Annotated in this window: 65 protein-coding genes (1 of these 65 running past the window's edge); 15 read left to right on the top strand and 50 right to left on the bottom strand. The window is 32.4% G+C overall.

Features of this window, described 5'->3' with window-relative positions; all coding sequences use genetic code 11:
• From carB to IF125_RS00285, 9 genes are all read right to left on the bottom strand, one after another.
• A protein-coding gene (carB, locus tag IF125_RS00325) for a carbamoyl-phosphate synthase (glutamine-hydrolyzing) large subunit (RefSeq protein ID WP_225541127.1) crosses the window boundary here: on the bottom strand, positions 1-843 show its 5' end (the start). 2385 nt of this gene lie to the left of the window's left edge; only the first 843 of its 3228 coding nucleotides appear in the window; the start codon lies at positions 841-843; its stop codon lies beyond the left edge, outside the window.
• 77 nt (positions 844-920) lie between these two features.
• A complete protein-coding gene (locus IF125_RS00320) occupies positions 921-1301 on the bottom strand; it encodes a GxxExxY protein (protein WP_262903637.1) in 381 nt (126 codons plus the stop codon).
• 191 nt (positions 1302-1492) lie between these two features.
• Positions 1493-2578: a glutamine-hydrolyzing carbamoyl-phosphate synthase small subunit gene (gene carA / locus IF125_RS00315; RefSeq protein WP_225541126.1), complete on the bottom strand. Its 1086-nt coding sequence runs from the start codon at positions 2576-2578 to the stop codon at positions 1493-1495.
• Positions 2571-3707 (bottom strand): aspartate aminotransferase family protein, encoded by a 1137-nt coding sequence (locus IF125_RS00310; RefSeq protein WP_225541125.1) that lies wholly within the window; start codon positions 3705-3707, stop codon positions 2571-2573. The genes carA and IF125_RS00310 overlap by 8 nt, the downstream gene beginning before the upstream one ends.
• A gap of 36 nt (positions 3708-3743) precedes the next feature.
• Positions 3744-4103: a four helix bundle protein gene (locus tag IF125_RS00305; protein ID WP_225541124.1), complete on the bottom strand. Its 360-nt coding sequence runs from the start codon at positions 4101-4103 to the stop codon at positions 3744-3746.
• A 36-nt stretch (positions 4104-4139) separates the two neighbouring features.
• On the bottom strand, positions 4140-5126 hold the full coding sequence (gene argC / locus IF125_RS00300) for an N-acetyl-gamma-glutamyl-phosphate reductase (RefSeq protein ID WP_171621928.1): 987 nt from the start codon (positions 5124-5126) through the stop codon (positions 4140-4142).
• Positions 5127-5209: 83 nt separating this feature from the next.
• The gene (argG, locus tag IF125_RS00295) at positions 5210-6391 is read right to left on the bottom strand and encodes an argininosuccinate synthase (protein WP_225541122.1); all 1182 of its coding nucleotides are present in this window, start codon (positions 6389-6391) and stop codon (positions 5210-5212) included.
• A 7-nt stretch (positions 6392-6398) separates the two neighbouring features.
• Positions 6399-6851: an arginine repressor gene (locus tag IF125_RS00290; protein ID WP_225541120.1), complete on the bottom strand. Its 453-nt coding sequence runs from the start codon at positions 6849-6851 to the stop codon at positions 6399-6401.
• 70 nt (positions 6852-6921) lie between these two features.
• The gene (locus IF125_RS00285) at positions 6922-7500 is read right to left on the bottom strand and encodes a GNAT family N-acetyltransferase (protein WP_171621925.1); all 579 of its coding nucleotides are present in this window, start codon (positions 7498-7500) and stop codon (positions 6922-6924) included.
• Between the two features lie 251 nt (positions 7501-7751).
• Here IF125_RS00285 and argB point away from each other — a divergent pair, with 251 nt between their 5' ends.
• Positions 7752-8519 (top strand): acetylglutamate kinase, encoded by a 768-nt coding sequence (gene argB, locus IF125_RS00280; RefSeq protein WP_171621924.1) that lies wholly within the window; start codon positions 7752-7754, stop codon positions 8517-8519.
• Positions 8513-9580, top strand: a complete 1068-nt coding sequence (locus IF125_RS00275; RefSeq protein WP_225541119.1) for a M20 family metallo-hydrolase — start codon at positions 8513-8515, stop codon at positions 9578-9580. The genes argB and IF125_RS00275 overlap by 7 nt, the downstream gene beginning before the upstream one ends.
• 229 nt (positions 9581-9809) lie before the next feature.
• Here IF125_RS00275 and IF125_RS00270 read toward each other — a convergent pair whose 3' ends face one another.
• The 4 genes from IF125_RS00270 to IF125_RS00255 all read right to left on the bottom strand — a co-directional run bounded on the left by IF125_RS00270 (position 9810) and on the right by IF125_RS00255 (position 12835).
• Positions 9810-10760: a hypothetical protein gene (locus IF125_RS00270; RefSeq protein ID WP_225541118.1), complete on the bottom strand. Its 951-nt coding sequence runs from the start codon at positions 10758-10760 to the stop codon at positions 9810-9812.
• 32 nt (positions 10761-10792) lie between these two features.
• On the bottom strand, positions 10793-11326 hold the full coding sequence (locus IF125_RS00265) for an ExbD/TolR family protein (protein ID WP_171621921.1): 534 nt from the start codon (positions 11324-11326) through the stop codon (positions 10793-10795).
• Positions 11327-11345: 19 nt separating this feature from the next.
• Positions 11346-11936 carry a biopolymer transporter ExbD gene (locus tag IF125_RS00260; protein WP_171621920.1) on the bottom strand — a complete coding sequence of 197 codons (591 nt, stop codon included), beginning with the start codon at positions 11934-11936 and terminating at the stop codon, positions 11346-11348.
• Positions 11937-12022: 86 nt separating this feature from the next.
• The gene (locus IF125_RS00255; RefSeq protein ID WP_171621919.1) at positions 12023-12835 is read right to left on the bottom strand and encodes a MotA/TolQ/ExbB proton channel family protein; all 813 of its coding nucleotides are present in this window, start codon (positions 12833-12835) and stop codon (positions 12023-12025) included.
• Positions 12836-13160: 325 nt separating this feature from the next.
• Here IF125_RS00255 and IF125_RS00250 point away from each other — a divergent pair, with 325 nt between their 5' ends.
• Positions 13161-15302 carry a type IA DNA topoisomerase gene (locus IF125_RS00250; protein WP_225541117.1) on the top strand — a complete coding sequence of 714 codons (2142 nt, stop codon included), beginning with the start codon at positions 13161-13163 and terminating at the stop codon, positions 15300-15302.
• 39 nt (positions 15303-15341) lie between these two features.
• Here IF125_RS00250 and IF125_RS00245 read toward each other — a convergent pair whose 3' ends face one another.
• The 6 genes from IF125_RS00245 to IF125_RS00220 all read right to left on the bottom strand — a co-directional run bounded on the left by IF125_RS00245 (position 15342) and on the right by IF125_RS00220 (position 20850).
• Positions 15342-16256, bottom strand: coding sequence for a helix-turn-helix transcriptional regulator (locus tag IF125_RS00245; protein WP_225541116.1), 915 nt, complete (start codon positions 16254-16256; stop codon positions 15342-15344).
• A gap of 149 nt (positions 16257-16405) precedes the next feature.
• Positions 16406-17056 (bottom strand): N-acetylmuramoyl-L-alanine amidase, encoded by a 651-nt coding sequence (locus IF125_RS00240; protein WP_171621916.1) that lies wholly within the window; start codon positions 17054-17056, stop codon positions 16406-16408.
• Positions 17057-17264: 208 nt separating this feature from the next.
• Positions 17265-18023, bottom strand: coding sequence for a triose-phosphate isomerase (tpiA, locus tag IF125_RS00235; protein WP_225541115.1), 759 nt, complete (start codon positions 18021-18023; stop codon positions 17265-17267).
• Between the two features lie 71 nt (positions 18024-18094).
• Entirely contained in the window at positions 18095-19177 is a 1083-nt protein-coding gene (locus IF125_RS00230) for an ABC transporter permease (protein WP_225541114.1), read from the bottom strand.
• A 3-nt stretch (positions 19178-19180) separates the two neighbouring features.
• Complete coding sequence (locus tag IF125_RS00225; protein ID WP_225541113.1) at positions 19181-20305, bottom strand: BT_3928 family protein; 1125 nt, start codon at positions 20303-20305, stop codon at positions 19181-19183.
• Positions 20302-20850, bottom strand: coding sequence for a DUF1599 domain-containing protein (locus IF125_RS00220; RefSeq protein ID WP_225539382.1), 549 nt, complete (start codon positions 20848-20850; stop codon positions 20302-20304). Before IF125_RS00220 ends, IF125_RS00225 begins: the two co-directional genes overlap by 4 nt.
• Before the next feature lie 53 nt (positions 20851-20903).
• Here IF125_RS00220 and folP point away from each other — a divergent pair, with 53 nt between their 5' ends.
• A complete protein-coding gene (gene folP, locus IF125_RS00215; RefSeq protein ID WP_225541112.1) occupies positions 20904-21728 on the top strand; it encodes a dihydropteroate synthase in 825 nt (274 codons plus the stop codon).
• A gap of 124 nt (positions 21729-21852) precedes the next feature.
• On the opposite strand, the gene IF125_RS00210 is transcribed toward folP, so the two are convergent.
• The 5 genes from IF125_RS00210 to IF125_RS00190 form a co-directional block, all read right to left on the bottom strand.
• Positions 21853-22056: a hypothetical protein gene (locus IF125_RS00210; protein WP_225539381.1), complete on the bottom strand. Its 204-nt coding sequence runs from the start codon at positions 22054-22056 to the stop codon at positions 21853-21855.
• Positions 22038-22274, bottom strand: a complete 237-nt coding sequence (locus tag IF125_RS00205) for a hypothetical protein (RefSeq protein ID WP_225541111.1) — start codon at positions 22272-22274, stop codon at positions 22038-22040. The genes IF125_RS00210 and IF125_RS00205 overlap by 19 nt, the downstream gene beginning before the upstream one ends.
• A gap of 30 nt (positions 22275-22304) precedes the next feature.
• Positions 22305-22733: a hypothetical protein gene (locus tag IF125_RS00200; RefSeq protein ID WP_225539379.1), complete on the bottom strand. Its 429-nt coding sequence runs from the start codon at positions 22731-22733 to the stop codon at positions 22305-22307.
• A gap of 53 nt (positions 22734-22786) precedes the next feature.
• Positions 22787-23809: a DUF4407 domain-containing protein gene (locus tag IF125_RS00195; RefSeq protein ID WP_188319179.1), complete on the bottom strand. Its 1023-nt coding sequence runs from the start codon at positions 23807-23809 to the stop codon at positions 22787-22789.
• A gap of 107 nt (positions 23810-23916) precedes the next feature.
• Positions 23917-24978, bottom strand: coding sequence for a branched-chain amino acid aminotransferase (locus IF125_RS00190; protein WP_171621909.1), 1062 nt, complete (start codon positions 24976-24978; stop codon positions 23917-23919).
• A gap of 80 nt (positions 24979-25058) precedes the next feature.
• Here IF125_RS00190 and mnmD point away from each other — a divergent pair, with 80 nt between their 5' ends.
• The 3 genes from mnmD (at position 25059) to IF125_RS00175 (ending at position 26978) form a co-directional block, all read left to right on the top strand.
• On the top strand, positions 25059-25775 hold the full coding sequence (mnmD, locus tag IF125_RS00185; protein WP_225541110.1) for a tRNA (5-methylaminomethyl-2-thiouridine)(34)-methyltransferase MnmD: 717 nt from the start codon (positions 25059-25061) through the stop codon (positions 25773-25775).
• 72 nt (positions 25776-25847) lie between these two features.
• The gene (prmA, locus tag IF125_RS00180) at positions 25848-26675 is read left to right on the top strand and encodes a 50S ribosomal protein L11 methyltransferase (RefSeq protein ID WP_171621983.1); all 828 of its coding nucleotides are present in this window, start codon (positions 25848-25850) and stop codon (positions 26673-26675) included.
• 6 nt (positions 26676-26681) lie between these two features.
• On the top strand, positions 26682-26978 hold the full coding sequence (locus IF125_RS00175) for an ATP-dependent Clp protease adaptor ClpS (protein ID WP_171621907.1): 297 nt from the start codon (positions 26682-26684) through the stop codon (positions 26976-26978).
• Between the two features lie 7 nt (positions 26979-26985).
• On the opposite strand, the gene IF125_RS00170 is transcribed toward IF125_RS00175, so the two are convergent.
• The 17 genes from IF125_RS00170 to mraZ form a co-directional block, all read right to left on the bottom strand.
• Positions 26986-27390, bottom strand: coding sequence for a hypothetical protein (locus tag IF125_RS00170; protein WP_225539377.1), 405 nt, complete (start codon positions 27388-27390; stop codon positions 26986-26988).
• A gap of 33 nt (positions 27391-27423) precedes the next feature.
• Positions 27424-27960: an RNA polymerase sigma factor gene (locus IF125_RS00165; protein WP_225539376.1), complete on the bottom strand. Its 537-nt coding sequence runs from the start codon at positions 27958-27960 to the stop codon at positions 27424-27426.
• A 174-nt stretch (positions 27961-28134) separates the two neighbouring features.
• Positions 28135-28656, bottom strand: a complete 522-nt coding sequence (locus IF125_RS00160) for a septal ring lytic transglycosylase RlpA family protein (RefSeq protein ID WP_171621904.1) — start codon at positions 28654-28656, stop codon at positions 28135-28137.
• Positions 28657-28980: 324 nt separating this feature from the next.
• On the bottom strand, positions 28981-29433 hold the full coding sequence (locus tag IF125_RS00155; protein ID WP_171621903.1) for a GatB/YqeY domain-containing protein: 453 nt from the start codon (positions 29431-29433) through the stop codon (positions 28981-28983).
• Positions 29434-29534: 101 nt separating this feature from the next.
• Complete coding sequence (ftsZ, locus tag IF125_RS00150) at positions 29535-31370, bottom strand: cell division protein FtsZ (protein ID WP_225541225.1); 1836 nt, start codon at positions 31368-31370, stop codon at positions 29535-29537.
• A 56-nt stretch (positions 31371-31426) separates the two neighbouring features.
• Positions 31427-32869 carry a cell division protein FtsA gene (gene ftsA / locus IF125_RS00145; protein WP_171621902.1) on the bottom strand — a complete coding sequence of 481 codons (1443 nt, stop codon included), beginning with the start codon at positions 32867-32869 and terminating at the stop codon, positions 31427-31429.
• Positions 32856-33587, bottom strand: coding sequence for a cell division protein FtsQ/DivIB (locus IF125_RS00140; protein ID WP_225541109.1), 732 nt, complete (start codon positions 33585-33587; stop codon positions 32856-32858). The genes ftsA and IF125_RS00140 overlap by 14 nt, the downstream gene beginning before the upstream one ends.
• 1 nt (position 33588) lies before the next feature.
• Positions 33589-34929: a UDP-N-acetylmuramate--L-alanine ligase gene (gene murC, locus IF125_RS00135; RefSeq protein ID WP_225541107.1), complete on the bottom strand. Its 1341-nt coding sequence runs from the start codon at positions 34927-34929 to the stop codon at positions 33589-33591.
• Entirely contained in the window at positions 34929-36035 is a 1107-nt protein-coding gene (gene murG, locus IF125_RS00130) for an undecaprenyldiphospho-muramoylpentapeptide beta-N-acetylglucosaminyltransferase (protein ID WP_225541105.1), read from the bottom strand. The genes murC and murG overlap by 1 nt, the downstream gene beginning before the upstream one ends.
• Positions 36007-37206, bottom strand: coding sequence for an FtsW/RodA/SpoVE family cell cycle protein (locus IF125_RS00125; RefSeq protein WP_188319186.1), 1200 nt, complete (start codon positions 37204-37206; stop codon positions 36007-36009). Before IF125_RS00125 ends, murG begins: the two co-directional genes overlap by 29 nt.
• Positions 37207-37220: 14 nt before the next feature.
• Positions 37221-38555 (bottom strand): UDP-N-acetylmuramoyl-L-alanine--D-glutamate ligase, encoded by a 1335-nt coding sequence (murD, locus tag IF125_RS00120; protein ID WP_225541103.1) that lies wholly within the window; start codon positions 38553-38555, stop codon positions 37221-37223.
• A gap of 2 nt (positions 38556-38557) precedes the next feature.
• Positions 38558-39799 carry a phospho-N-acetylmuramoyl-pentapeptide-transferase gene (mraY, locus tag IF125_RS00115; protein WP_225541101.1) on the bottom strand — a complete coding sequence of 414 codons (1242 nt, stop codon included), beginning with the start codon at positions 39797-39799 and terminating at the stop codon, positions 38558-38560.
• A 3-nt stretch (positions 39800-39802) separates the two neighbouring features.
• Positions 39803-41266, bottom strand: coding sequence for a UDP-N-acetylmuramoyl-L-alanyl-D-glutamate--2,6-diaminopimelate ligase (locus IF125_RS00110; protein WP_225541100.1), 1464 nt, complete (start codon positions 41264-41266; stop codon positions 39803-39805).
• Complete coding sequence (locus tag IF125_RS00105) at positions 41263-43245, bottom strand: penicillin-binding protein (protein ID WP_225541099.1); 1983 nt, start codon at positions 43243-43245, stop codon at positions 41263-41265. The genes IF125_RS00110 and IF125_RS00105 overlap by 4 nt, the downstream gene beginning before the upstream one ends.
• Positions 43223-43582, bottom strand: a complete 360-nt coding sequence (locus IF125_RS00100) for an FtsL-like putative cell division protein (protein WP_171621893.1) — start codon at positions 43580-43582, stop codon at positions 43223-43225. Before IF125_RS00100 ends, IF125_RS00105 begins: the two co-directional genes overlap by 23 nt.
• A gap of 10 nt (positions 43583-43592) precedes the next feature.
• On the bottom strand, positions 43593-44498 hold the full coding sequence (rsmH, locus tag IF125_RS00095; protein WP_225541098.1) for a 16S rRNA (cytosine(1402)-N(4))-methyltransferase RsmH: 906 nt from the start codon (positions 44496-44498) through the stop codon (positions 43593-43595).
• A complete protein-coding gene (mraZ, locus tag IF125_RS00090) occupies positions 44491-44952 on the bottom strand; it encodes a division/cell wall cluster transcriptional repressor MraZ (protein WP_225541096.1) in 462 nt (153 codons plus the stop codon). The genes rsmH and mraZ overlap by 8 nt, the downstream gene beginning before the upstream one ends.
• A gap of 261 nt (positions 44953-45213) precedes the next feature.
• On the opposite strand from mraZ, the gene IF125_RS00085 reads away from it, so the two are divergent.
• Positions 45214-45996 (top strand): alpha/beta fold hydrolase, encoded by a 783-nt coding sequence (locus IF125_RS00085; RefSeq protein ID WP_171621890.1) that lies wholly within the window; start codon positions 45214-45216, stop codon positions 45994-45996.
• Between the two features lie 2 nt (positions 45997-45998).
• Positions 45999-46631, top strand: coding sequence for a ribosome biogenesis GTP-binding protein YihA/YsxC (gene yihA, locus IF125_RS00080; RefSeq protein WP_225541095.1), 633 nt, complete (start codon positions 45999-46001; stop codon positions 46629-46631).
• A gap of 32 nt (positions 46632-46663) precedes the next feature.
• On the opposite strand, the gene IF125_RS00075 is transcribed toward yihA, so the two are convergent.
• The 3 genes from IF125_RS00075 to IF125_RS00065 all read right to left on the bottom strand — a co-directional run bounded on the left by IF125_RS00075 (position 46664) and on the right by IF125_RS00065 (position 48874).
• Positions 46664-46987 (bottom strand): hypothetical protein, encoded by a 324-nt coding sequence (locus IF125_RS00075; RefSeq protein ID WP_171621888.1) that lies wholly within the window; start codon positions 46985-46987, stop codon positions 46664-46666.
• Positions 46988-47018: 31 nt separating this feature from the next.
• Positions 47019-47438: a type II 3-dehydroquinate dehydratase gene (locus IF125_RS00070; protein ID WP_225541094.1), complete on the bottom strand. Its 420-nt coding sequence runs from the start codon at positions 47436-47438 to the stop codon at positions 47019-47021.
• Positions 47439-47593: 155 nt separating this feature from the next.
• On the bottom strand, positions 47594-48874 hold the full coding sequence (locus tag IF125_RS00065) for a replication-associated recombination protein A (protein WP_225541093.1): 1281 nt from the start codon (positions 48872-48874) through the stop codon (positions 47594-47596).
• Positions 48875-48988: 114 nt separating this feature from the next.
• Between IF125_RS00065 and IF125_RS00060 the strand changes: the two genes are divergently transcribed.
• From IF125_RS00060 to mscL, 5 genes are all read left to right on the top strand, one after another.
• Complete coding sequence (locus IF125_RS00060; RefSeq protein ID WP_225539857.1) at positions 48989-49393, top strand: hypothetical protein; 405 nt, start codon at positions 48989-48991, stop codon at positions 49391-49393.
• Between the two features lie 73 nt (positions 49394-49466).
• Positions 49467-49958, top strand: a complete 492-nt coding sequence (locus IF125_RS00055; protein WP_225541092.1) for a thioredoxin family protein — start codon at positions 49467-49469, stop codon at positions 49956-49958.
• A 98-nt stretch (positions 49959-50056) separates the two neighbouring features.
• Positions 50057-50290, top strand: coding sequence for a membrane protein insertion efficiency factor YidD (gene yidD / locus IF125_RS00050; RefSeq protein WP_171621883.1), 234 nt, complete (start codon positions 50057-50059; stop codon positions 50288-50290).
• Positions 50290-51186: a prolipoprotein diacylglyceryl transferase gene (lgt, locus tag IF125_RS00045; protein WP_225539856.1), complete on the top strand. Its 897-nt coding sequence runs from the start codon at positions 50290-50292 to the stop codon at positions 51184-51186. The genes yidD and lgt overlap by 1 nt, the downstream gene beginning before the upstream one ends.
• Before the next feature lie 32 nt (positions 51187-51218).
• Positions 51219-51605, top strand: a complete 387-nt coding sequence (mscL, locus tag IF125_RS00040; RefSeq protein ID WP_171621881.1) for a large-conductance mechanosensitive channel protein MscL — start codon at positions 51219-51221, stop codon at positions 51603-51605.
• A gap of 76 nt (positions 51606-51681) precedes the next feature.
• Here the strand turns inward: mscL and IF125_RS00035 are convergent, their stop codons facing one another.
• A complete protein-coding gene (locus IF125_RS00035) occupies positions 51682-54189 on the bottom strand; it encodes an outer membrane beta-barrel family protein (RefSeq protein ID WP_225541091.1) in 2508 nt (835 codons plus the stop codon).
• Between the two features lie 237 nt (positions 54190-54426).
• Between IF125_RS00035 and IF125_RS00030 the strand changes: the two genes are divergently transcribed.
• Entirely contained in the window at positions 54427-54753 is a 327-nt protein-coding gene (locus tag IF125_RS00030; RefSeq protein ID WP_188319199.1) for a Spy/CpxP family protein refolding chaperone, read from the top strand.
• A gap of 205 nt (positions 54754-54958) precedes the next feature.
• Here the strand turns inward: IF125_RS00030 and IF125_RS00025 are convergent, their stop codons facing one another.
• From IF125_RS00025 to IF125_RS00005, 5 genes are all read right to left on the bottom strand, one after another.
• Positions 54959-55354: a hypothetical protein gene (locus IF125_RS00025; RefSeq protein ID WP_225541090.1), complete on the bottom strand. Its 396-nt coding sequence runs from the start codon at positions 55352-55354 to the stop codon at positions 54959-54961.
• Positions 55341-56180 carry an RHS repeat-associated core domain-containing protein gene (locus IF125_RS00020; RefSeq protein ID WP_225541224.1) on the bottom strand — a complete coding sequence of 280 codons (840 nt, stop codon included), beginning with the start codon at positions 56178-56180 and terminating at the stop codon, positions 55341-55343. The genes IF125_RS00025 and IF125_RS00020 overlap by 14 nt, the downstream gene beginning before the upstream one ends.
• Before the next feature lie 363 nt (positions 56181-56543).
• Positions 56544-56828 carry an addiction module antidote protein gene (locus IF125_RS00015; protein ID WP_225541089.1) on the bottom strand — a complete coding sequence of 95 codons (285 nt, stop codon included), beginning with the start codon at positions 56826-56828 and terminating at the stop codon, positions 56544-56546.
• A 147-nt stretch (positions 56829-56975) separates the two neighbouring features.
• The gene (locus IF125_RS00010) at positions 56976-57134 is read right to left on the bottom strand and encodes a type II toxin-antitoxin system RelE/ParE family toxin (protein WP_225539852.1); all 159 of its coding nucleotides are present in this window, start codon (positions 57132-57134) and stop codon (positions 56976-56978) included.
• 205 nt (positions 57135-57339) lie between these two features.
• A partial coding sequence (locus IF125_RS00005) for an IS1 family transposase (protein ID WP_225541088.1) occupies positions 57340-57671 on the bottom strand: 332 nt, incomplete at its 5' end.

Raw genomic sequence — 57671 nt, 5'->3', positions numbered from 1 at the left:
ATATTGAATGTTACATTCTCCAACTACACCAAGGTGGCGAATAGTACGAATGGCAACTTCACGTAATTTATGGTATTCTGAATTTGTTAATGTTTGAGATGGAGCGATAACAATCGATTCACCTGTATGAACTCCAATCGGATCAAAGTTTTCCATATTACAAACCGTAATACAGTTATCATACGCATCACGTACCACTTCGTACTCAATTTCTTTCCATCCTTTTAAAGATTCTTCCACTAAAACTTGAGAAGAATAATTGAATGCTTTATCAACTAATTCTAATAATTCTTCTTCATTGTTTGCGAAACCAGAACCTAAACCACCTAAAGCGTATGCTGCACGAATGATTAATGGAAAACCGATACGTTTACCCGCTGCCATCGCATCTTCTATTGTATCAACAGCTTCCGAACGAGCAGTTAAAACGCCAATTTGGTCTAATTTTTCGATAAAAATATCACGGTCTTCTGTTGCTTCAATCACAGGAATTTGTGTTCCTAAAACTTCAACACCGTATTTTTCGAAAATATTTTCTTTATTTAATTCAACCGCACAGTTTAAAGCTGTTTGTCCTCCAAAGGCAACTAAAACTCCGTCTGGTTTTTCTTTTTGAATTACTTTTTCTACGAAATATGGAGTTACAGGTAAGAAGTAAACTTCGTCTGCAATTCCTTCAGAAGTTTGAACAGTTGCAATATTTGGATTAATTAAAACTGTTTTGATTCCTTCTTCTTTTAACGCTTTTAACGCTTGCGAACCAGAATAATCAAACTCTCCAGCTTGACCAATTTTTAGTGCTCCTGATCCTAATACTAATACTTTTTTTATATGTGATTTCATTATTTTTTTTTTTTGTTGTTTAATCTAATTAATTCTTAACCGCAGAGATCACAAAGATTTCGCAAAGAATTTGAAGTTTAAAGTTGATTTACTACCCTTTTCAATCCGTCTTTTAAACGAAAAGTATTAAAATTCATTAACAAACCTAATTTATAATTTCCCAATTTGAGATAGGTTAGAGTTTGCGCCAAATGAACGTTATTTAATCCCTCAACCGCTTTTATTTCTATCACAATTTTATTTTCAACCAATAAATCAATTCTATAACCACAATTCAACTTTACTTCTTTAAAAACCAAAGGCATTGGCTTTTCTTTTTCTACATACAGACCATTTTGATTTAATTCATAATAAAGACACTCTTTATATGCACTTTCTAAAAGTCCTGGTCCAAGAGCTGAATGTACATTGATTGCACATCCTATGATTTTAGTTGCTATTTCATTTTCTATGATCATACTCTTGAATATCAAAGTTTTCTTCTGTTATTATTGATTTACAATCTAATTTAACCAATTTTTATGACAGAGAACTCAAATATTTACGTAAAGAATAAGTGATTAAAATCTCTTATATTTTTATTAATCTCTACTCTTTGTTCTCTGCGTAATCTTAGCTTCTTTGCGATTAAATAAATTGATTAACTAAATTAATTTACACTTTTATATTTTTTTACTTCTTCAATAAATTCATCAAATAAATATTCTGTATCGACTGGTCCTCCCATAGCTTCTGGGTGGAATTGAACGGTGAAGAATGGTTTTGATTCGTGACGAATTCCTTCACAAGTTCCATCATTTAAGTTCGTAAAGAATGTTTTGAACCCTTCTGGTAATTTCGAATCATCTACTGCGAAACCGTGGTTTTGAGATGTAATAAAACATCTTTTTGTTCCAACTAATTGTACCGGCTGATTATGCGAACGGTGTCCATATTTTAATTTGAAAGTAGACGCACCAGCAGCTAAACTTACCAATTGGTTTCCTAAACAAATTCCAAAAATTGGCTTATCTTCTTGCAAAGATTCTTTGATATGATTAATGGTAGCAACACACATCGATGGATCTCCAGGACCATTTGAGATAAATAAACCATCATACTCTAATGTTGAATAATCATAATCCCAAGGTACTCTAACAACCTCAACACCACGATCTACAAAACAACGAATGATGTTATTTTTCACCCCACAATCTACTAAAACAATTTTCACATCAGCTCCTTCGTTGTAACGAATTACTTCTTTACATGATACTTGATCCACTAAATTATCTAAATCTGGATTGTAAAATTCTACATCTGTATCTGCAACAATCTTTCCTAAAGTAGAACCTTGATCACGTAATTTTTTTGTAATCATACGTGTATCAACACCGTAAATACCTGGGATATTTTGGCTTTCTAACCAAGCGCCTAATTTTTGGATAGCGTTCCAATGCGAATAATCATCTGCATAATAAGAAACAACTAAACCAGTAACTTGAATTTTATTTGATTCCATCCAAGTTTCGATTGATTCGATCATCGCTTTATCATCAGGAACACCATAATTTCCGATCATTGGAGCTGTCATCACCATAATCTGCCCTTTGTATGAAGGGTCAGTTAAACTTTCATTGTACCCAACCAAAGCTGTGTTAAATACTACTTCTCCTGCGGCAGAAGTATATGCACCGAAAGATTTTCCTTCGATTTCTAATCCGTCTTGGAATACTAATTTTACTGTCTTATCCATTGATGATAATGTTAATTTCAGTTTCTAATGCTGATATGAATTTATCTACGTATTGTGTTGTAATTGTAAGTGGAGGCAATAAACGAATAACATTTGTACCTGCATAACCTACAAAAATATTGTGTTTTGTTAATAAGTTATTTTTTAACGTTGCAATTGGAAAATCAAATTCGATTCCGATCATTGAGCCACGACCACGAACCTCTTTGATTTTTGGAAATTTGTTTAATTGAATTCCGATATAATTTCCAATTTCTTTAGCATTGTCAATTAAGTTTTCTTGTTCGATTACATCTAACACTGCAACAGCAGCAGCACAAGCTAAATGATTTCCTCCGAAAGTTGTTCCTAATAAACCATAAGACGCTTTGAATTCTGGTGAAATTAAAACTCCTCCGATTGGAAATCCATTCCCCATTCCTTTTGCCATTGTGATCAAATCTGCTTTGATGTCAGAATGTTGATGTGCAAAAAATTTCCCCGAACGACCATATCCACATTGTACTTCATCAGCGATCAAAATAACGCCGTTTTCTGTACAAACATTTCTTAATTCTTGAACGAATTCATCTGATGGTAAAATAATTCCACCAACTCCTTGTATAGGTTCGTAAATAATAGCAGCAACATCTCCTCCAGCAATAATCTCTTTAATAGCATTAATATTATAATCTACAAAAGAAACTTTGTGATGCGCATTAAAAGGAGCTACAATTTTTGGGTTATCTGTTAAAGCAACAGATCCAGATGTACGTCCATGAAAAGCACCGTTAAACGCAATGATGTGATCTTTTCCTGTATGAAAAGAAGCTAATTTAGCTGCATTTTCGTTTGCTTCAGCTCCAGAATTACATAAGAATAATGTATAATCTTCATATCCTGATAAACGTCCTAATTTCTCTGCTAATTCTGTTTGAATTGGAATTTGAACTGAGTTAGAGTAAAATCCAATATTGTTTACTTGTTCTGTAATTTTTTGCACATAATGCGGGTGTGCATGCCCAATAGAGATCACTGCGTGACCACCATATAAGTCTAAATATTCTTTTCCGTTTTCGTCCCAAAGGATACAATCTTTGGCTTTAACCGGAGTTACATTCATTAATGGATATACGTCGAATAGTTTCATATTAAAAGTTTTGAGTGATGAGTTTTGAGTAATGAGTTAGTTTTTTTCTCTAATTTTTTTAATTAGTGAAATTAACATGGCTTTTATTTCATTACACTCATCGGTTAATTTTGAATAATCTTCAATATTAATGTATTTTAAATCCTTGGCTAATAGAATAAAGTATGTAACTTCATTCAAAGAACCTAAAGCTATATTTAAGAATTGAGCAAAGTCTTTATTTGAGTTTCTTCCACAACCTTCTGCAATATTTGCAGGGATGGAAGATACTGCTCTTTTGATTTGAGAAATTAGTCCAAATTGTTCTTCTTTAGGAAACAGATTTACAAGTTTATATAAATCTAATACTAATTGATGTGAACGATTCCAAACTGTTAATTTTCTGTAGTCTTGCATAATCTCAAAACTTATAACTCAATACTCATAACTTAATTAAAACGCTACCGTTTTTAGATTAAGTCCTAAATTTTCTTCCCAACCGAACATCAAGTTCATATTTTCTACAGCTTGTCCAGAAGCACCTTTTGTAAGGTTATCGATAATAGAAGTTATCAATAATACATCGTCTTGTTTCTGGATATGTAAAAAACATTTGTTGGTATTTACGACTTGTTTCAATGCAATTGGCGCATTAGAAACAAACGTAAAAGGTTCGTTTTTGTAATATTCGTTAAAAATATTTTTTGCTTCTTCTTCTGACAAATCAGATTTAAGATAAACACCAGCTAAAATTCCGCGCGCAAAATCACCTCGCATTGGTAAGAAATAAACTTTGTTATTGAAATCTTTTTCTAATTGATTCAATGTTTGATAAATTTCTCCTTCGTGTTGATGTGTAAACTCTTTGTAAAAAGAAACATTATTATTTCGCCAGCTAAAATGCGTCGAAGCCGACAAACTTTGCCCAGCTCCTGTAGATCCTGTTACCGCATTGATGTGAATATCATTTTTGATTTCATTTTTTGCAGCCAAAGGCAATAATGCTAATTGAATAGCTGTTGCAAAACAACCAGGATTTGCTATGTTTTGAGCCGTTTTGATTGCTTCGCGGTCCAATTCTGGTAAACCGTAAACAAACGTCCTATCTTCGAAAATATGGTTCGCATTTAATCGAAAATCATTACTCAAATCAATAATTTTTGTTTGAGCTGAATAGGTATTATTCTTTAAAAACTCTGCTGATTTTCCGTGACCAAGGCATAAAAAAACGACATCAGCATTTTCGTCTATTTTATCCGAAAATACGATGTCAGTTTCTCCAAACAAATCGTCGTGCACTTTGGTAACGGGGTTGCCTGCATTCGATGTGCTGTACACAGACGAAATAGTAACCATCGGATGATGAATTAATATTCTTAGCAATTCGCCTGCTGTGTATCCAGCACCTCCTACAATGCTTACGTTAATTTTGTTTGACATTTGATATTTTTTGCGCGTGTTTATTGTAATTTAATATTGAAATAAAGTGGATTCAATTTAATGAACCCACTTTAACGAATCAATTAATCGAAACTATGAACAATCTTTAATTGATTACCGAATATTTTGATGAAACCTCTTGCATCTCTCGAATCCCAAGCATCGTTTTCTTCACCATAAACAGCAACTTTAGATTGCATCATATCATAAGGAGACTCGATACCAATCATTGAGAAATGGTAAGGATTTAATTGAACTTTTACTTTACCTGTAACTTTTTCTTGTGAAGATTCTAAGAATGCTTCGATGTCACGCATTACAGGATCTAAATATTGTGCTTCGTGCAATAAAGTTCCGTACCAGTTAGATAAAGAATCTTTGTGCAACAATTGCCATCTTGTTAAGGTATGTTTTTCTAATAAATGATGAGCTTTGATCAATAGATAAGCAGCTGGAGCTTCGAAACCTACACGTCCTTTAATTCCTAAAATTGTATCTCCGACATGGATATCTCTACCGATAGCATATTCCCCACCGATTTCGTTTAATTGTTGGATCAAAGCAACTGGAGATAATTTTTTTCCATCTAAAGCAGTTGGAATCCCTTTTTCGAATTCAATTTCAATTACAGATGGTTCTGTTCTTGATAATTGAGTTGGATAAGCTTCTTCTGGTAATGCTTGGTTAGATGTTAATGTTTCTACACCACCAACAGATGTTCCCCAAATTCCTCTGTTAATAGAGTATTTTGCTTGTTCCCAACTATAATTTACACCATTTGCTTGTAAATATTCTACTTCTTGTTGACGAGATAATTTTTCGTCGCGAATAGGTGTGATAATTTTTGATTGAGGTGAAATAACTGCAAAAGCCACATCAAAACGAATTTGATCATTTCCTGCTCCTGTAGAGCCGTGTACAATGTATTCTGCTTCTACATCTTTTGCATACTGAGCAATAGCAATTGATTGGAACATACGTTCTGCGCTCACAGATAAAGGATATGTGTTATTTTTTAATACATTTCCATAAATTAAAAAACGGACACAATCGTTGTAATACTTATCTGTAATATCAATTGTTACGTGTTTAGATGAACCTAATTCGTAGGCACGAGTTTCGATTTCTTTTAACTCTTCTTCAGAAAACCCACCAGTATTTACAATTACGGTGTGCACTTCCATTCCTTGATCTTTTGTTAAGTTAACCAAACAGTACGATGTATCTAGACCTCCACTGTAAGCTAAAACTGCTTTGTTGCTCATTGTTTGTTTATTTGTTTATATTGGGAATAATTCTTCTTAATTCATTGGTAACCTCTTCTCGGCTACTCTCTTCTTTCAATACGATCAACACCGTATCGTCTCCAGCAATTGTTCCAATTATTGTATTGAAATGTGTGTTATCTATCTCAAAAGCAATTCTGTTTGCATAACCTGGCTTTGTTTTAATAACCCCTAAATTGTTAGAGAAAATCAAACTTGTTTTTTCGTTATGTGTAACCGTTGCAGTTGGCGCAACACTTTCTGTAAGGCGATAAATGTATTGTCCCGAACTATTAGGAACTTTTGAAACTTTCAATTCGCGCAAATCTCTGGATAAAGTTGCTTGAGTAACTGAGATATCTAAATCGATTAATTTTTTTAATAATTCGTCTTGATTATTGATTTCTTGATCTGTTATTAAATCTTTTATAATCTGGAATCTGTATTTTTTATTACTCATTTTGAATATTTATTCGAAATTTTATGCAAATATACTCATTTTAGACAAAAAAAAACCTTAGTCCGTATATTTATTCATCTTCTTTTTTATCCGCATTTTGTTTTGCTTGCTGAGCATATTTGTCATCAAGGTTATCATAAACCAATCCTGTACAAATACAGCGCTCGCGATCATTATCCATTAAGATGTGATAGTTTTTACAACTTTTACATCCATTCCAAAATTCATCCGATTGTGTTAATTCCGAAAAAGTTACTGGCTTGTATCCTAATTTTGTGTTCATACGCATTACAGCTAAAGAAGTTGTAATACTAAAGATTTTTGATTTTGGGAATTTTGTACGAGACAATTCAAAAACTGCATGTTTTATTTCGCGCCCAATTCCTGAACTCCTTAAATCTGTACGTACAATTAAACCTGAGTTTACAACGAATTTTTCTTCTTCGTAAGTTTCAATGTAGCTAAACCCCGCGATTTGATCATTATCATCAAAAGCGATCACAGCGTTTCCGTTGCGCATTTTGCGCTCCAAATAAACTGGATTTCGTTTAGCAATACCCGTTTTTCTCATACGAGCTGATTCTTCGTACCATTCGCACAACAATTCTGTGTACTTGGCATCGTCTGCATTTGCTATTCTAACATACATAATTTAAGGGAAAGTTGATTAATGATAAAAAATCGAGAAAAGATGACCAGTTGTCATCACACTTAAGTAAAATATGAGAACCTATTGGCTTGCTTTCTATCAGAAAGCTTCTCTCATAATTGAGAAGAATAATTTCAGTAATTTCTTCCATTAATCAATAAGATATTCAGTTATTATACTGAGATGCAAAGTTAAATATTATATTTTTGTAACACCAAAAAAAAGCAAACAAAATTTACATATTTATTAAAATGTTGAAAATTATAAAAATAGGAGGCGGAATTATCGACAATGAGCAAGAATTAGAACAATTCTTACAAACGTTTTCGGAAATCAAAGAACCAAAAATTTTGGTACATGGAGGTGGAAAAGGCGCTTCAAAAATGTTAAATCAATTAGGTATCGAGCCTAAAATGATTGAAGGACGACGTATTACAGACAAACCTACCTTGGATGTGGTGACAGGTTTATATGCAGGAAACTTGAACAAAACCATTGTTTCTAAATTGCAAGCATTTGGCTGTAATGCTTTAGGTTTATCTGGTGCAGATGGAAATGCAATTAAAGGAACTAAACGTCCTGTAAAAACTATTGATTATGGTTTTGTAGGTGATTTGAATGATAATAGTATCAATAAAGAATTGTTTCAATTGTTAATCGACAACAACATTACGCCTGTTGTTTGTGCTATTACGCATGACGGAAATGGACAATTATTAAACACAAATGCAGATACAATTGCTTCTACAATTGCAGTAGCGATGTCGAAAGAAAACGAAGTTGAGCTTAATTTTTGTTTCGATAAAATAGGTGTACTTCGCGATGTAAATGATGACTCAACTTTGATACCAACTATTAACGAAACTTTATATTTGCAATTAAAAGAAGAAGGTGTAATTTTCGAAGGTATGATTCCGAAATTAGACAATTCATTCAAAGTAATCAATGCGGGTGTAAAAAATGTATGTTTAGTACATGCGCGCAACATTAACTCAGAGATTAAAACAATTTTATGTTAGAATTAGCTATTCTCAAAAAGAAAGCTGTCGATTTATTATGTCAATTAATCGAAACTCAATCTTTTTCAAGTGAAGAAGACAAAACAGCCGACATTATTTTTAAGTTTTTAACTGATCATGGTGCTACGGCTCATCGTCAAGATAATAATGTTTGGAGTATTCATCCAAATTTTGACGAAAACAAAAAAACAATTTTATTAAACTCTCATCACGACACCGTTAAATTTGGTTCATCTTGGACATATGATCCTTTGAAAGCGACAATCGAAGGAGATAAATTAGTTGGTTTAGGGAGTAATGATGCAGGTGCATCTGCAGTAAGCTTATTGGCAACTTATATCAATTTTCTAAACGAGGATCTACCTTATAACCTAATTGTGGCTATAACAGCCGAAGAAGAAAGTTCTGGACAACTAAATGTTGCAAGTATTTTACCTAATTTACCAAAAATAGATTTGGGAATTGTAGGAGAACCAACGCAAATGGACATGGCAATTGCAGAACGTGGATTGGTTGTAATGGACGTAATTGTAAAAGGAAAAACTGGACATGCTGCCCGAAACGAAGGTGTGAATGCCATTTACGAAGCAATTGAGGTGATGGATTGGTTCAAGTCTTATCAATTCGAAAGGGTGTCTGATATGTTGGGACCTGTAAAGATGACGGTTACACAAATCGAAGCAGGAAAACAGCATAATGTTGTACCTGATGAATGTCGTTTGGTTGTAGATTGCCGAGTAAACGAATTGTATTCTAACCAAGAAGTCGTTGATATTATTTCCAATTGTTTGCCAAAAGCAATAGTAAAAGCCCGTTCGTTACGATTAAACTCTTCGCGTATTTCTGAACATCACCCGATCGTGCAAAAAGGCATCGAGTTAGGTTGTACCACTTACGGCTCTCCAACAATGTCGGATCAAGCCATGATGAATTTTGAAACAGTGAAAATGGGACCTGGAGATTCGGCTCGTTCGCACACTCCTGACGAATACATTTATCTATCAGAAATAGAACATGGAATTGAACGATACACTAATTTATTAAAAGATTTTTCCTTTTAATTTAGAAAAGAAAAGTACGTCATAACACGTTAAAAAGCATCTTCAATAGTCTTGAAGATGCTTTTTGGTTTATTAAATATAGGGTTCGATAAAAAACCTACGCTGCTTTTGAGTAAAACCTGCGCAGGTTTTATTTAAGAACAAAGCTATAAGATTAGAAAAACATAAATACAAAAAAAGAGGCTAAATGATTTTAGCCTCTTTTTTATATGTAATGTACGATTAAGTATTACTCAATTAACATTTTTACTGGGATGTTGAAGTTCAACTTCGCAGCACGACCATCTTCAGTTTGCGCTGGTTTGATCGTTTTTCCTCTTCTTTGTTGACGCTGTGTAATACGTTCTAAAGCTTTTTTAGCTTCAGGCCCTAACTTTGCATCACCCATTGGAGAGATTCCAACAATTCTACCTTCTGTATCAATTTGGAAGTTCAGTTTAGCCGAAACTACACCTGTTCCTTGTCCTGCTTGATCATTAGCAAAATCTTGTAACTCATCTTGTAAGTCAGCCGATAGCTTTTTAGATAAACAGTCTGTAGCAGCTTGTTTACCTTTTGCAGCATCTCTCTCACATCCTGGATAAATAGCCATAACAGCAGCTGTACGAGCTGATACTGTTGCAGGAGGAGCTGGTTTATCACCTTTATCCTCTGTTTTTGGCGCTTGAGTTGTATTCTTCGGTGCTTCTTTATTTAGATTCACAGGACCTCCTCCAGTTTGACCAGAAGATTCTTTTCCTTCACGTTTTTCAAAAGATAAATCTTTACCTACCAACTCTTCTTTAGGAGGAATCGTTTCCTCTTTTTTAGGTTGTTCTTTTGGTTCTGGCATTACGAATTTCTCTTGTGCCGTCTCCTCTTGATAATGATTTTCTTGTTGTTCTGGTTCTGGCTCTGGTTCTGGTTCTACCACTTCTTCCTCTTTTGGAGGTTCAGGTATATTTAAATCCTCAAGCTGAACGTCTACGACTACTTCTTCTGTTTGTTTGCTTTTGAACATTCCAGTTGCAGAAGCAATTACAGCAAAAGAAATGATTACAATTACTATAAATCCACGAATGAAAGCTTTTAATAGAGTGCTTTTTTCAGACATTCTCATGTCATAGGCACCATATGCTTTGTTTCTACCTTCAAATACAATCTCGTCTAAGGATTTTAGTTTGTTGTTATTTTCTGACATTTTAATTCTTTTAAATTTAACAAATAAACTAATTATTTACCTACTTTTTCATCGTACACCTTTTGTTCTTCAGGTGTAATCTGAACGATACCGTATCGTGTAGATTTCGTAATCTCCATTTCGTCTAACACTGTTACTAAATTATCATAAGATGCATCATCCATTGGTTTGATAATTACAGTAAACTTCTCTTTATCACTTGCTCTTGATGCAGCAGTTGTAATTACATTACGAATTCCTTCTGCAGAGTAATCAGTTTCATTTAAGTTACCAGCATTTAATTTCCCAGCCTCTTGTTGATACCAAAATAGTTTATTATCCTTTGCTACTAAAATTGTAACTGAATTTTCAATTTTCACTTCTGTAGGAGGGACAACATCTTTAGGAATCTTTGGAGGCATATTCAAGTTCATTACGTTTGGTTTGATCGAAGTCGCTGCAAACATAAAGAAAGTAATTAATAAGAAACCTAAATCTACTAACGGAGCCATATCGACCGCAGTCGAATTCTTTTTGGAACGGACTTTTTTTCCGTTGCCGCCATTATCTGTTTGTATTTGCGCCATTGGGTTAAATTTCTTTTAATTATTCTTGAGATGTAATTAACTGGAACTTATTCATATTCTTTTCTTGTAATTGTTGGATCAAAGTTTTGAATTGTTTGTATTCAGATTTTTGATCACCTTTAATTGCTAAGAAAATATCAGGGTTCACTTCTTTTGCTTCAAATACCCAATCAATCAATTCTTGATTTTTATTCGGTATCGTATCTAATGGAATACCTGGATGATATGATTGTTGTTTATCAGCAGGCTGATTCAAATAATTTCTCATTTCATTCATTGGTACACCAAACTCTACTATGCTTTTGAATGCATTCTTTTCAGCATCTGTAAACTTCACTCCGTACTTATCACCCATTCTTTCTAATGTAGGAATACGATCTTTTTCTTCTAATCCGAATAAGAATTTTCCTTTATCATCAATTTTAATGATCATCATGTTTTCTGTAGCCATTTTTTGGTTCGAAACAGATGTCGGTGTTACGACAGGAACAACTTCAGGTTCTCTAAAGTTAGATGTCAAAATAAAGAAAGTTAACAAAAGCCAAGCCATGTCAGACATAGCTGTTAAGTCCATCGAAGGACCTCTTCTTTTTGGTTTTACTCTTGCCATTTTCTCTGTATTATTAATTAATATTCTAAATTGTTTGTTGTTTGATTTTTCCTTATACTATCCTTCTAAGGCTTCGTCAATGAATATTAATTGTGAGCAGAGAAAGATTGTTGAATACTCATTCCTACTTCGTCAATTTTGAATGTTAAATCATCAATTTTAGAAGTTAAGAAAGCATACATAATAATAGCGAATGCAGAAGCACCAATCCCCATACCTGTATTAATTAAGGCCTCAGCAATACCTACTGATAATTGTGCAGCATCTGGAGATCCTCCTCCTTCACCTAATGCGAAGAATGCTTTAATCATCCCGATTACAGTACCCATTAAGGCAATTAACGTACCAACAGAAGCAATTGTAGAAATAATTGTCATGTTTTTCTCTAACGTTGGCATTTCTAATGTAGTCGCTTCTTCTAACGTTTTACCTAATTGAGCTAATTTTTGCTCTTTGTTTAAAGTTGTGTCGTTTTCTAACGCTTTGTAAGTTGTTAAACCTTCTTTCACTACGTTTCCTACGGCACCTTTTTGTTTGTCACATAATTCGATTGCTTTGTTAATTTCATTTTTGTTTAATAAAGCACGAATGTCGTTTACAAATTTCTCAGCAGATCCTGTTCCTTTTGCTTTGTTTAAAGCGATAACACGGTCGATAGAGAATACCAATACCATAAAGAAAAACGAGATTAAGAATGGAATAATTACCCCTCCCTTAAAAATAATTCCTAAAAAGTTTAAAGGATTTCCTCTTTCTGTATCTCCTCCTTCAAAGTTACTTGGTTGACCAAAAACACCATAAAAGATCCCCATTGCGATAGCAATTAAAATGATCATAGTAATCACAGGGTTAAGACCTCCCTTTTTAGTTTTAGCTGGTACTGTTACATTCTTTTCCATTTACTAATTCTTTTAAATATTATGATTTTTATTAATGTGGGTGTAAATTAAGTGAAAATTTTTTAAATCTTCTAAATTTTTTATGTTGTTATGACGTTAAATTTCGAATTTACTCGAAATCAATAGTAGATTTTACCGAAATGATAATTTTTTATTTTATCTCATCAGCCCAAATAAAACCTTTTCAACATTATAAATTTTGAAAATATACAATCTTCAAAAAAATTAACCTATCGCAAATTTATTCAATATTTATACATATTTATATTTTTTTTTAAGAATTAAATTATTATTTTGACTTTTGCACTTCAATATTATAATTGCTATGAAAGTTTGTATTGCCGAAAAACCTAGTGTTGCCAAAGATATCGCCAAAGTTATTGGTGCTAATCAGAAGCATGATGGATACTATGAAGGAAATGGATTTCAAGTTACTTGGACTTTCGGTCACCTATGTACATTAAAGGAACCACAAGATTATACCCCCGAATGGAAAAGTTGGGATCTGAATTATTTACCCATGATTCCGTCAAGTTTTGGAATAAAATTAATCGCTGACAAAGGGGTTTCGAAACAATTTAATATTATCAAAAGACTTGTAACAGCTAGTCAAGTTGAAGAGATTATAAACTGTGGTGATGCTGGTCAAGAAGGAGAATTAATACAACGATGGGTTTTATTGAAAGCCAAAGCGAAAGCTCCAATGAAGCGTCTTTGGATTTCATCTTTGACAGAAGAAGCTATAAAAGAAGGTTTTGAGAATTTGAAAGATGGGGAAAAATATTTTAATTTATTTTCTGCAGGACAAGCGCGTGCAATTGGTGATTGGCTTTTAGGAATGAATGCAACTCGTTTATTCACCAAAAAATTTGCTCCACCCAAAACTGTTCTATCTATTGGACGTGTGCAAACGCCAACTCTTGCTATGATTGTGCAACGACAAAAAGAAATCAACGCTTTTGTTATAGAAGAATATTGGGAACTGAAAACAGTATTTAAAGAAGTTGAGTTTAATGCAACAATTCCTCGTTTAAAATCTGAAGAAAAAGCCAAACAAGGTTTAGATTTTATTAAAGACAAAGAGTTTGAAATTATTGATTTTGAAATAAAAGAAGGTCGCGAAAAAAATCCACGATTATTTGATTTGACTGCTTTACAAGTAGAAGCCAATAAGAAATATGCATTCTCTGCAGAAAATACATTGAAATATATCCAAAGTCTTTACGAGAAAAAGTTTGTGACATATCCTCGTGTTGATACAACGTATTTATCCGAAGATATTTATCCAAAAGTTCCAGGAATTCTAACTAAACTTACAGCCTATCAAAATTTAGTTGCACCATTAATGACGCAACCAATTCCGATGTCAAAAACTGTTTTTGATAACACAAAAGTAACCGATCACCACGCTATTATTCCGACAGAAATCTTTCCTCAAGGTTTATCAAACGAAGAAAAGCGTATTTATGATTTGGTTGCTCGACGTTTTATCGCAGTTTTTTATCCTGAATGTAAAGTTGCCAACACAACGGTAGAAGGAAAAGTAGAAAATATTGGTAAAGATGGTCAACTTTCTGCAATTAATTTTAAAGCAACTGGAAAGCAAATTCTCGAAATGGGATGGCGCGAAGTATATGTAAAAGATAAAAAGGAGGACGAAAAAGACGAAGAAAAAATAATGCCAATTTTCGAAATTGGTGAAAAAGGACCTCACGAACCTTATATCCACAAAGGAAAAACAACTCCTCCAAAAAATTATACAGAAGCAACTTTATTGCGTGGAATGGAAACTGCAGGTCGTCAAGTGGACGATGAAGAAATGCGAGAACTGATGAAAGAAAACGGCATTGGCCGTCCATCTACGCGTGCTAATATTATCGAAACATTGTTCCGAAGAAAATATATCGAAAAGAAAAAACGAAACATTGTGGCAACACAAACGGGAATTGATTTGATAGATACGATTCAAGATGAATTATTAAAATCTCCAGAATTGACAGGAGTTTGGGAACGAAAACTTCGTTTAATTGAAAAAGGTGAATATGAATTGGAACAATTCAAACAAGAATTAATTGAAATGGTTTCAAAATTAACATTTGAGGTAAAAAACAGTTATTTCAGACCAATTTCGTCGCACCAAAATTCTGCTCAAATAGAAGATAAACCCAAAAAAGAGCGTAAACCAAAAGAAGAAATTAATCTGGAAGATGCTACTTGTCCGAAATGCAAAACACATAAATTAGTAAAAGGAAAAGCCGCTTATGGTTGTTCTAATTTCAGAGAATGTGGTTTCAAAGTTCCGTTCGAGTTTATGGGTAAAAAATTAACTAACAAACAAATTTTAGATTTAGTTACGAAGCAGAAAACGGGAAAAATGACGGGATTAATCAATCCTGAAAATGGAGAAAAAATTGCTGGGAAAGCTATTTTGGGAATGAATTTCGATTTAGAGTTTGAACAGATGTAAAATAAACAAATTTCGAAAGACAACTATTCGAAATTCATTCTATTTATATTTCTCCAATGTTTCCTTCAAAATTGTTTTTACTTTTTCTTTCAGTTTTTTAGGTTCGATAATGGTTACAGAACAGCTCAACGAAAGAATTTCGCTGATAAAATCTTCGGTTAAAAATAATTCTAAACCAATTAAAACCTCATCATTTTTAGTTTCTAAAATTTGTTGCGATTCGTGCAAAGGCAAAGATTCTAAATAAGCAGCTTGTTTTTTTGTTACAGAAAGCACAATTTTTTCTGGTTTTTCAGAACTTGGAACAATTATTCCGAATGAATATTTATACTTATCTATGTAATTAAATTCAATATTATTGTCTATTTTATCATTTAAAATTGAAACTTTATTCATTCGTTCCAAACCAAAATTTTTCACAATTCCCTTATCATCTGCAATCAAATACCAACGATTATTGTGCTCTCTAATTGCAATTGGCGAAACTTTTCGAATCGTTTCTTTTTCTTCACCAAATTTTTGATAATGAAATTCAATTTTCTTTTTTTGTTGAATAGCTTGTACAATATCAGGCAAAAATTCAGCACGTTTGGGTTTTCTTTTTTCCAAATACACGATAGATTCGAGCGAATTAGTCAATTTCAAGGCAGAAAAACTGTTGATTTCTTCTAATGTTTTCAGAAATAGATCAGAACTATAATCATCTTGAAAAATATAATATCCACGCTGACTTCGACTATACATAATGTCAATTCCCAAGATATTACGAATTTCTCGAATATCACGTTGCAATGTTCGTTTAGAAAAGTTAAATTCTAATGTATCATCTTGTAGTTGTAACATTTCAAATTCTCGTTCCAAAAAACGTTCTAAATCTTCGTAAGAACAGTATTTTTGTTGCGAAAGTTTACGAACAATATTAAAGTAACGCGCGATATAACCTTGTTTTGACATTGTATTGTAAGTGTTTGAACAAACTTAAGTGTTCTGCAACTAAAAACAAAAAAAAGTAACATTTCCTTACAAAATGTTACTTTTTATTCATTCCTAAAAATGAATGATACGAAAAAACGGATTTTTATGTTTTTATCTTACAGATTTATTTATTGAATTGCTGTATCAACTTCAGCCACTTCATCCACTACTACAGTAGGTTGATTTACTTCAGCAGTTTCAATAAAATTAGAAATTTTGTCGATAATTTCTGTATTTGAAGTTGGTTCGTTTTTCACTTTTAAACTTAAAAAGATTGAAGGCGCTAAATTATCTTGTATATAATTTGAATCATTTTGATATACACCATCATTTTTAACTGTTGTTGAATTTAAGTTTTCTGCCAATTCTTTTGCTACTTTGAATGTATCTTCAAAAGCAACATTCTGTTTAGACACTACAGCTGCAACCTTGTTTGTATTATCATCAGATTTATCAAAACTTAATGTCATGATCAATTCAGGTTTTAAACTATCAATAATTGCTCTTTTCTCTTCTTCTTGCAGTCCTTTCGTTAAATCTTTCCAAAGAAGAACATTTACATTTTCTTTATTTAAAGTTTCTATTTTAGACTTAAGTTCTGTGGCAATATTTGCTCCAGATTCTGCTGCGATATTATCTACAATATCCAAAATAACAACCTTTGGTGCATCTTGGTTAATTGTATATGAAGTTGAGACTGGAACTTCATTTTTCGTTGTGAAAGAGAAAGAAACTAACCCTATTGCTACAACTCCTAATATTTGCGTCAATTTTTTCATAATAAATGTGTTTTGCTTAAAAATGATACTTTTTTTTAATAGTTAGTACGTGTTACAATTTTGCAGAGATTGTTCCGAAAAATCTTAATTAATCCTAAGAAATGTTATATTTTTCTTAAAGATAGGTTCAACGTAAATTTGAACCCTACATAAATAAAGGAATTGAAGGAAAACAAGAAACTCAATCTTTCGATTGAGTTTCTTTATATTATTTACATGCAGCTATTATCTGCACAAAGTCGTCAAATTTTAGTGAAGCACCTCCTACGAGACCACCATCAATATCTGGTTGAGCAAAAATTTCGTTTGCATTCTGTGCATTCACACTTCCTCCGTATAAAATACTTGTATCATTTGCCACTTCTACTCCGAACTCATCATTCAACACTTTTCGAATAAATGCATGAATTTCTTGTGCCTGCTCTGGTGTAGCTGTTTTACCTGTTCCAATTGCCCATACTGGTTCGTATGCAATAATCAAACGAGAAAGATCATCATGGTTTTGTGAACTTAAAGCATTCATGATTTGTGATTTTACTACATCAAAATGTTTATCCGCTTCGCGTTCTTCTAACTTTTCGCCAACACAAAGGATTGGATTAATTTGATAGTTGAATGCTTGTTTCAATTTTGCAGCAATAACCTCATCTGTTTCTCCTTGATATTCTCTACGTTCAGAATGTCCAATAATAGCAAAGTCTAACCCAATACTATCCAATTGTTCTGCTGAAATATCACCTGTATAAGCTCCTTTATCGTGAGCTGAAATATCTTGAGAAGAAACCTTAACATATTGTTCGTCTATAGCTTCTAATAAAGTTTGTAAATAAATAGAAGAAGGCGCAATAATCACTTGAGCTATTGGCTGATTGTCTGCCACCCAAGCATTCAGATTTGTTGCTAAATGAATTGCTTCTTCATAGTTTAAGTTCATTTTCCAGTTTCCTGCTACTATTCTATCACGCATAAAAAAGTGTATTTTATATTGGTTTTAATATTTACTGCAAGATAATTATTTCTCGTGATATTCTACCTGATTTATTTTATGCGAACGCGTGGATCAAGAATTCCATAAAGAATATCAACCAAAATATTAATCACAATGAACATGACTGCAATCACTAAAACAGCTCCCATAACAATTGGCAAGTCTAATGTATTCAAAGCATTTACAATTTCCTTTCCTAATCCATTCCATCCAAAAACAAATTCTACGAAAACCGAACCTGCCAACATCGATGCAAACCAACCAGAAATAGCTGTAATCACTGGATTTAATGCATTGCGTAAAGCATGTTTTGTAATCACTGTTTTACGGGACAAACCTTTTGCAAAAGCTGTTCGAATATAATCTTGATTGAGAACTTCTAACAACGAATTTCGTGTTAATTGTGTAAAAACTGCTAATGGTCGCGAACCTAATGTTATAGCAGGAAGAATTAAATTTTTCAACATCAAATGTTTTCCTTCTCCCAAATCATCTACCTCATATAAACTACCAATCATATTAAGACCCGTAATATCGTGCATCAAAAATGCAAAAATGTATGCAATTATAATCGCCGAAAAGAACGAAGGAATACTCATACCAAAACTTGTAATGACCAATAACATGCGATCAAGCCACGTATCTTTCATTAAAGCAGAAACAATTCCCAATGCAACACCAATTATAGTTGCAATAATAATAGCAGCAATAGCCAAAACCATTGTATTAGGCAGCGTTTCTCCAATAATTGTACTGACATTCTTTCCTTGTTTTTGGAAAGATTCTCGCAAATAGGGCGCTTTCAACACCATTTCATTTGTTCCAAAATCAACTAATTTGGTGTACTTGTATTTATCTGAACTTAACGATGTGTAGGTTGTATTCGTTTCATCAATATTGTGAAACGAAACCGGCGAAAGATCATTCAAATAAAACGCATATTGTTTCCATAAAGGTTGATCTAAACCTAAATTCTTACGAATTTGAGCCAATTGCCCTGGATCTTCTTTTTGATCAAGCATCATACGAGCAGGATCCCCAGGAAGTACTGAAAACATTAAAAAAACAACGGTAACAACTCCGAAAAGTGTCAAAAATCCGTAGAAAATTTTATTTAAAATATAATTAATCACTTGTTAAAATAAATCTTCTAATTGATTAAGCGAAGGAAAATCATTGTCATGATATTTCGCTTTCACCGTTCCTTTTTCTAAAATCATTACACCTGGATTAGAGCGAATAATTGTTTTCATTGTTGTTTGATCCATAAAACAATTTTCAAGTTCCAAACCTTTAATCGGATTATTTGAAACCGTAACAACTCTATATCCTTTATATTTAGAAGCTTCTTTTCCTAAAATATTCAATTTTTCAATTTGCTTCTCATTTACCTTTTCAACAAAAGGAACAACAAAAACAATCACTTTCGGTGCATTTAGAATCTCAGAAGTTTTATCAATGCCATTACAATCAAAACTAAAATCGTGAATTGGAGGTTCGTATCCTTTTTTCTCGACAATAGTTCGTGTTTTATCCGCTTCAATTATCCAAGGCGTTCCGTGTTTGTACCATTTGTCATCAGCAATATATTGCGCATCATCAATTTCGACTACTTTACCATCAACATTATTTTTCATCGTGTAAATAGTTTTATATGTTGTTGGTTTCAATCCCAATTCTTGTGGAGATTTCATTCCTTCAATCAAGTCTTTTCCAACTGCATAAGGTCTAAAATCAATTATTGGCAAATGATTAATTCCAATATAAGCGATAATTGCAGAAGCTAAAATCGTCATAAAATTGATTGCATAATTTGCTTTTTCAACAAATAACGGCTTGATATATTGTTGTCCGACAACCAAAATAATAATCAATACCAATAACACAACGTCTTTATAAAACGATGTCCAAGGTTCTAATTTTAAAGCATCACCAAAACATCCACAATCGGTTACTTTATTGAAATAAGCCGAATAAAATGTTAAAAATGTGAAGAAAATTATCGTCAATAATAAAGAAATCGTTGTAAATCTTTTCCAAACACCAAGCAATAACAATACACCTAAAACAATTTCAAAAATTGAGAAAAATGTTGCCAAAGGCAAACTCAAACTTTCTAAAAAAGGAATATTAAGAACGGTAGGCGAAAAATATTCTTCTAATTTGAAACTTAATCCGATTGGATCTACATTTTTTACAAATCCAGAAATAATAAAAATGACACCAACTATAATTCGTGCAAATTGAACAAGATATTTCATGACGTTTTATTTTCGTTAATTAAAATCATTGCGAAAATCGAATAATTAATCATATCCAAATAATTTGCATCTAAACCTTCTGAAACAATCGTTTTTCCTTTATTATCTTCGATACTTTTTGTGCGTAGGACTTTCTGATAAATTAAATCCGTTATCGAACTTACACGCATATCTCGCCAAGCTTCACCATAATCATGATTTTTTTTCATCATCAAATCGTGCGCAATAATCGCATATTTATCGTACAAATCAATTGCTTGTTCATCTGTTAAATCAGGTTGATCTGCAAATCCAAGCTCTAACTGAATCAATGCCATAATCGAATAATTGACGATTGCAATAAACTCACCTTCTTCGTCTTCATCTACCAAACGTTCTGTTGCTTCTTGTAGCGTACGGATACGATTTATTTTGATAAAAATTTGATCTGTTAACGACGGCAAACGCAGCACACGCCAAGCTGGACCATAATCTTGTAATTTCTTCGTATATAAATCTCGACAAACTGAGATGATTTCTTTAAATTGAATTGAGGTATTTTTCATAATTTCGTTTCGATTTCAAAAATAATTGAAATTGCTTAAAGAACTTCTAAGATATGACAATTAATTGTAATGGTCGTTTGATTGATTTCAACGAGCCAAAAATTATGGGAATTTTGAATACAACGCCAAATTCTTTTTATGATGGAGGGCGTCATCATTCGATCGATTTAATTTTAGAAAAAGTTGAGAAACATTTGTCCGAAGGTGCCGATATAATAGACATTGGTGGATATTCGACAAAAGCTGGAGCTGAAAATATTTCGGAGCAAGAGGAAATAGATAGAACTGCACCTATTATCGAAAAAATTATTGAAGAATATCCTGAACTCATTGTTTCGATTGATACATTTCGTGGAAATGTGGCGCGCGTAGCTGTAAAAGCTGGCGCTTCAATTATCAATGATGTTTCGGGATGGGAATTGGACGAAAATATGTTTGATGCCATCAAGGAATTAAATGTACCATACATTTTGATGCACATGAAAGGAACGCCACAAACAATGCAAAAAAATCCAGAATACAACGACATCACACTTGAAGTTAACGAATATTTTTCACAGAAAATTGCGCAATTAAAAGCTGCAAAAGTGAATGATATTATTTTGGATCCTGGGTTTGGATTTGCCAAAACATTGAATCATAATTACGAATTATTCAGTAAAATAGAAACGTTGGGATTCGGCGAATTTCCATTATTAGTTGGTATTTCAAGAAAATCGATGATTTATAATTTGTTCAACTCAACTCCTCAAGAAGCGCTCAACGGAACTTCTATTTTGAATATGGTTGCATTACAAAAAGGTGCAAAAATTTTGCGTGTGCATGATGTGAAAGAAGCAAAAGAAACCTTACAAATATTTCAAAAATTAAATCAATAATAAATAACAAAGCCACTTTTTAAAGTGGCTTTGTTATTTATTATTACGACGAGCATCCCAAATACTTAATACAATTAATTCCTTTTTATTGTATTCATAAAACAACAAATTATTTCGAATTAATTTAACTCTTATTAACTCTTACATTTTTGATAGAAGTTTTTCTTCCAATAGTTGGATTATCTTTTAAATCATCTAAAATCTCAAGAATTAACTGATTTAGTTTTATACTGAAACGATTAGATTTATTTCTTAATAACCAATATTCAAGAATTTCTTTTCGTTCTACATGAGCTGTTTTTGTCCAAACTATTTTTCGTTTAGCCATTGATCAATTTCTTGATTTGCTAAATCTTCACTCAAAATATTAGCTTTTTTATACTCCTTTTGAGTATCTTCTACACGATTAATTTCAGTTTCATTTAATTGATATTCCTCTGTTGAAGATTCAAAATTAATCAACTGTTGAATCTCTTCAATAATTCTAAAATCGTTTAATTGATTAATTTGGTTAATTACATTTAATTTTAATTCTTCAGTATTCATTTTGAATGATTTATACTAAATTACAAAATACTATTCAATAATTTTACTATTCGGAAAGAAAACCTTGTACGTATCAACCACATTGATATCAGAAGTCAAAATTTGCCAATGCGAATCTTTCACAAATTCAAATACAACTTCGTTGTCGTATAAATTTTCGTCCTCAATATTTACATGTAAATTATTTTCTTTTCGATCACCAATAATCAAGGCTTCCGTTACATGTTCCATTTTGTAACACAAACTTTCTAATTGGTCATATTCTACAAAAATCCCTTCTTGTTGATCGATCACTTCTTGCAATTCGAAAACAGAATATTCATCCGTCTCACTTTCGCCATCAATCCAAAGTAATTTCCAAAAATAATCTTGTATATCTTTTATAGGAGCGATTACCTCTTCCATTCGTTGAATTTGGTTTTCGTCTTCTCCGTAAATTTCTATTTTATAACTTTCCATATATCATGCAAAATTAAAAAAGTAACTTCAAATGGAAGTTACTTTTTTTGATTTTATACTTTTTCTAATTCGTGTTTTAATCGTTTTTCAGATTTGATATCCATAATCTGAATGGATTCTTGACTAAAAATCTTAAAACTGTATTCGTGTTTTTCTAATAAAAAGTCATATGGACCTTTTGGTGCGATTAATTTCACTAAAACAGGAGCTGTTTCTAATGAAATAAAAACAAGAGCAATAAAAATAGCGGCAGTTCCTAAAATAGCGTTTGTTGTAGATAATTCATCTAAAGCCTGCATACGAGCTGCAAATCCGTTGTAATTTTCTTCCGTTGGTTTAGCCGCATCAATTTCTTTCTCTTTTGCAACATTCAATCGATCTAATTCTTTGTTAATCTCTGCTAAACGAGGCGAAGATTGTTGAATATAGGTTTCGATTTCGGCAGCTTTTTGTTTTTTCAATTCTGCCTTTCGTTTGGCATTTGGCCCATAACCTTCACGACCTGTTGTTGTTTCTGTTTGTGTTCCTACAACTTCTTTTTCCAATTCTGTAGAAGCTGTATTATATTCAGCTCTTAATTGATCAATTTGAGCATAAATTTCTTTTCTTTCATTCAAAAAAGGAGTTCCTAATTCTGCATAACGTGCATCAATTCCTTTTTGTAATTCAGCTTTATTTCGATTGACAATAACATTTAATTGCTTGTTAATTTCTTTCTCGAAGATTTTTAATTCTAACGGTTTCGAAATGACAATACCTAACAAAATGGCAACCAAAATACGTGGTAAAGCAATAAAAAACTGACGGAAAAGGCTCCCTGATTTCTTCATCGAGGTTACAATATAACGGTCAAGATTAAAAATCATCAATCCCCACAATAATCCAAATCCAGTTGCTGCATATATATTATCAAAAACTGTATTTAAGGCATAACCCGCTGACAAAGCAGCCAAAATCCCCGTAAATAAGATGACACCCCCGATACCTATATGTTTGTTTATATCAGTAGGTGTTTTTTTCAAGAGTTCAAAGCTACTCCCCGAACAGATGATTAAAAATTTTTGTAGTCCATTCATTTTACAAATATAGTACTTTGTATAACATAATATTAAATATCGTGCCAAAAAAAGCTGACAATCAAATTGTCAGCTTAAATTTTTAAAAAAATTTACTTAAAAATAAATTAAGCTTGTTTTTCTATTTTAATTCTCCATCCGTAAGGATCATTCGCTAATCCGTACTGAATATCTTTTAATTTCTTTTTCAATTGTAAAGCAAAAGAATCTTCTTCCGCTAAAGTAGGTAATTGCGCACGCTCTTCTCCAAATCCTACTGCATCATACTGCGTAATAACAACAGCAGTTCCACAACCAAATACTTCTTTTAATTCTCCGGATTTGTATGCATCATATAACTCTTGTACTTCGACAGGGCGTACTTCAACTTCATATCCATTATCTTTAGCTAACGTCAAAACTGAATCACGCGTTACACCATTCAAAATACGCTCTGAAGTTGGCGCAGTTAAAATTTTGTTTCCGATACGTACCATTACATTCATTGTTCCTGCTTCTTCGATGTATTTATGCTCGATAGAATCTGTCCAAATTACCTGATCATATCCATCTTTTTGTGCTTCTGAAGTTGGGAAGAAAGATCCCGCATAATTTCCACCACATTTTGCAAAACCAACACCTCCTTGGGCAGAACGGCTGTAGTAATCAGCAATTTTAACTGATAAAGGTTTGTCGTAATAATTAGGAGCATAAGCCAATAAAATAGCAAAGATGAATTCATTAGATGCTCTTGCAGAAACTGCTTCTTCTGTCGCAAACATTACAGGACGAATGTATAAAGACGTTCCGTAATCTTTTGGTACCCATTGACGATCTAAATCAATAATAGTTTTTAAACCATCAATAAAAATTTCTTTTGGAATTTGAGGCATATTAAGACGAGCAGCAGAAAGATTAAAACGCTCAAAATTTTTCTCAGGACGGAAGATAAACACTTCTTCTTCATCATTCTTGTAAGCTTTCATTCCTTCAAAAATTGTTTGTCCATAATGGAAAGACATCGCTGCTGGAGTCATCGAAATTGGACCATAAGGTACAATTTTAGGCTCATCCCACTTACCATCTTTGTAGTGCGCGATTAACATATGGTCTGTAAACTCTTTACCAAAAACAGTAGAGTCGAAAACTGAATCATTGAATTTAGATTCAGCAATTTTTTCTATAATCATTTTACGATATATTTTGTTTGTGCTTATCAAAGGTACATTTTATTTGCACTTTTTCATAATAAATATCATAACTTTCGACGATGAAAAGAATTATTCAAGAAACTGAAGACGGTTCAAAAACCATCTATATTGAAGATTGGGATGAATCTTATCATTCCAAACATGGCGCTGTACAAGAGGCTTTTCATGTATTTATTCAAAATGGATTACATCATTTTAAAGAAACAAAAGATTTTATTAAAATTTTAGAAATTGGATTAGGAACGGGATTAAATTCGTTTATCACTTTAATAGAAGCAGAGAAAAATAAAATTTCTGTGCAATATGTTGGAATCGAAAAGTTTCCGGTTTCTAAGGAGGAATTTGAGTTGGTTAATTATTTTGAAAATGTGTTTAAACTTTATCCTGAATTAGAAGATCGTAAAACAGAGTTTTTAGAATATTATCAGCTATTATTTGATTCTAATTGGGAAAAATGGCACAAGATTTCACCTTATTTTGAATTCAAAAAAGTGGAAGAAGATTTTTTCAATCTCAAAAATATTCAAGAAAAAAACGTCGATTTAGTTTATTTCGATGCTTTTGGTTCGCGTGTTCAACCCGAATTATGGGAAAAAGAATTATTAGAAATCGTAGATTCTGTCACTAAAAACTCTGCTATTTTCACTACTTATGCTGCAAAAGGGAGTATTAAAAGAGGGTTAAAAGATTTGGGTTATATCGTGCATAAACGTCCAGGACCTCCTGGAAAACGGGAAATGATGGTTGGTCTAAAGAACTTTTCTATTACGAAATAATCTCATTGACAAGTTAATTTTAAAAATCGTAAATTTGCATCGGAAAATAATTTGATGTTTTCCATATTTTTTATGACAAATTATATCGAATATAAATTTAAAGTTGCGGTAGTAGAGCCTTTTAATGAAATTATTATTGCAATGATTTCTGAATTACCTTTTGAAAGTTTTGTTGAAAACGAGGAAGGTTTTGATGCTTACATGCCAAAAACAGAAGAAAATATTGATGATGTAAAAGAAGTAATCGATTCTATAGAGAACATTGATTTTTCCTATACGCGTCAAGAAATCGAACAACAAAATTGGAATGCAACGTGGGAAGAAAATTTCACACCAATTTTAGTAAATGATCAATGTTTAATTCGTGCCGAATTCCACGAAACAGTAGAAAATATTCCGTACGAAATTATCATTCAACCAAAAATGTCGTTTGGAACAGGGCACCATTCTACAACACATTTGATGGTAGAATATATCTTGGAAACTGAATTTACAGGAAAAGACATTTTGGACATGGGCTGTGGAACTTCTATTCTTGCAATTTTAGGAATGAAGCGTGGTGCAAACTATGCAGAATGCATTGATATTGATGAATGGGCTGTTGAAAACTCTATCGAAAATGGAAAACGAAATGGTGTAAGTTTGGATGCCAAAATGGGAGATAATTCATTGTTAGGAAGCAAACAATTTGACGTTATTTTAGCCAATATCAACAAAAATATTTTAATCAGCCAAATTCCTTCTTATATTAATGTATTGAACGAAAATGGTGATTTATTCTTAAGTGGTTTAATGGAACAAGATTTTGATGACATCTTGACTTTCTGTACCGAAAATGGTTTAAAATTTGTATCTAAAAAACAACGAAATGAGTGGATTGCACTGCATTTCAAAAAATAAAATGATATGATAAAATACGCAACGCAACCTCTATGGGAAACGGAAAAAGATTCGGCTGTTGATGTATTGGAGCAAGAATCGCACAAGTATCAAATTATCGTTTACAATGATGATGTGAATACATTTGATTGGGTAATCGAATCGTTAATTGATGTTTGTGAACATACACCAGAACAAGCAGAACAATGTTCGATTTTAATTCATTACAAAGGTAAATGCGAAGTATTGACTGGTGAATTAGAAGATTTAAAACCTCGATGCACAGAGTTATTGAACCGAGGTTTGAGCGCAGAAATTATTTAAAAATTTCTTAATAATTATATAAAACAAAATCAGAATCGTCTAATGTTACATTGGACGATTTTTTATTTTGATCACTTACTATATACGAATCATAAATTTTTTCATAAACCTGAATCTCCGTTTTTGTATCAACAACTTCTTGTGATTTTTGAGAAGAATTAATCATAAAAGGAAGAGCAATTAAAGCAATAAAAATTAAACAAGCAACTGCCCACCACTTAGTAAAATGGATAACTTTTGTTTCTTTTTTATTGATTGTTTTAGCAATTATATTCTCTTCCAAATCATTAAAATATTGATTCGGTACAGTTAAATTTTCTTTTTGTTTGAAAGAATTCAGATATAGTTCATTCTGCAAATCATCGAAATAATGATCAGGAACTTTAAAATTATTTTTTAAATCATTCTTCATATCACCACTTAGACAATAAAATTAAAAAAAGGTTTAATCTTCAAGTTCTAAAAATTCTTTAATCTTTGTCACTGCATGGTGGTAGGATGCTTTGAGTGCTCCTACCGATGTTCCTAAGATTTCAGAAATTTGTTCATACTTCAATTCTTCGTAATATTTCATCAAAAAAACTGTACGTTGTTTTTCTGGCAAACTTGCAATTGCTTCTTGTAACTTTTGTTGAATTTCATCACCTGTAAAATATACATCAGAAGACAAATTATTGGCGACATTCATCGAATAATCATCGTACGAAACATTTCTTTCTTTTGCATTTTTATGAATAAAATTTATGGTTTCATTATACGCAATTCTAAAAATCCATGTCGAAAATTTTGACTCATTTTTAAAAGAATCCAAGTTTTGATAAACCTTTATAAATACATTCTGCGACACATCGTCCGCATCTTCATGAATCAAAACCATGCGACGTATCTGCCAATAAACCTTCTGGTGATATTCTTTCACAATTAATTTAAAAGCTTCTTCTAATTTTTTATCTCGTATAAAAGTTGATATGTCCTGATCCAATCGTAAAGTAAATTAAGATGTAAAGCTATTAAAATTAGAAGTATAAAAAAGTATATTTTATATATATTTAAGTTAAAATCTTCAGTAGCATTTTTTTACATATGAACATAATAAAAAAGGTTTGAGAAATATTTCTCAAACCTTTTTATTTTTTCTGAACATCTTAGCCTTTTTTTAGTCTTCGCTTTTGATAATTTCATATTCAACTTTCATCACTCCTGTATTGGTGTGACCGATTTCGCTGAATGCAGCTTGACTTAAGTCTAAAACTCTAGATTTAGCGTATGGACCTCTGTCGTTGATTTCTACAACCACAGATTTACCATTTCTGATATTCGTAACTTTTACTTTCGTACCAAATGGTAAAGACTTATGGGCAGCTGTAAGTTCGTGTTTGTCATACTTTTCACCACTAGCTGTCTTGCGTCCGTGGAATTTGTCTCCATACCAAGAAACAACTCCTGTCGAGATTTTTCGAGCACTACTCTCGATAAGTTCTCCAACCAACTTTTCATCTTCAATTGATAATGTATCTTGTTTGATGGTATCATTATCAACATCATTACTAAATCTTTTCTCAGAAGCTGGTACAATAATTGCTTCATTAATACCCGATTCCTTAAAAATTTTACCATCAGCATTTGCTATTGGAAAAATCATTAACATTGCTATAAACGCTGTAATGCTTTTCGTCATCCTTTAGATTTTTCTGATTTACTTTGCAAATTTAAGGGTATAAACACCTTCTTATTTAGAATTATTCTAATCCATTGATTTTTAATTCTTAAATCTCCTGTGTTTTACTTATAATGTTACTTACAGCGATTTGTTAATTTAATGTTAAAATAAAGTAATAATCCTAATTTTTTTGGCAATTATTCGTTTAAATCGGATATATAATTGTTTTTCAAAATATAATATATTTATATAATTTAAAGATATTTATCAAATTGAGAAATAAAAAAGGTAAAGCCTATAAGACTTTACCTTTTTCTTAATTTTTAACGATTTAAAAATCAATTATAAACTTGCTAAAATATCTTTTACTTTAGCTGAAATTAACTTTCCTTCTGCTTTACCAGCTAATTGAGATGATGCAGCTCCCATTACTTTTCCCATATCTTTAGGTGAAGTAGCGCCAACTTTAGTCACTATTTCTTGAATTACAGCTGTTAACTCTTCGTCTGTTAATTGGGCGGGTAAAAATTGTTGAATAACTTCTGCTTGTGCCAATTCTTTTTCCGCTAATTCTACACGTCCATTTGCTTCAAATTGTTCAGCAGCTTCTTTACGTTGTTTTACAAGTTTTTGTAATAAAGCAATTTCTTGATCTTCTGATAAATCACCATTAGCTCCAGATGTTTTAGCTAATAATAATTCAGATTTTACAGCTCTTAAAGCTTCTAAAGCAACAGTATTTTTAGCTTTCATCGCTTCTTTTAACTGTGCCATTATTTGAGTTTCTAAATTCATTTGTTTTGCTTTTAGACTACAAATTTAAGACAAAAAAAGGCTCATCGCAAAAGCAATGAACCTTTTCTATAATAAGAATATTTTTTACGAGTGATCCTTTATTAATCTACGTTGTCGTGTAGAAAATTGTTTGGACGAATTTGAGTTTCGTTGTTACGGTTTGTACCTACCGAAAAATCAGATGATTGTTTATCATTACGATCAGATAAATTCAATCCTTGACGTTTGTAAGCAGGAATGGCCTCATATTCATCTACCTGAGAGTTTGTCATCGTGTTATTAAATTTAAAATTAAATTGTTTCAAACGATTTCTTCTCTCTTCAATCATACTATTCAATTCAGGGTCATTAGACTGTTCGATTGGTTGATTAAATGGATCTACAGCAACTTGAACATGTTCTATTTGCGAAGCTGTTGACTGCGATACATTTGATTGAATCGGTTCTACATTTCCATATCCATTATTTTGAGGAGCTTGGTATCCAGCATAATTATTTTGAGGATAATTAGATTGTTCTGAAGCTACAGGATTTGAATATGAATTATATGTTTGATTATTATTTGCATTATTCGATGGCTCTTGCGTACGGTTAAAATCAGATTTCAAACGTGGTTCAAAGTCGTCGTAAGAATGTTTTTCTTGCACTGACTCATCCTCAACATCATCTAAAACGTATCGTTTTGGAGAGTTATTTTCTTCAAAAGATTCAACTGGAGTATTGTGATAAGTTTGTTGTTGAAAACTTTGATTAACATCTGCATCACGATAGTTCTTTTGAGGCGCTTCTGGCGTTTGATTTTGTTGTGGCGCTTGTTGAGAAGCATTAGAACGACCAAAGTCTAATGTCATCGGTTTTACTCGATTTACAAAAGGTTGCTCTACAGATAACGTCTTATTAATCGGTTGTTCTTCCTCTAAAGTGTGAATAATTTTTTGTTCTTCTTTTCCTGTATATGCTTGATCTTCTGTAGGAAAACCAGTTGCAACAACAGTTACAGAGATAGAATCGCCTAAATCTAAATCTTCGCCAATACCCATGATGATATTTGCGCTATTACCTGCTTCTTGTTGAATGTAATCATTGATTACTCCAATTTCATCCATTGTAATTTCATTATTACCAGATAAAATTAATAACAACACATTTCGTGCTCCTGTAATTTTGTTATTATTCAACAATGGAGAGTCTAAAGCAGAAGAAATTGCGTCTTTTGCTTTGTTTTCACCAGAACCTTGTGCAGATCCCATGATTGCTGTACCAGAGTTTTTAAGAACTGTACGTGCATCACGTAAATCGATGTTCATTGCGTAGTGTTGTGTAATAACTTCTGCAATCCCTTTTGCCGCTGTTGTTAAAACTTCATCAGCTTTAGAGAAACCATTTTTAAAACCTAAGTTTCCGTATAACTCACGTAATTTATCATTATTGATTACAATTAATGAATCTACGTTTTGTCTTAATTTTTCGATACCTTTTTCAGCTTGTTCCAACCTCATTCTTCCTTCGAAAAAGAATGGCGCTGTTACAATACCTACAGTCAAGATATCCATTTCTTTTGCAATACCAGCAATTACTGGCGCTGCTCCGGTTCCTGTACCACCACCCATTCCAGCAGTTATAAAAACCATTTTAGTTCCTTCGTCTAAGACAGCTTTCACATCATCCATACTCTCGATAGCAGATTGCTCTCCTACCTCAGGATTTGCACCAGCGCCTAAACCTTCAGTTATTGCTTGTCCTAATTGAATTCTTGTTGGAACTGGACTGTTAGCTAAAGCCTGAGAATCTGTGTTACAGATCACAAACTCTACTCCCGCGATTCCTTGTTCAAACATGTAGTTTACGGCATTACTACCTCCACCACCTACTCCGATTACTTTGATAGCTTGAGATCGGCTCTTTGGTAAATTGAACACAATATCTCCTGATAACATATCACTCATATTCTTCTTATTAAATTGGTTCGTAATTTATTCTTAGTTTATTCTTATTATTCGGTTTCGTTAATCATTTGGATAAATTTATCCGTCCATTTCGAAAAGAAATTCTTCTTTTCTGGTTTAGATTTAGTTTCTTTCTTATCTCCAATTTCTTGATCCAAGAATTCATCAACAACTTCTTCCCTTTTAGGTATTTTTACATTTTCAACATCAGTAGCGACGTTTGTTGATTTTGATTGTGAGGAATATCCACCTATTTCTAGTTCTTCTTGATTGTTTAGGTTATCAATTACTGGTTTTTCATAAATTTCGTGCTGATAATTTGCCGCTAACTCTTCTAACCCTTTCATCAATAATCCAACAGATGTTGCATATTCAGGACCGCTGATTTCTTCTGCTTTAGCACCTACAATATGCTCGTTGGAGTATCCAATTCTCACATCCATACCTGTAACATATTCTGTTAATTGACGAATGTGTTTTAATTTTGACCCACCACCTGTTAAAACGATTCCTGCAATCAATTTTTTGTTTTGATCTTCGCAACCGTAGTTTTTCAATTCTAAATAGACTTGTTCTAAAATTTCCTGCACGCGTGCATGGATAATTTGTGACAGTCTTTTTAATGATATTTCTTTTGCTTCGCGCCCTTTTAATCCAGGAATCGAGACAATTTCTGTTTCTTTATTTTCACCAGGCCAAGCAGAGCCAAATTTTTCTTTTAAAGCTTCGGCTTGTTTTCCGATAATAGAGCATCCAACTTTAATGTCTTCTGTAATCACATTTCCACCGAATGGAATAACCGATGTGTGACGAATGATACTATCTTTAAAAATTGCAATATCTGTTGTACCACCACCTATGTCAATCAATGCTACACCTGCTTCTTTTTCCTCTTCACTAAGTGCTGCACTTGAAGATGCAATAGGCTCTAAAGTGATACTTGCCAAGCGTAAACCTGCGGCTTTTACACAACGTGCAATATTTCGGATAGAAGAAACTTGTCCTACAACCACATGGAAATTGGCTTCTAAACGACTTCCGTACATACCGATTGGTTCTCGAATTTCTCCTTCGTTATCAACCTTAAATTCTTGCGGAAGAACATGGATAATTTCTTCTCCTGGTAACATCACCAATTTATAGACCTGATTTGTCAATAATTTTAAATCATTATCATCTATCACATCTTCTGAATTGGTACGTGTAATGTAATCGCTATGTTGTAAACTACGGATATGTTGTCCTGCAATACCAACGGTTACATCAGTAATCTTGACACCTGAAGACCTTTCTGCCTTATCAATTGCTTCTTTTATCGAATTAATAGTTTGCGTAATATTATTCACGACTCCTCTGTGTACACCCAAACTTTTTGCTTGTCCGTGTCCAAGAATTTCAATTTTTCCGTTTTCATTTTTTCGTCCGACAAGTGCTACAATTTTTGTAGTTCCTATGTCTAAGCCAACTGCAATCTTACTATTGTTCTCCATTTTTTATTCGTTTGGTTGCTACAACTTGGTTTACAAATTTCAAGCTCAATTTTTCATAATCTTCTGTTCCTATAAAATCGATGTATTGATAATAGTACAATTTCAGATTATGTAACTTTTGTTCAAAATTATTTAAAGTACCTAATTCTATATAATAGTTTCCACTATTTACAATTAAATTAAATGAACGTTGTCCTACTTTCTGAATGGCTATGATGTGATTTTTTAATAATTCATCTGCTTTCAAAGCTTGAACAAATTTACTCAAATCCTCATACTCATTCGGTTTTACATCACCAGAAACCAAAATTACATCCGCTGAACTTAATTTAGATAAAGGCATTTTTTCGCCTTTGGTTGTCAAATAAAACTCATTTGTCAGCGTTTTCACTCGAGCAACTGCTGTATTTGCTTTTATATCAAGTCGTAAATGTCCATTAATGTTTTTACTCACTTGTACAGAATCTACAAAGGGACTCTTATTTATTTTTTGTTCGATATCTTTTACATTTACCTCTCTCAAGGTTTGTTTCATAATGTCTTTTCCATCTTTGTTGATTATATCTTTTATCGATTCGTCATTGATAAAATAATTTTCAACGGGCTGAACAAATGCCACATCAATTTTTTCCACAGTACGCGAAGCATTCTTAATTACCGTAAAACTAATTAAACCGATTAGCAAGATAACTCCAAAAATCACTTGTATGATTTTCAATTTATGCTTCACTTAACCATTCTTTTATTTGTTTAACAATTGTATCAATATTTCCTGCTCCTACAGTTAATAACACATCAAAATCTCGTTTTTTGATGTTCGCTAAACTATCTTCTAATGAAGATACTATTTTTTCTTGTAATTCTACCTTTTCTAACAACCAATTTGATGATACACCTTCGATTGGAAGCTCTCTTGCCGGATAAATATCTAATAAAATAAGGCTATCTAATTGGCTTAAACTTGCTCCAAACTCATCAGCAAAGTCACGTGTTCGTGTAAATAAATGAGGTTGAAATACTCCTAACACTTTTTTACCCGGATATAATTCACGAACTGAACGAATTGCAGCATTCAATTCTGTTGGATGATGTGCATAATCGTCGATATAAATTTTTCCATTTGCTTCGAAACGATTAAAGCGTCTTTTCACTCCCACAAAGCTTGCTAAAGCTTCTTTTATTTTATCAAGAGAAATCCCTAAATATTCTGCTACAGCTAATGCTGCAAGAGCATTTTCCATATTATGATGACCTGGCAATAAAATTCCGATGTTTTGCATTTCTCCATGAGGAGTCGTTACATCAAAAACATAATGCCCGTCAATAATTCTTACATTATGCGCATTATAATCAGCATCTTCTTCAACTCCGTAAGTAAAAGCATTTTCAAAATTTAAACCTTTGCGAACAAATAGTTTTTCTTCTACAATTGCTGCAAATTCTTGAAATGATTTTTTTACTTCTTCACGCTCTCCATAAATATCCAAATGGTCAGGATCATCACTTGTAATAATGGCTAATTTCGGAGAAAGGCGTAAAAAAGAACGGTCAAATTCATCTGCTTCAGCAACCGTATATTTAGAGCCATTTAGAATGATATTTGAATCGTAATTTTCTGCAATACCACCTAAAAATGCTGTACTTTCTACATCTGCTACTTTTAGGATATGCCCTAAAATAGACGAAGTTGTTGTTTTCCCGTGCGTTCCCGCAACGCCAATATTGTAGGTATGTTTGGTAATTTCACCTAACACTTCAGAACGTTTCATGACTTTAAAATCATTCACTAAAAAATAATTTAGTTCGGAATGATCTTTTGGTACCGCTGGTGTATAAATCACCAATGTATTTTCTGGTTTAATCCCTGCTGGAATTAACTCGATATTATCTTCGAAATGAATATCAATTCCTTCAGTAATCAATTCAGTTGTCAGTTCGGTTTGTGTTTTGTCATAACCTGCAACTTCTTTTCCGATTGATTTGAAGAAACGTTCCAACGCACTCATTCCGATTCCTCCTGCACCGATGAAATAATAATATGTTTTATCTAAAATATTCATTATAATAAATTCAATAATATATCTACAATCTCTTTTGTCGCATTCGGTTTCCCTAATTGCTTGATGTTTTGAGATAATTTATTTTTTAATTTTTCATTGTTTGCCAAAGCAATTACCTCTTTGACTAAATTTTGTTTTGCATCTGCATCTTTTACCATAATCGCAGCCTCTCTCTCAACCAACGCTTGCGCATTTTTAGTTTGATGATCTTCTGCCGCTGTTGGTAAAGGAAGCAAAATTGTTGCTTTACCAACTATACACAATTCCGAAATTGCCATAGCTCCTGCACGAGAAACAATCATATCCGAAGCTGCATACGCATCTTTTATGTTGTAAATAAATTCGGTTACATGAATGGTTGGATATTTATCTCCAACCAAGTTTTTGATTTTTTGATAATCTAACTTTCCTGTTTGCCAAATTAACTGAACACCACTTGCAACAAATTCCTCAAGGTTTTCTAACCATGCATTATTCATTGCTCTTGATCCTTGCGAACCTCCAACAGATAAAATAGTTGGTTTTTCTGGATCTAATCCAAAAACAGAAATTGCTTCTGATTTGGATGGTAAGTTTTGAAAAATTTCGGCACGAATTGGATTTCCTGTGTAATGCACTTTTTCTTGTGGAAACTGTGAAATTCCTTCGTAAGCTGTACAAATAGCCTTTGCTTTATTTTTCAAAATTTTGTTGGTAACACCCGGAAACGAATTTTGTTCTTGTAATAAAATCGGAACATTTTTGCTTCCCGCTATCCACAACATTGGTCCACTTGCATAACCTCCTGTACCAATAGCTAAGTCTGGTTGAAAATCAGTATAGATTTTCTTTGCAAGACTTAAACTTTTTATCAATTTGAAAGGAAATTTTAAATTCGCTTTCATATTACTTCTATCAAATCCAGAAATTGGTAAGCCTTTTATAGCATAACCAACTTTTGGTACTTTTTCCATTTCCATTCTTCCTTCTGCTCCTACAAACAGAATTTGAGCATCTGGCAAACGACGTTTTATTTCATCTGCGATTGCTATAGCTGGATATATATGTCCACCTGTTCCTCCGCCACTTATCAAAACTTTAGGCGATGTCTTCGATGTATTCTTCACTTAATACTTTTCTATCTTGTTCTAATTCTTCTTTCGATTTAATTTGAGTACTAACACTCAAAATTATTCCGAACGAAATACATGTCATCCAAATGGATGTTCCACCATAACTAATCATTGGTAATGGTTGTCCTGTTACTGGAATTAAATTTACAGCAACCGCCATATTCACCATTGCTTGAACGATAATTGGTAAGCCGACTGCAAATACAAGTAGCGTACCAAAAATGGTATGAATTTTAGATGCGATGATACAAATTCGAATTAATATCAAAAGAAAAATTCCAATTAATAAAATTGCACCAATGGCACCGTACTCTTCTACAATAATTGCGAAGATAAAATCGGAAGAAGACTGAGGTAAAGTCTGTTTAAAAACACTTTTTCCTGGTCCTGCCATTTCATTTAAACCTCTTGCAATTGCTGCTTTTGCGTGTAGAACTTGGTAGCTTTCTAAACCCGAATCATCATTAAATTTCTCTATACGTGACATCCATGTGTGTACACGCGAATTTGCAATTAAATCTGGTTTATTAAAAGCCAACCAAACAAACCCTCCTCCTAAAAGAATCCCTAATCCTGCAATTGTAAATAAATACTTGAATGGAAATCCTCCAATAATCAATAATATCCCACACATTCCAGCTAACATCAACGCTGTTGATCCATTAGAAGGAAAAATTAATCCTACAATAGCAAGGATTGGTAAAAATAAAGGAATTAAGGTATTTTTCCATGTATATTCTTTGTCTCTATTTTTTGTCAAATAACGAGCAATATAAATCAACAATGCTTGTGAAGCTATCATAGATGGTTGAATACCTATCCCTGTTCCTGGAATCGTCAACCATCGAGCAGCATTTGCCCCACCGATTGTTTGTCCTTGTACGAGCGTCAGGATCAAAACTACTGAAAGTAAAAGAACTGCACTTAAAGCAAATAAGCCAAACCAACGATAATCCACACGCTGTAATCCATAAATGAAAAATAAACCAATTAAAAGAATTACGGCATGTTTACCTAAATGTCCAAAAATAGTTCCTGAACCTACTGTATACACCAAGTTAGAACTTGCCGAATAAACTGGTAAGAACGAAAATAGTGCTAACAATAAAATGAAAGCCCAAAGCGGTTTATCGCCTTTAAAATATTTTTGTACGATGGTAGACATTGGTTAGTTTGTTATTATAATTTGCGTACGTTTTCTTTAAATTGATCGCCACGATCTTCGTAACCGTTGAACAAATCGAAACTTGCACAAGCTGGTGACAATAAAACCGTTTCTCCTTTTGTTGCCAATTGATAGGATTTAGCAACACAATCTTTCATATTATTCGTTTCGACAATTGTATCGATGTATGGACTGAAAAAATCAATAATTTTGGTATTATCAACACCTAAACAAACGATTGCTTTTACTTTCTTTTTAACGAAAGGTAAAACTTCGCTATAGTCGTTTCCTTTATCAGTTCCACCAACAATCCAAACGATTGGTTTCGTCATACTTTCTAACGCATAATAAGTTGCATTAACATTTGTTGCTTTAGAATCGTTGATAAAATCAATTCCGCCAATTGTCAAAACAGGTTCTAAACGATGTTCAACAGATTTAAAATCCGACAAACTCTTTCTTAGATCCTCATTATTGATTTCAATAATTTTTGCAGCTACAGCCGCAGCCAATGAGTTAGAAACATTGTGTTTTCCAATTAATCCTAAATCATTCACTAACATTGTAAAATCACCATTCGAATCGCTCACACGGAACAATTCATTATTTGCGTATGCTTCATTTGTTGCATCCATCATTGTGAACGGTTTATGATGAGCGCGAATATTCATCTGATCTATCATCTCCATTGTTTTTGGATCATCCAAATTGTAGATAAAATAATCGTTTTCATCTTGGTTTTCAGTTATTCTGAATTTAGCCTTTGCATACAAATCAAACTGATAGTTGTATTGGTCTAAATGATCTGGTGTAATGTTTAATAAAATTGCAACATACGGTTTGAAATCTGTTTTAATATCGTCTAACTGAAAACTACTCACTTCTAACACATAATAGTCGAAGTTATCTTCAGCTACAGATTTTGCAAAACTTTTTCCGATGTTACCACCTAATCCTACATTTAATCCAGCTTGCTTTAGGATATGGAACATCAAACTTGTTGTTGTTGTTTTTCCATTAGATCCTGTAATCGCAATAATTTTTGCATCTGTGTAACGAGATGCAAATTCAATTTCAGAAATAATTGAAACGCCTTTCGCTTCTAATTTCTGAATTAGTGCTGCTTTCTTAGGAATACCTGGACTTTTCATGATTTCGTCTGCATTCAAAATTAAATCTTCTGTATGCTGTCCTTCTTCATAAGCGACTCCGTGATCCTCCAAAAGTTGTTTATATTTATCTTTTATTTGTCCCATGTCTGAAAGAAAAACCTCAAAGTTTTCTTTCTTCGCAAGAATAGCTGTTCCTACGCCACTTTCTCCTCCTCCTAAAACGACTAATCTTTTCATTTTTATCTAATTTTTAAGGTAATAATACTAATTACCGCTAAAATGATTCCGATGATAATGGCACGAACCACGATTTTACTTTCGTGATATCCTAATTTTTGAAAATGGTGATGTAAAGGAGACATCAAAAAGATTCTACGACCTTCACCAAATTTCTTTTTCGTGTACTTAAAATAAGACACTTGCAACATAACTGACAAACTTTCTGCGAAAAATATTCCACACAAAATCGGTAGTAACAATTCTTTTCGAACGATAATTGCCAAAACTGCGATAACACCTCCAATTGTCAAACTCCCTGTATCACCCATGAATACTTGCGCCGGATAGGTATTGTACCAAATAAATCCGATCAAACCTCCAAGGAAAGCACCACAGAAAATCAATACTTCTTCAGAACGAGGAATAAACATGATATTCAGATAATCTGCGAACATGATATTTCCCGAAACGAAAACAAACATAGCAATCGCCGCCATAATTACAGCTGAACTACCAGCTGCTAAACCATCGATACCGTCTGTTAAATTGGCTCCATTCGAAACTGCTGTAATGATAAAAATTACCGCAAAAATGAAAATTGCTGCAACTGCCCATGTAGGACGATCATCTGCATCCATCCAAAATAAAATATCTGAATAGTTAAATTCATTCCCTTTAACGAAAGGCATCGTTGTTTCTAATGTTTTTTCTTCTGGACCAAATTTAATTGCTCGATTGTATTCCGTTTGTTCAGTTCCTGCTTGGACTTTCACTCTGTTTTCTTGATGTTTTACAGTAACTGTTGGACTGAAATAAAGCATTAAACCAACTACAATTCCAAGACCCACTTGTCCTAAAATTTTAAATTTACCTTGTAAACCTTCTTTGTTTTTCTTGAATACTTTGATGTAATCATCTAAAAATCCAATAACACCTAACCAAATTGTTGAAACCAACAAAATGATGATGTAAATATTATCTAATTTTGCAAAAAGTAAAGTAGGAATTAACGTTGCTAATATGATGATTAAACCACCCATAGTTGGCGTTCCTGCTTTTTCGATTTGTCCTTTCAACCCTAAATCACGAACAATTTCACCCATTTGTTCTTTACGTAAATAACTAATAATTCGTTTTCCGTAAAACAAACTGATGAACATGGCTAATAAAATTGCCATTCCCGCGCGGAAAGACGTGTATTGAAACATGCGTGCTCCAGGGAAATTGATACTCTCTAAATAATCAAATAAATAGTATAACATTCTTTATTTGTTCAATATTTTACTCAATTCTGACGCTATTTCAACATCAGAAAAATGTGTTCTTACTCCGTTAATTTCTTGATATGTCTCGTGACCTTTTCCTGCAATCAAAATAATATCTTTTGGCTCAGCCATTTTAAGTGCTGTTTTTATAGCTTCTTTACGATCTGTAATTTTCAGGGTGCGATTATAAAATTGCGGTTTCACACCAACTTCCATTTCACGTAGAATCTCTTCTGGATCTTCTGTTCTTGGATTATCTGATGTAAAAATGGCAAGATTAGATTTTTCGCTTGCGATATCAGCCATTTCAGGACGTTTTGTTTTATCGCGATCTCCACCACAACCTACAACTGTTATTAATTTTTCATTTTTGGTACGAATCCCTTCAATTGTATCCAAAACATTTTCTAAAGCATCTGGCGTATGTGCATAATCTACAATCACAATAATACCTGATTTCGTTTGAAATGTTTGAAAACGACCATCTACATTTCCAAGTGTGCTCAATGCTTTTAAGACGTCTAATTCATCTTGCCCTAAAATTGAGGCTATACCAAAAACTAATACCAAATTATAGGCATTAAATTGACCAATTAATGATGTCCAGAATTCTTTTCCATTGAATTCTAATTGCATTCCATCAAATTGATGTTCGATAATTTTTCCTTTGAAATCTGCATCAGTTTTTAGTGCGTACAATCTTTTTGTGGCCACTGTATTCTGAAGCATCACTTTTCCATTTTTATCATCTGCATTTGAAATTGCTGTTGACGTTTTTGGTAAATCGTCGAAAAATTTCTTTTTAGCTGCAAGATAATTTGCAAAAGTTTTATGGTAATCCAAATGATCGTGTGTGATATTCGTAAATCCAGCAACTTCGAAATGCAAACCTGCAATTCTATTTTGATGAATTCCGTGCGAAGAAACTTCCATAAAAGCAAATTCGCAACCTCTATCTACAGCCTCGCGAAACATTTTGTTTAATGTCAAAATATCTGGCGTTGTATGCGTAGATGGAATCACTTCACCATCAATTACAATTTTAATTGTCGAAATTAATGCGCAAGCATACCCTAATTTTGTAAACAATTCGTACAACAATGTCGTTGTTGTTGTTTTCCCATTTGTTCCTGTAACTCCAACAAGTTTTAAATCCTTTGTTGGATTTCCATAAAAATTAGAAGCTAAAACACCTAATGCGATTGTCGAATTTTCAACTTTTACATATGTTATACCATCAACTATATTTTCTGGTAAAATTTCACAAACAATTGCCTTAGCACCTAAATCTATTGCTTTACTTATATAGTGATGTCCGTCTACTGAAACTCCATTTACAGCAACAAAAACATCATCTTTTGATACTTTTCTTGAATCAAATTGAATAGTATTGACTTCAACTTTTGTTGAACCAATCGTTTCTGAGATGGAAACTTTAAATAATAGATCAACTAAATTTCTCATCCTTCCAACATTAAATAAATTGTCTCACCCTTCTTAAATCTTGTCCCTGCAGGAATGGATTGAGTTGTCACTTTTCCAAATCCTGAATATTGTACATCTAAACCTAAATTTTCTAATACCGGAATTGCTTTAGATCCTGTATGACCAGTAACATTTGGTACTATATTTTTAGATTCATTAGTTACAATTTTATCTTCTTTTTTAAACTCATTCACCGCGTTCTTTTTTACTAAATCGCGTGGCAAAGGTATGGGAGTTTTTGAATATACCCAATCGGCAATTTTCTTAAAAACAGGAGCTGTTACACTTCCTCCATAAAATCCTTTGGCTGTATTTGGTTTATGTACGACAACAATACAAGAATACTTTGGTTTTTCTGCCGGAAAATACCCTGCAAACGAAGCACGATATTGCATTCCTCTACCATCTTTCTTCCAATAATCTACACGAGCAGTTCCTGTTTTACCAGCGATATCGTAATTACTATTACTAATAATTTTACCTGTTCCTTGTTCAACTGCACCACGCAACATTTCTTGCATTTGTTTTACATTTTCCAAAGAAGTTAACTGATCAACCAAAACAACTGGTTCAAAAACTTTATCAGGTTCACCTTTACGTGTAATTTTATCCATAAATAATGGTTTCAACATTTTACCATTATTTGCAACTGCATTATAAAAAGTTACTATTTGTATCGGAGTTAATTGTAACCCATAGCCGTATCCCATAACTGGCAGTGTAATATTACTCCATGATTTACTATCTGGCGTATGCATAATTGGTTTTCCTTCTCCCAAAATATCCACACCAAGAGGAGAAGTCATATGCCATTTATCCATTTTTTCGAAGAAAGCTTTTGGGTTTTCTCCGTAATATTGATTAATAATTTTAGCTGTTCCAATATTCGATGATTTTTTCATCACACCATCTACCGTTAATGTTCCGTAACCATGTGAATCTGTAATTGTACGGCCATAAAATTTATAGCTTCCGTTACCCGTTTCTACAATTGAATTTTTATTGATATAACCATCATCCATTGCGGCAAGCAACGAAACTGTTTTAAAAGTAGATCCTGGTTCTGCAGCTTCTCCAACTGCATAGTTATAATCATCTATATATGTACCATCTTTTTTACGAGATAAATTAACAATCGCACGAACTTTTCCAGTTTTCACTTCCATAACAACAATACTTCCATGTTCTGCTTCGAATTCTGAAAGTTGTTTGTATAGCGCATCGTATGCAACCATTTGTAAATCGGCATCAATTGTCGTGTAAACAGAAGAACCTGATTGTGGTTCTTGTTCCCAACTTTTCATTGGTTTCCATTTTCCACGTCCCATGAATTGTTCCCAACGACGGCCTTCAACACCGCTTAATAAATCAGAATAAGCACCTTCTAAGCCTACTTTACCACGACGATCATCGTAACCGATTGTACGAACGCCGATATCTTGAACTATTAATTCTCGTTTTGATTCTGTTTCATGGATAAATCCACCTCTATTTTGACCTTTATTAAAGATTGGGAATTTTCTGATTCGTTGATACTCTTCATAATCCAAATCCTTCACTAACATCATGTAGCGATTTTTCTTATTACGTTCTGTAGAAAATTTATCGTAAAAATAAGAAGGCGATTTTGTAAACATCTTACCTAAAGAATCGGCAAGATTATGCATTTCTGTCTTAAATAATTCATCTTTGATCACAGTTAAATCGACATAAATATTATGTTTTGTAACTGTAGTGGCCATTAAAGCACCATTTGAGGCGTACAAGTTTCCACGTTCAGCTGCAACTGTATCTAATCTAAAGTTGTTTTTTTCTGCAAACCGCTCTAATTCAACCCCTTCTATTATATTAATTCGAAACATAAAAACAATAATAAAGATGGCCCAGATCGCAAGTGCGCCGGCAAAAACCCATCCTTTGATGACCATATTGTTTTTATTTTTCGTCGATTGTGTCATACACTTTATCTACTATATAATAAGGTTGTTTATCTGGAATCTTCAAACCATACACTGCTGTACGCTCTAAGATTTCTGTTTCTAATTGCATACGCATCAAATCGCGATGCTTATCTGTATATTGAGATTTTAAATCTTCAACTTTATCTTGCAATTCAGCAATTCGAACTACTTTTCGATCCACTAAATGCGAGCTCGAAATACTCAAAAAAGCTAAACCTACCAAATACAACATAAACTTCCAGTTTTGTTCTGAGCCTGTTTTAATTAAAAACTCACCTCTCAACAAACCTGTAAACGTTTTTTTCTCTGGTAATATTTTTTTCTTTTTTGCCATTTCTTATCTATTAATCCTCATTTCGAACTGCAATACGCATTTTTGCACTACGCGCTCTCGGATTTTCATTTATTTCTTCTTGTGTTGGAACAATTACTTTGGATTGCAATGGTTTAAATGGCGCTGACCAATTTCCATACATATCACGTTCTGGTTCTCCTTCGAACATTCCATTTTTCATGTATCGTTTTGTTAAACGATCTTCTAAGGAATGATAAGAAATAATAACCAAACGCCCTCCTGGCTTAATAACTTCCCCACATTGTGTCAACATATCTTTTAACGCAGCCATTTCATCATTCACTTCGATTCGTAAAGCTTGAAACATTTGAGCAAAAAATTTATTTTCTTTCATTTTAGGAATAAACGAAAATACTTGCTTCAACTCTTCAATCGTTTCGATTTGCTTATCCGCTCTTGCTTTGACAACTTCTCTCGCTAAACGATATGAACCTTGCAATTCTCCAAAATCATAAAAAATACGCGCCAATTCTTCTTCTTCGTATTCATTAATAATTGTTTTTGCAGAAAGCGCTGCATTTTGATTCATTCGCATATCCAACTCTCCATCAAAGCGAGTTGAAAAACCACGTTCTGGTGTATCAAATTGATGAGAAGAAACCCCTAAATCACCTAAAACACCATCTACTTGTTTTACTCCACGAAATCTTAAATTATTTTTTAAGAATCGAAAGTTTTGTTCAACTAACTCAAATCGAACATCATCAATTTTATTACGAATTGCATCAACATCTTGATCAAACGAAAACAATTTTCCGTTTTGATCCAAACGATTTAATATTTCACGCGAATGTCCTCCACCCCCGAACGTACAATCTACATACATTCCCGACTCATTAATAATTAATGCATCGACACTATCTTTTAATAACACTGGATTATGATACTCACTCATCTTCACTTAAATTTCCCATTACTTCTTCTGCCAAAGTAGCAAAATCCAAATCATCAACATTGATTGACTCTTCGTATTTGTCTTTATCCCAAATTTCGATCATATTTACAGAAGAATTCAGCACTACTTCTTTATTAATTTCTGCAAATTTCACCAAATCTTTTGAGATTTGTAACCTTCCATTCGCATCAACTTCGACAATTTTTAATCCAGCCGTAAAAATTCGAATGAAATCATTATTTTTTTTCACAAATCGATTCAATTTGTTCAAATCATTCATCACTTTTTCCCATTCTTTCATCGGATGAAGCTCTAAACAATTTTGAAACACAGATCTCTTCAACACAAAGCCATCCTCCAGACAATCAGTAAGTTGTTTCTTCAAACCCGCTGGTATTGGGAGTCTACCCTTTGTATCTACCTTACACTCATATGTTCCAATTAATGAATTCATGATAGAATTTTTTCAAAAATAAAAAAAATATTACCACTTATTACCATTTTTTACCACTTTTATTGAAATAGTTATTAACAATTTGAAATTTAGTATCAAACAGTTAGAGTTTTTATCACGTAAAACCCTTATTTATTTTGAATTTCAACATTTATATAGACCTTGTTTTAGATCAGACAAAACACAGTTATTAAAGTTTTTTAGATAAAGCACTATTTAAAAAATATAATTAATTAAATTTGTCGACTTAATATCGAGTAAATGTTTTTTAGCTTAAAGAAAAAAGATAAGTTCTCTTACATAGAAGAAGGAGAAGGACAACCAATTGTTTTACTTCACGGTTTGATGGGTGAACTTAGCAATTTCAGCTCACTTACAAATTATTATGCGCAAAGAGGGTATAAAGTTTTCGCACCAGAATTACCTTTATATTCTTTATCTGTTCTTAATACAAACATCAAGAATATTGCAAAACATGTTGCAAATTTCATTGAAGAAGTCGTTAAAGAACCTGCTATTTTAGTAGGAAATTCTTTAGGAGGACATATTGGTTTGATGGTGTGTCATAGACATCCAGAATATGTAAAAGCTCTTTGTTTGACAGGAAGTTCTGGTTTGTATGAGAAATCATTTGGTGAAACCTATCCAAAACGTGGTAACTACGAATATGTAGAACGTAAAACACGCGAAGTTTTTTATGATCCAATGATTGCTACAAAGGAAATTGTTGATGATGTTTTTAACACTGTAAACGATAGAAATAAAGCAATCAAAACGTTGTACATTGCCAGAGATGCGATTAAATCTAACATGAAAGAAGACTTAAAAGACATCAAAATTCCTGTTTGTTTAATTTGGGGGAAACAAGACAATGTTACACCACCAGAAGTTGCGGTAGAATTTAACGAAGAATTGCCTGATGCTTCTCTTTATTGGATTGATAAGTGTGGACATGCTCCGATGATGGAACATCCTGAGATGTTTAACGAAATTTTATACAAATGGCTGATCGAAAAACAATTGGATCCAGCTACTAAAGCATAAATATGATTAAAAAAGCTGAATTCGTAAAAAGTTCGCAAAAATATACAGATTGTCCTCCTCCATTCAAGCCAGAATATGCTTTTATTGGACGATCTAACGTAGGTAAATCATCATTAATTAATATGTTGTCAGACAAAAAAGCATTAGCTAAAACATCTGCAACACCAGGAAAAACACAACTTATCAATACATTCGAAATGGATGACACTTGGTATTTAGCTGATTTACCTGGTTATGGTTTTGCAAAAGCACCAAAAGGTGTTCGTGGAGGATTTAATAAAATGATTTACGATTACATTGAGTTTCGTAAAAACTTAGTCAATGTTTTTTTATTAATTGACTCGCGTCATTCACCTCAAAAAATAGATTTACAGTTTATGGAATGGCTTGGAAACAAACAAATTCCTTTCGCTATAGTGTTTACAAAATTAGACAAACTAACCAGTACACAAATGCAAAAAAACTTAACTCATTATAAAAATGAATTGCTAAAAACTTGGGAAGAATTACCCAAAGTATTTACAAGTTCTTCTTCGAGTAAGATTGGTAAATTAGAAATTTTGGGATACATTGACAGCTTAAACGAGCATCTAATAGATGAATTCAAAAAAGAACAATATAAAAAAGAATATTAAAAAAGTCGGAACTGTGTTCCGACTTTTTGTATTTAATCTCCTAATTCATCAGATTTCGTTTTCAAATCTTGCAAGCAAGGTTTTACAAATTCCATCAATCGATCTTGTAACTCTTTGGATGGATTATTCATTTGCATCATTTCTGCATAGGTAAATTCTTCTAACATTTTATCTGTAGCACAACTACAATACTCTTTAACTAATTCTTTCTTTTTTGGAGACATTTCAGAAGTTATCGCTTCTGTTTCGCAAGCTAACAAAGCTTGATTTCTCATTCCATCATCATTTTTATCAGATTTAGAATCACAACTAATCATTGATAACCCTATGGTTAAACCTACAATAAATCTTTTCATAATTAAATAGCCTTTATACAAATTAAAGTCATTATTTCACAAAACAGTTAACCGCTTCATTGTATCCTGCTAATCCTTTTCCAGAAATAATTTTTTCACAATTTTCACCCGTCACACTATTTTTTCTAAAATCTTCACGTGTATAAATATCCGAAATATGTACTTCGATTACTTTTGTTTTAATTGCTTTTATTGCATCTGCAATTGCATAAGAATAATGGGTGTACGCACCCGCATTTAAAATAATTCCATCATAGACAAAGCCTACTTCATGCAATTTATCGATAATATCACCCTCGTGATTTGATTGATAATAATGCAATGAAACGTCAGGAAATTGTTTTTTCATTTCAATAAAAAAATCTTCAAATGTTTGTGTGCCGTAAATTTCTGGTTCACGTACACCAAGTAAATTTAAATTAGGCCCGTTTATAATTTGTATTTGTTTCATTATCTTTATTTTACAACTTATTAAGTTTTTATTTAATTTTCATTAACTCTTTGGCATAGTAATTGCAAAATATAGTGCAACCAACCTAATACTATAGATTGTAACCAATCTAAATCTTAAAAATCTCAGTTAATCATAATTAACTGAGATTTTTTTTAATAGCCATACTTTCCTTTCCACTTCTGATTAAGTGATTGTTTATCTATATATTCTCTCTTATTATTCCCTGGTTCGTAAAGTGTTGTTCCAGAAATTTCATCAGGTAAAAATTCTTGTTCAGCAAAATTACATGGAAAATCGTGCGAATATTTATATTCTTTTCCATAATCCAAGTCTTTCATCAACTTAGTTGGTGCATTTCTCAAATGTAAAGGCACAGGTAAATCGCCCGTTTGTTTTACAATTTGTTGCGCTTTACCAATTGCTAAATACGTTGCATTACTTTTAGGTGAATTAGCTAAATAGATTGCACATTGACTCAATAAAATACGAGATTCAGGGTAACCAATTACCGATACAGCCTGAAATGTGTTATTTGCTAAAATCAACGCAGTTGGATTTGCATTTCCTACATCTTCCGAAGCAGAAATCAACATTCTTCGTGCAATAAATTTTAAATCTTCTCCACCTTCTATCATTCTTGCTAACCAATAAACCGCTCCATTTGGATCAGAACCTCGAATGGATTTTATAAAAGCCGAAATAATATCATAATGTTGCTCACCTGTTTTATCGTAACGAGCCAGATTTTGCTGAATACGTTCGTGAACAATTTCATCGTTAATGATGATTTTCTCAGTTGAAGAAAAACTATTGATCACGAGTTCTAACCCATTCAATAATTTTCTTGCATCTCCTCCCGAATAACGTAACAACGCATTTGCTTCAATTAATTCTATATCTAATTGCGATAAAATACTATCTTTTTTTATCGCTCGTTCTATTAAATCAATTAAATCTTCCTTTTCAAGATGCTTCAAAACATAAACTTGCGCCCGAGAAAGCAAAGCTGGTACCACTTCGAAACTTGGGTTCTCTGTCGTAGCGCCAATCAATGTCACCAATCCCGTTTCTACAGCACCTAATAAACTATCTTGTTGCGATTTATTAAAACGATGAATTTCATCAATAAATAGAATTGGATTTTTTGTTCCTGAGAATAAATTTTGACTCTTCGCCTTTTCGATCACTTCGCGCACTTCTTTCACGCCAGAATTTATCGCACTTAATGTATAAAAAGGACGATCTGTTAATTCAGAAATTAATTGAGCAAGTGTTGTTTTTCCAGTTCCTGGAGGTCCCCAAAAAATCATCGAAGCAATCATATCATGTTGCAACATCATTTTAATCGGACCATTATTTCCTACCAAATGTTTCTGATTAATGTATTCCTCGAGCGTTTTGGGACGCATTCTTTCGGCTAAAGGCGTATTCATAAAATCCTATTTAGACTTCAAAGTTAACGAATGTTTTGCCAAATTGAATGATTTTTTAAGCGACATATTTTGGCTTTTGAATCTATTTTCTTTGTCATAGAATAAAAATTAAACATGATGAAGAAAGCGTTAGAATGTGCTTTGATTTTAACAAGAAAGCACCAACTTTTGGGTGATAAAATTGCTTTATCAACTGATTATTTAAAGAAAATTGAACTAAATGATAAGCAAACTGAAATCAACAAGCAAATGGTTGATTTTTTGATTGAATTGCAAGAGTTCGTAGAATTTATCAAAGTGAATCAAGAGCTTAAATTAATGTACACGGAGTTGGTAAATTACTATTTTAAGCAAATTCATCATCAAATTAATTTTTATGAGATCGAATTAGATCGATTAGAATTTGAATCTAAATTCTCTATCAATTTGATTAATCAAATTAAACGAAATGAAAAAAATGGTGAAATAAATTCGGTTCAAGAAAAACTAAATTCATGCTACAATATCATTAATTCGTAGAAAAAATATTTCGGCATAATTTTTTATTGTAAATTCGAATTAATATTTAGAATTTGAAATGAAAAAATTAACCATGTTTTTTAGCTTAATGATGCTATCGTTGAGCTTTGTATTTGGTCAACAAACAGAAAAGCCAAAAATTTATAATGAAGAAGCGAATCCTAAAGTAGATATTGCGAATGCTGTACAGAAGGCTTCTGCTGAAAAGAAACATATTTTGTTACAAGTTGGTGGAAATTGGTGTGCTTGGTGTATTATGTTTGATAAGTTGACAAAAGAAAATGAAGAAGTAAAAAATTATATCGCGAATAATTACGAAGTCGTTCATGTGAATTATTCGAAAAATAATAAAAATGAAGAAACATTAGCTGCTTTGAAACATCCAGAGCGTTTTGGTTTTCCTGTTTTTGTAATCTTAGATGAGAAAGGAAACTTGATTCATACGCAAAACTCTGCTTATTTAGAAAGCAAAGAAGCAAAAGGTCATGATCCGAAAGTGGTTTTAGAGTTTTTACAAAACTGGTCGTACAAAGCTTTAGATCCTGCAAGCTATATTAAAAAATAGTTTTTATAATACGATTATTGTTTTTAAGAATCAATCTGCAAAGTATAAATCTTTTGGATTGATTCTTTTTTATTTCTGTTATTGATTAACTTTGCGAGATGAACAATTTTTTGGTAAAACCATTTATTTTATTGGTTCGATTTTATCAATTAGCAATTTCTCCGTGGATGGGAAGTAATTGTAGGTATCAACCAACTTGCTCATCGTATATGATTGAAGCATTAAAAGAACATGGTTTATTGAAAGGTTTGTGGCTCGGAACTAAAAGAATTGGTCGTTGTCACCCTTGGGGAGGACATGGATATGACCCTGTACCTAAAAAGAAAAATTAATGCTTAACTTAATTTCGTTTATCGATTGGGATCCAACACCTTATTTATTTGAAGTAGGTGGATTCAAAGTACACATTTACAGCTTGTGCTGGATATTAGCCTTTGTTGTAGGTTGGTATTTGATGTCAAACATTTTCAAAAAAGAAAATCAGAAAAAAGAATTACTTGATCCTTTATTCTTATATACTTTTATCGGAGCAATTGCGGGAGCAAGATTGGGAGAATATTTATTTTATGATCCTTCTGCTTTTATAGAAAAACCTATCGAGGTCTTTTTACCTGTACAACACGCTCCAGGAGAAAGTGCTTTTTTTGGTTTATTACAAAATTACGAATTTGTAGGATTTAGCGGATTAGCAAGTCATGGTGCTGCATTGGGAGTAATATTAACTTCGTATTTATTTAGTCGAAAATATTTGCATCGTAATGTCTTATGGTTGTTAGATAGAATGGCAGTTGTTGTTCCATTTGGCGGAGCAGCTGTTCGAATTGGAAACTTTTATAATTCTGAAATCGTTGGAAAAGCATCCGATTTACCATGGGCAGTAAAGTTTCATCAACAAAGTTTAGGATATGGAGAAATTATTCCTCGTCATCCAGCTCAAATTTATGAAGCAATTGGCTATTTTATATTAGGCTTTATCATGCTTTATATGTATCATAAAACAGATAAAAGAAAATATCTTGGCGCTATGTTAGGTGTGTTCTTATTTTTATTATTTTTAGTCCGATTTGTTGTTGAGTTTTTCAAAGAAAACCAAGGCGAAGAAGCTGTTGCCGAAGCTATAAACATTGGGCTAAACAATGGCCAAATTTTAAGTATTCCATTTATGTTAATCGGTCTTTACTTATTCATCTCTTCTAAAAATAGATTAGATACCAATCAACCAAATTAAATATTATAAACTTTTGAAATAAATTTAAACTTATGGGATTTTTTAAAGAATTTAAAGAGTTTGCTGTAAAAGGTAACGTAGTAGATTTAGCTGTCGGTGTAGTGATCGGTGGTGCTTTTGGTAAAATTGTAACTTCTTTGGTAGAAGACATTATTACTCCAGCAATCTTAACTCCAACATTAGAAAAATTACAATTAAACAATTTAGCTGAATTAGTAATTCCGGGTACTGCAATTAAATACGGTATGTTCATATCAGCTTCAATATCGTTCATAATTGTTGCTTTCGCTTTATTTGTAATGATTAAAGGAATCAATAAATTAAAAAGAGAAGAAGCGCCTGCAGAAGAAGCGCCTGCTGGTCCAACACAAGAAGAATTATTGGCTGAAATTCGTGATTTGTTGAAAAACAAATCTTAATTTTGGCTTGATTTTATAAAAAAAGGTTCGCAAATGCGAACCTTTTTTTATGATCTATAACAACCTAAGAAGCTGCCTACATTTGCATTTCTTCTCCCATCTCTTCTGCTTCAGGACGTTGTCTATTTCTATCTTTTTCATTTGTGTTCTTGAAACGATAAGTAAACGATAAATTAATCGAACGTTTCATCCAACGCATACTTTGATAATTAATATAATCCGATCCGTATTGTGTCATTTCACGTTTTCTTGAATTAAAAACGTCACGTACATTTAAAGATAAAGTAGCTTGTTTATTAAATAAATCTTTTGATAAAGAAAAATCCATTGACAAGTTATCTTCAATTTTTTGTTGCGCGGTTTTCATACTTCCCATGTAATTTCCAGCAACTTGAATTTTGAAATCTGCTGGTAAAGTAAAGTTAGATGATAAGCGTCCTCGAGAACTAAATCCGTCACCAGAAAAATCTTGTGCGTCTACTTGAGTAGAAACAATTCCTGTTTCAGGATCTTTTATTTCATTCGTTTCTTCGTAATATCCTGTTCTTTTGTATCCAAATAAATTCACATTCAACATCAAATTCCACCATCTTGCAGGTTTATAAGTTGCTGTTAAATCTAATCCATAACGATCTTCTTCACCTACATTTATAGGCTTTGTAATGAATACATCTTCTCCGTTATCGTTGATATTTTTACGTTGAAACTGGTTAATCATATCTGTTGTTCTTTGGTAAAATAAACTTGGTGTAACCATTAATTTACCCACAGAAGCAATATAAGATAACTCTAAAGAGTTTGTATAGGTAGGATTAAGATCTGGATTTCCGTTTCTTACATTTCTATCGTCTGTAGCAGAGAAGAAAGGCATTAACATGAATCCCATTGGACGACGAACACGACGAGAATAACTTAATTGCATCTCGTTTTTATCCGTAAACTTATAGTTTAATGTTAACGTTGGAAATAAATCTGTGTATTTTTTAGAGATGTTTTCTCCTGTCGTATAATTCTTAATTTTCATATCAGAACTTTCCACGCGTAAACCTGCAAAATATTGGAACTTTTCTCCAATCGCATTTCCGTATTGTGTATAAGCGGCTAATACATTTTGTTGGTTATCTACATTTGCAAAAAACCTATCGTCTTCCACATAATTGCCATTATCTTCTAAGAAATAAGTTCTATTATTTGTTTTTGTATCACTAAAATCTGCACGAGCTCCCAATTCGAACTTCCCTTTTTCTCCAATTGGACGTACATAATCTGCTGTTATGACAACATTTTTCTGATCTTCTAAATTATCTGTAATACGATTTGAAAACTCATCAACATACGAATTTGTTGTATTGTCAAATCTTTTTGTTAACCCTTTAACCAAACCATCTTCATCTTCTTTTTGACTTGAGAATCGACCTGTGAAAACAAACTCGTGTCCTTTTTTATCAAACTCATGTTTGTAGTTTAAATCAAAATCAAAGTTATTCTCGATTTCTTTTTCATCTTGAAGATTATACTCATTTTTCAAGAAAGTCATCGCATTATCAAAATAATTATAATCAACCAATGCGTTATTATTTCCATTATTATAACGATAACCAGCCGATAAACCTACTGTGTTTTTATCATCTAAATAATATTCACCACCTAAACGAATATTATAATTTCTTCTAATTCTATTGTTATCACGATCCGTTGATCTGTATTGTTTTACGACATCAGTACCTTTATTAAAACTTGTCATAAAAGCCGAACCTTCTCCTTCTCGATCCGCATAACGAGATCCTAAAGTTGTGTAGATATTGTATTTTTTCGTTTTATAATTTAAGTTCACATTTCCTCCAATCATGGTTGGAATCCCTCCATTCAAAGTTACAGAACCATTAAAACCAGCATTCGATCCTTTTTTCAAGACAATATTAATAATCCCTGCCGAACCAGAAGCTTCATAACGCGCCGATGGATTTGTCACCAACTCGATACGTTCTACATTTTCTGCCGGAATATTCTTTAAAGCATCTGCTACACTCGAAACACCTAACATACCTGATGGTTTACCATCAATCAAAAATTTGACATTATCATTTCCACGAAGTGAAACGTTACCTTCGGCGTCAACTTGTACAGATGGCACATTCGCTAAAGCGTCTGACAACGATTGACCTTGTGACATCGGGTCGTTTGCCATGTCATAAACTTTCTTATCTAATTCTACTTTGTAGATTGGTTTTTCTGCCGTTACAACAGCGGCATCTAAAGAAACAGTTTGAGAACCTTTCACAGAAAAAGTTCCTAAATCTAAAGCTGATGTTAAGCTAAGTTGCTTTTCTATCACATCATACCCCATTGGTTCTATGACCAAAATATATTCTCCTGCTTGTGCTTCTACCACAAAATCACCTTTTGCATCTGTAGCACCTTCGGCTACAACCCCTTCTTCAGTACTTTCAAGCGATATTGTAGTGTACTCTACAGGTTTGTTGTCGCTCGACAAGACTTTACCTCTAATTTTTAAAAGTTCTTGTGCATTCAAACTTGCACAAACACAAATAAACATTAGAGCAAATAAATTTCTTAACCTCATTTGTTCAATTTTTCTTTTACGTAGTTCTAAATTTTACAACTTATTAGACAAACCTTTTTCAAAAAGGTTTAATTCATAATAAAAAATATTCAAAAAAATTTGTCGTAATTCAACTATTATTGTTACAATCTTTTATAAGTTATTGTATTATTCGATTAAAAATTTAACAAAACTTAGATTAAACCTTTTTTGTTATTTGATGTCTTAAGAGAAAATAAACAGTAAAAGTTGATAATTATGAGAACAGCATTTTATAAATATTTAGGTTTGGGATTAATTGCTTTCACTTTAACAACTGCATCAGCGCAAGATAGAAAAGAAGGTTCGAGAGAGCAAAAACTACAACAATTAAAAAAAGATTTGAATTTGACAGATGCACAAGTCATCAAAATAAAACAAATTGAAGACAGTTATGTTGATGAAAAACTTGAATTGAAAAAGAAAATGAGAGAAGTTCGTCAAAAAGAATTTAATGAAATCAATAATGTTTTTACGCCAGAACAGCGCGCCACATTAAAAGAGTTACACAACAAAAGACATCAAAATAGAAAAGGAGCTAATTAATAGCTCCTTTTCTATTGACCTATTGATTATTATTGGCGACAAATTACAGTTTATGCAATAAGGTATACGTCCTGTTTTATCCTCTATTTTTTTGAATGATAAAATAGTCTATTTCTTCGAACAAGTGTCGAAGAATATTGTTTAAAAAAAGCAAACCAACATTTGCCTTTTATGTTACTGTAAGTATTGGGTTGTAATAATTCCCCTAATCATTCAAAAAATTTAAATCTTCTGAATCTATAAAATTAGGAGGAGTTGTCCATATTGTATCTTTATTTAAATATTCTTCAGGAATAATTGTATTTTCAAACAGAAAAGATTCTGATATCTTATTCTTATTAAACATAACTATTTTTTTAATTCCTTTATCAAGCTTACCATTTGACTTCTTTTGTCCATGGTATTTAATTTTATTAAATCTATAAGAATAAATGTAGTATCTAGTCCGTGTTTCCACAACATATTTATCTATGTTAGCAATAGTATAATAAGCATTTTGATATGTATTTTTTTCTTTTTTTATATACCTATTATTAGAATATATAATAGTTAATATTAATAACAATATTGAGATTATAATAAGTATATTATTTTTTTTCATTTTCAAACTCTTTTTCAATAAATGTAGATTGTAAATTATTATGAAATGACTGTAAACCTTCATTAATTAGTGGTGATAATTTATCCCCAAAAACACTAGTACCTTCGCCTAATTTCCCTAAACCATTACCTAAATAACCTGTTCCAACCTTTAATAGACTTTCTGTTAAATTATTTTCTCTACCATTAAAAATATTCTGACCAACTTGTGAAGCTTCTGTAGCTATAGGACTAAAATTGCCTGGTACAATACTTCCTATAGCTGCATTTATAAAATTAACTTGATATTCACCTGTTAAAGTTTTAGAAATAGTAGCCTGCATAATAACATCTGCTCCATATTTAATTAAGACAATTGTACCGTATTTAACAGCTACTGGTAACATAATAATAGTAATAGTAGTACCTAAAATAGCATTATCAATACTTTTAGATAATTCTCCATTATGCATTTCTAAATACCATTTGGTTGCATTTGGATCATTAAATAAATTTGCATAACTTTTTAATGCTGAATTTTCTATTGAACTTATATCTTGGAAAGGAATATTAAATAATTCGCTAATTTCTCTTTTCGCTTTTGTTGTTGGAGATAGAGCAGTAACAACAGCTTCTTGAAGCTCAATAGGTTCATCTTCATCACCTGGTCCATCTACTTGCATGCCATCCGGATCAATAAAATAAACAGGGTTATTTAATGTATAATTGTATGGTGAATTATCCACATATCTAACCGCCAATGGATCGATGTTGAACCAACGTCCTATGGCTGGGTCGTAGTTTCGTGCGCCGTAGTCGTATAAATTAAGGTTTAATTCATCTTGCAGTTCAGCACTTCGTGCGGTATATTCGCTAAAAGTTTACTCAAAACTTTTTTCTCTATAATCGTTGTATTTGTATTCCTACATCCCTATACACTTCAAATTTCCAAGTCTACATCTCTTTTAATGAACGCCTCATTATCACTCAAATATAGTAAATTTCAATTGAAAAAAAAGTTTTTTTAAAGGATAAGCCAAGCCATTTTTCGGTTTTTATTTTGCCCTTCTTTTCTGCTGTCCTACTTTTTGATACAAAAAGACATTCACTCCGCGCTCCCCGTTCATTTACGCCAGCAAAAAATAAGGTAAGAAATTCCGTTCATTATAGGGCATTAAAAAACCTCCAATTAGGAGGTCTATATTTATCTATTAAGCATGAATAGGATTTACTTGTATTTGTCCTCCCACAGCTTTTAAAACTTTCATTATAGTTCCAAATTGAGGTTTTGATCCATCAGATAAAGCTTTATATAAACTTGGACGACTAAGACCTGTTTCTTCTGCTATTTTAGTCATTCCAATTGCTTTTGCAATGTTTCCAATAGCAGTGATGATTTCATTTTCATTACCATCTTCTAAGACTGCATTTAAGTATTCAGCAATCATTTCATTACTATCTAAATAATCGGCTATATCAAATTTTGATGTTTCCATGTTTCTTTATTTTTTTAATTTATCCCATATTTCTTTAGCTTTCTCAATATCTTTTTGTTGAGTAGATTTATCTCCTCCGATAAGCAGAATTACTATTTTACCATCCATTTCTTTGAAATACACTCTATATCCTTTAGCATAGTTGATCTATAATTCTCGAATTCCATTGCCAACAGGTTCACAATCTCCAAAGTGTTCTTCTTTTTCTAATTTTTGAATTCTAACTAAAATTTTAGCCTTTGCTCGTAAGTCTTTTAACTTACAAAACCATTTATCAAAATCAGTAGTTTTTTCAATAAAGTACATTTCTTTTTGTATTCACTTGGATACAAATTTAATGATTTTTAAGGATATAAAAAATTGTATTTTAAACAATATATCTACTAAACATAATCTTAAATTACAAATCATAAAAAAAACCTCCATTTGGAGGCTTTGTTTTTCTATTTTACATAAAAGGTGTTATAAAATTTTAGTAAGATTGATTTATTTGGATAAATAGTCTGGTAGTTCAACCCCAAAAATAAATGGTTAGGATAGCGGATAGAATATCCATATTTTTTGTGTAACAAATGGTTTTTCGGTTTAATCGTTTCAGATGAGTACGTAAACTAAGGTGATTTCTTTCGATATGATTGGTAGATCGAAACCTGGTTGAATGAAGTGCAGAAGGAATAACTAACCGATAAGTATTGAGTTTATCGGTATAAATCTTTGTTGGTTTTGTTTGAATGATAGGGTTAAGGAGTTTTTTGAAGATCTCTATTGTTCGATAACCGACATGAAAAGTATGAATTTTTCTAGTTTGAAGTGAAAAGGTATAGGTGATCCAAAGTGGCTTTA

This window comes from Empedobacter stercoris, assembly GCF_020281205.1.
GTDB lineage: Bacteria > Bacteroidota > Bacteroidia > Flavobacteriales > Weeksellaceae > Empedobacter > Empedobacter stercoris.
The sequence above is the reverse complement of the archived record's forward strand: the minus strand, read 5'-3'. Positions and strand labels throughout refer to the sequence as shown.

What these genes read in the sequence shown, in the direction of transcription:
- IF125_RS00320 (WP_262903637.1), bottom strand. Translation starts at nt 1,301, where the DNA reads ATGATCATAGAAAATGAAATAGCAACTAAAATCATAGGATGTGCAATC.
- carA (WP_225541126.1), bottom strand. Translation starts at nt 2,578, where the DNA reads ATGGATAAGACAGTAAAATTAGTATTCCAAGACGGATTAGAAATCGAA.
- IF125_RS00310 (WP_225541125.1), bottom strand. Translation starts at nt 3,707, where the DNA reads ATGAAACTATTCGACGTATATCCATTAATGAATGTAACTCCGGTTAAA.
- IF125_RS00305 (WP_225541124.1), bottom strand. Translation starts at nt 4,103, where the DNA reads ATGCAAGACTACAGAAAATTAACAGTTTGGAATCGTTCACATCAATTA.
- argC (WP_171621928.1), bottom strand. Translation starts at nt 5,126, where the DNA reads ATGTCAAACAAAATTAACGTAAGCATTGTAGGAGGTGCTGGATACACA.
- argG (WP_225541122.1), bottom strand. Translation starts at nt 6,391, where the DNA reads ATGAGCAACAAAGCAGTTTTAGCTTACAGTGGAGGTCTAGATACATCG.
- IF125_RS00290 (WP_225541120.1), bottom strand. Translation starts at nt 6,851, where the DNA reads ATGAGTAATAAAAAATACAGATTCCAGATTATAAAAGATTTAATAACA.
- IF125_RS00285 (WP_171621925.1), bottom strand. Translation starts at nt 7,500, where the DNA reads ATGTATGTTAGAATAGCAAATGCAGACGATGCCAAGTACACAGAATTG.
- argB (WP_171621924.1), top strand. Translation starts at nt 7,752, where the DNA reads ATGTTGAAAATTATAAAAATAGGAGGCGGAATTATCGACAATGAGCAA.
- IF125_RS00275 (WP_225541119.1), top strand. Translation starts at nt 8,513, where the DNA reads ATGTTAGAATTAGCTATTCTCAAAAAGAAAGCTGTCGATTTATTATGT.
- IF125_RS00270 (WP_225541118.1), bottom strand. Translation starts at nt 10,760, where the DNA reads ATGTCAGAAAATAACAACAAACTAAAATCCTTAGACGAGATTGTATTT.
- IF125_RS00265 (WP_171621921.1), bottom strand. Translation starts at nt 11,326, where the DNA reads ATGGCGCAAATACAAACAGATAATGGCGGCAACGGAAAAAAAGTCCGT.
- IF125_RS00260 (WP_171621920.1), bottom strand. Translation starts at nt 11,936, where the DNA reads ATGGCAAGAGTAAAACCAAAAAGAAGAGGTCCTTCGATGGACTTAACA.
- IF125_RS00255 (WP_171621919.1), bottom strand. Translation starts at nt 12,835, where the DNA reads ATGGAAAAGAATGTAACAGTACCAGCTAAAACTAAAAAGGGAGGTCTT.
- IF125_RS00250 (WP_225541117.1), top strand. Translation starts at nt 13,161, where the DNA reads ATGAAAGTTTGTATTGCCGAAAAACCTAGTGTTGCCAAAGATATCGCC.
- IF125_RS00245 (WP_225541116.1), bottom strand. Translation starts at nt 16,256, where the DNA reads ATGTCAAAACAAGGTTATATCGCGCGTTACTTTAATATTGTTCGTAAA.
- IF125_RS00240 (WP_171621916.1), bottom strand. Translation starts at nt 17,056, where the DNA reads ATGAAAAAATTGACGCAAATATTAGGAGTTGTAGCAATAGGGTTAGTT.
- tpiA (WP_225541115.1), bottom strand. Translation starts at nt 18,023, where the DNA reads ATGCGTGATAGAATAGTAGCAGGAAACTGGAAAATGAACTTAAACTAT.
- IF125_RS00225 (WP_225541113.1), bottom strand. Translation starts at nt 20,305, where the DNA reads ATGAAATATCTTGTTCAATTTGCACGAATTATAGTTGGTGTCATTTTT.
- IF125_RS00220 (WP_225539382.1), bottom strand. Translation starts at nt 20,850, where the DNA reads ATGAAAAATACCTCAATTCAATTTAAAGAAATCATCTCAGTTTGTCGA.
- folP (WP_225541112.1), top strand. Translation starts at nt 20,904, where the DNA reads ATGACAATTAATTGTAATGGTCGTTTGATTGATTTCAACGAGCCAAAA.
- IF125_RS00210 (WP_225539381.1), bottom strand. Translation starts at nt 22,056, where the DNA reads ATGGCTAAACGAAAAATAGTTTGGACAAAAACAGCTCATGTAGAACGA.
- IF125_RS00205 (WP_225541111.1), bottom strand. Translation starts at nt 22,274, where the DNA reads ATGAATACTGAAGAATTAAAATTAAATGTAATTAACCAAATTAATCAA.
- IF125_RS00200 (WP_225539379.1), bottom strand. Translation starts at nt 22,733, where the DNA reads ATGGAAAGTTATAAAATAGAAATTTACGGAGAAGACGAAAACCAAATT.
- IF125_RS00195 (WP_188319179.1), bottom strand. Translation starts at nt 23,809, where the DNA reads ATGAATGGACTACAAAAATTTTTAATCATCTGTTCGGGGAGTAGCTTT.
- IF125_RS00190 (WP_171621909.1), bottom strand. Translation starts at nt 24,978, where the DNA reads ATGATTATAGAAAAAATTGCTGAATCTAAATTCAATGATTCAGTTTTC.
- mnmD (WP_225541110.1), top strand. Translation starts at nt 25,059, where the DNA reads ATGAAAAGAATTATTCAAGAAACTGAAGACGGTTCAAAAACCATCTAT.
- prmA (WP_171621983.1), top strand. Translation starts at nt 25,848, where the DNA reads ATGACAAATTATATCGAATATAAATTTAAAGTTGCGGTAGTAGAGCCT.
- IF125_RS00175 (WP_171621907.1), top strand. Translation starts at nt 26,682, where the DNA reads ATGATAAAATACGCAACGCAACCTCTATGGGAAACGGAAAAAGATTCG.
- IF125_RS00170 (WP_225539377.1), bottom strand. Translation starts at nt 27,390, where the DNA reads ATGAAGAATGATTTAAAAAATAATTTTAAAGTTCCTGATCATTATTTC.
- IF125_RS00160 (WP_171621904.1), bottom strand. Translation starts at nt 28,656, where the DNA reads ATGACGAAAAGCATTACAGCGTTTATAGCAATGTTAATGATTTTTCCA.
- IF125_RS00155 (WP_171621903.1), bottom strand. Translation starts at nt 29,433, where the DNA reads ATGAATTTAGAAACTCAAATAATGGCACAGTTAAAAGAAGCGATGAAA.
- ftsZ (WP_225541225.1), bottom strand. Translation starts at nt 31,370, where the DNA reads ATGTTATCAGGAGATATTGTGTTCAATTTACCAAAGAGCCGATCTCAA.
- ftsA (WP_171621902.1), bottom strand. Translation starts at nt 32,869, where the DNA reads ATGGAGAACAATAGTAAGATTGCAGTTGGCTTAGACATAGGAACTACA.
- murC (WP_225541107.1), bottom strand. Translation starts at nt 34,929, where the DNA reads ATGAATATTTTAGATAAAACATATTATTATTTCATCGGTGCAGGAGGA.
- IF125_RS00125 (WP_188319186.1), bottom strand. Translation starts at nt 37,206, where the DNA reads ATGTCTACCATCGTACAAAAATATTTTAAAGGCGATAAACCGCTTTGG.
- murD (WP_225541103.1), bottom strand. Translation starts at nt 38,555, where the DNA reads ATGAAAAGATTAGTCGTTTTAGGAGGAGGAGAAAGTGGCGTAGGAACA.
- mraY (WP_225541101.1), bottom strand. Translation starts at nt 39,799, where the DNA reads ATGTTATACTATTTATTTGATTATTTAGAGAGTATCAATTTCCCTGGA.
- IF125_RS00110 (WP_225541100.1), bottom strand. Translation starts at nt 41,266, where the DNA reads ATGAGAAATTTAGTTGATCTATTATTTAAAGTTTCCATCTCAGAAACG.
- IF125_RS00105 (WP_225541099.1), bottom strand. Translation starts at nt 43,245, where the DNA reads ATGACACAATCGACGAAAAATAAAAACAATATGGTCATCAAAGGATGG.
- IF125_RS00100 (WP_171621893.1), bottom strand. Translation starts at nt 43,582, where the DNA reads ATGGCAAAAAAGAAAAAAATATTACCAGAGAAAAAAACGTTTACAGGT.
- rsmH (WP_225541098.1), bottom strand. Translation starts at nt 44,498, where the DNA reads ATGAGTGAGTATCATAATCCAGTGTTATTAAAAGATAGTGTCGATGCA.
- mraZ (WP_225541096.1), bottom strand. Translation starts at nt 44,952, where the DNA reads ATGAATTCATTAATTGGAACATATGAGTGTAAGGTAGATACAAAGGGT.
- IF125_RS00085 (WP_171621890.1), top strand. Translation starts at nt 45,214, where the DNA reads ATGTTTTTTAGCTTAAAGAAAAAAGATAAGTTCTCTTACATAGAAGAA.
- yihA (WP_225541095.1), top strand. Translation starts at nt 45,999, where the DNA reads ATGATTAAAAAAGCTGAATTCGTAAAAAGTTCGCAAAAATATACAGAT.
- IF125_RS00075 (WP_171621888.1), bottom strand. Translation starts at nt 46,987, where the DNA reads ATGAAAAGATTTATTGTAGGTTTAACCATAGGGTTATCAATGATTAGT.
- IF125_RS00070 (WP_225541094.1), bottom strand. Translation starts at nt 47,438, where the DNA reads ATGAAACAAATACAAATTATAAACGGGCCTAATTTAAATTTACTTGGT.
- IF125_RS00065 (WP_225541093.1), bottom strand. Translation starts at nt 48,874, where the DNA reads ATGAATACGCCTTTAGCCGAAAGAATGCGTCCCAAAACGCTCGAGGAA.
- IF125_RS00060 (WP_225539857.1), top strand. Translation starts at nt 48,989, where the DNA reads ATGATGAAGAAAGCGTTAGAATGTGCTTTGATTTTAACAAGAAAGCAC.
- IF125_RS00055 (WP_225541092.1), top strand. Translation starts at nt 49,467, where the DNA reads ATGTTTTTTAGCTTAATGATGCTATCGTTGAGCTTTGTATTTGGTCAA.
- yidD (WP_171621883.1), top strand. Translation starts at nt 50,057, where the DNA reads ATGAACAATTTTTTGGTAAAACCATTTATTTTATTGGTTCGATTTTAT.
- lgt (WP_225539856.1), top strand. Translation starts at nt 50,290, where the DNA reads ATGCTTAACTTAATTTCGTTTATCGATTGGGATCCAACACCTTATTTA.
- mscL (WP_171621881.1), top strand. Translation starts at nt 51,219, where the DNA reads ATGGGATTTTTTAAAGAATTTAAAGAGTTTGCTGTAAAAGGTAACGTA.
- IF125_RS00035 (WP_225541091.1), bottom strand. Translation starts at nt 54,189, where the DNA reads ATGAGGTTAAGAAATTTATTTGCTCTAATGTTTATTTGTGTTTGTGCA.
- IF125_RS00030 (WP_188319199.1), top strand. Translation starts at nt 54,427, where the DNA reads ATGAGAACAGCATTTTATAAATATTTAGGTTTGGGATTAATTGCTTTC.
- IF125_RS00025 (WP_225541090.1), bottom strand. Translation starts at nt 55,354, where the DNA reads ATGAAAAAAAATAATATACTTATTATAATCTCAATATTGTTATTAATA.
- IF125_RS00015 (WP_225541089.1), bottom strand. Translation starts at nt 56,828, where the DNA reads ATGGAAACATCAAAATTTGATATAGCCGATTATTTAGATAGTAATGAA.
- IF125_RS00010 (WP_225539852.1), bottom strand. Translation starts at nt 57,134, where the DNA reads ATGTACTTTATTGAAAAAACTACTGATTTTGATAAATGGTTTTGTAAG.